This window comes from Pseudomonas sp. PDM16, from assembly GCF_014851865.1.
Taxonomy (GTDB): domain Bacteria; phylum Pseudomonadota; class Gammaproteobacteria; order Pseudomonadales; family Pseudomonadaceae; genus Aquipseudomonas.
This window is the reverse complement of sequence record NZ_JACVAM010000003.1, coordinates 563,112-618,325: the sequence shown is the minus strand read 5'-3', so window position 1 is coordinate 618,325 and position 55,214 is coordinate 563,112. Positions and strand designations below refer to the sequence as shown.

Genomic DNA, 55,214 nt, shown 5'->3' with positions numbered 1-55,214 from the left:
AGCGCTGGAACTTCCGCGGTCAGGACAATACCCACGGTAACTCCGTTTCCCACCGCGCTCCGGGCTCCATCGGCCAGTGCCAGACTCCTGGTCGTGTATTCAAGGGCAAGAAAATGTCCGGTCATCTTGGCGCCGAGCGCGTGACCGTGCAGTCCCTCGAAGTGGTCCGTGTCGACGCCGAGCGTAATCTGCTGCTGGTCAAGGGTGCCGTTCCGGGCGCTACCGGTGGCGACGTGCTGGTGCGTCCGGCTGTCAAAGCTCGCGGTTAATAGGGGAAGCTGAGATGCAACTGAATGTAAATGGCGCTCAGGCTATCGAAGTCAGCGAGCGCACGTTCGGCGGTGAGTTCAACGAGACTCTGGTGCACCAGGCAGTCGTCGCCTACATGGCTGGCGGTCGTCAGGGCTCCCGTGCTCAGAAAACTCGCGCTGAAGTCACCGGTGGTGGCAAAAAGCCGTGGCGTCAGAAGGGCACCGGTCGTGCTCGTTCCGGCTCCAGTGTTGGTCCGATCTGGCGTGGCGGTGGCGTGACCTTCGCTGCTAAGCCGCAAGATCACAGCCAAAAGCTGAACAAGAAGATGTATCGCGCTGCTCTGCGCTCCATCCTCTCCGAGCTGGTCCGTCTGGATCGCCTGGTCGTGGTTGAAGACTTCGCCGTTGACGCCCCGAAAACCAAGGCTCTGCTGGGCAAGCTGGACGGCATGGGTCTGACCGACGTGCTCATCGTTACCGAAGCCGTTGATCAGAACCTGTACCTGGCTGCGCGCAACCTGCCGCACGTTGATGTTCGTGACGTTCAAGGCACCGATCCGGTCAGCCTGATCGCCTTCGACAAAGTGCTGGTAACCGTGTCGGCCGTGAAGAAATTCGAGGAGCTGCTGGCATGAACCAGGAACGCGTATTCAAAGTGCTGGTTGGCCCGCACATCTCCGAGAAAGCCTCCGTGCTGGCAGATGGTAAGAGCCAATTCGTTTTCAAGGTTGCCGTTGATGCAACCAAGCTGGAAATCAAGAAGGCCGTCGAAAGCCTGTTCAGCGTGAAAGTGGACGAGGTCCGCACTGTCAACGTACAGGGCAAGACCAAGCGTACCGCTCGCGGTCTGGGCAAGCGTAACGACTGGAAGAAGGCGTATGTCTCCCTCCAGGCGGGCCAAGATCTCGATTTCACCAGCAGTGCTGAGTAAGGTAGGGGCGCATCATGGCAATCGTTAAATGCAAACCGACTTCCGCTGGCCGCCGTTTCGTGGTCAAAGTGGTCAATCAGGAGCTGCACAAAGGCGCTCCTTATGCTCCGCTGCTCGAGAAGAAGTCGAAAACTGGCGGCCGTAACAACAACGGTCGTATCACCACTCGCCACATCGGCGGTGGCCACAAGCAGCACTACCGTTTGGTCGACTTCCGTCGCAACAAGGATGGCATCCCTGCCGTCGTTGAGCGCGTGGAATACGATCCGAACCGTACCGCCCACATCGCCCTGCTGAAATACGCAGACGGTGAGCGTCGCTACATCATCGCCCCGAAAGGTGTGAGTGCTGGCGATCAACTGGTATCTGGTGCCGCTGCTCCGATCAAGGCCGGTAACAGCCTGCCGCTGCGCAACATCCCTGTTGGTTCGACCGTTCACGCGATCGAGCTGAAGCCGGGTAAAGGCGCACAGCTGGTTCGCTCCGCTGGTGCTTCCGCCCAGCTGGTAGCTCGTGAAGGTGTCTATGTCACCCTGCGTCTGCGCTCCGGCGAGATGCGCAAGGTTCTCTCCGAGTGCCGTGCAACCCTGGGTGAAGTATCCAACTCCGAGCACAGCCTGCGCTCCCTGGGTAAAGCCGGTGCCAAGCGCTGGCGTGGCGTTCGCCCGACCGTTCGTGGTGTTGCCATGAACCCGGTCGACCACCCGCATGGTGGTGGTGAGGGTCGTACCTCCGGTGGTCGTCACCCTGTTTCGCCGTGGGGCTTCCCGACTAAGGGTGCCAAAACTCGTGCGAACAAGCGTACCGACAATATGATCGTCCGCCGCCGTAAGTAATTAGAGGGATACGACAGTGCCGCGTTCTCTGAAAAAAGGTCCTTTTATCGATCTTCACCTACTGAAGAAGATCGAAGTGGCGGTGGAAAAGAACGATCGTAAGCCGGTGAAAACCTGGTCGCGTCGCTCCATTATCCTGCCGCAGATGGTCGGTCTGACCATTGCTGTGCATAACGGTCGTCAACATGTCCCGGTCCTCGTGAGCGAAGACATGGTCGGCCATAAACTCGGCGAGTTCGCTGGTACCCGCACTTATCGTGGGCACGCTGCGGACAAGAAAGCCAAGCGTTAAGGGGTAAGGAAGATGGAAGTAGCCGCTAAGCTGTCGGGCGCTCGTATCTCCGCCCAGAAAGCCCGCTTGGTCGCCGACCAGATCCGCGGGAAGAAGGTGGGCGAAGCGCTCAACCTGCTGGCTTTCAGCTCGAAGAAAGCCGCCGAGATCATCAAGAAAGTGCTGGAGTCGGCCGTAGCCAACGCCGAGCACAACGAAGGCGCAGACGTTGATGACCTGAAGGTCAGCACCGTTTTCGTCAACGAGGGGCGTTCGCTGAAGCGCATCATGCCGCGTGCCAAAGGCCGCGCTGATCGCATCGTCAAGCGGTCTTGCCATATCACTGTCAAGGTTGCGGACAAGTAACGGAGTCGATCAGATGGGTCAGAAAGTACATCCCACTGGCATTCGCCTGGGAATCGTCAAGGAGCACACCTCCGTTTGGTACGCAGACAAGCGTCAATACGCTGATTATCTGTTTGCCGACCTGAAGGTTCGTGAGTACCTCCAAGACAAACTAAAAAGCGCGTCCGTAAGCCGTATCGACATTGCTCGCCCGGCTCAAACCGCACGCATCACCATCCACACCGCTCGTCCCGGCATCGTGATCGGCAAGAAAGGTGAAGATGTTGAGAAGCTGCGTCAGGACCTGACCAAGCAAATGGGTGTGCCGGTGCACATCAACATCGAAGAGATCCGCAAGCCGGAGCTCGACGGTATGCTGGTAGCTCAGAGCGTTGCTCAGCAGCTGGAGCGCCGCGTTATGTTCCGTCGTGCCATGAAGCGCGCCGTTCAGAACGCCATGCGCATTGGTGCCAAGGGCATCAAAATCCAGGTGAGTGGTCGTCTCGGCGGCGCGGAAATCGCCCGTACCGAGTGGTATCGCGAAGGTCGTGTGCCTCTGCACACCCTGCGTGCTGATATCGATTACGCCACCTACGAAGCGCACACCACCTACGGTGTGATCGGTGTGAAGGTTTGGATCTTCAAGGGTGAGGTCATCGGTGGCCGCCAAGAAGAGCTGAAGCCTGTCGCCCCGGCGCCTCGTAAGAAAGCTGCTAAGTAAGGAGTACGCAACATGCTGCAACCCAAGCGTACAAAATTCCGCAAGCAAATGACCGGCCACAACCGTGGTCTGGCTCATCGCGGTAGCAAGGTCAGCTTCGGCGAGTTCGCCCTGAAAGCTGTTTCCCGTGGTCGCCTGACTGCTCGTCAGATCGAATCGGCCCGTCGTGCCCTGACTCGTCACGTGAAGCGTGGCGGTAAAATCTGGATCCGTGTGTTCCCGGACAAGCCTGTTACCAAAAAGCCCCTCGAAGTTCGTATGGGTAAAGGTAAGGGTAGCGTCGAGTACTGGGTAGCCCAGATTCAGCCGGGCAAGGTGCTCTACGAGATCGAGGGTGTTCCGGAAGAGCTGGCGCGTGAGGCTTTCGCCCTGGCTGCTGCAAAGCTGCCGCTCGCCACCTCCTTTGTTAAGCGGACGGTGATGTGATGAAAGCGAAAGAACTCCGTGAAAAATCGGTTCAGCAGCTGAACGAGCAACTGCTCGGTCTGCTGCGCGACCAGTTCAATCTGCGCATGCAGAAAGCCACTGGTCAGTTGGGGCAGTCTCACCTGCTCTTGCAAGTGAAGCGCGATATCGCTCGCGTGAAAACTGTGCTCAACCAGCAGGCAGGTAAGTGATCATGGCTGAAGCAGAGAAAACCGTCCGTACGCTCACCGGCCGTGTCGTCAGTGACAAAATGGACAAGACCATCACCGTTCTGATCGAGCGCCGCGTCAAGCACCCGATTTACGGTAAGTACGTGAAGCGTTCGACCAAGCTGCACGCGCACGACGAAACCAACCAGTGCAAGATCGGCGACAAGGTCACCATTCGTGAGACCCGTCCGCTGGCCAAGACTAAGTCCTGGGCTCTGGTGGAAGTCGTCGAACGTGCCGTGGAAGTCTAAGGACTAAGGGTCGGAGAAAGATATGATTCAGACTCAATCCATGCTCGACGTCGCTGACAACAGCGGTGCTCGTCGCGTTATGTGCATCAAGGTCCTTGGTGGTTCGCACCGTCGTTATGCCGGTATCGGCGACATCATCAAGGTCACCGTGAAGGAAGCGATTCCGCGCGGCAAGGTGAAGAAAGGCCAAGTGATGACCGCTGTTGTGGTCCGCACCCGTCACGGCGTACGTCGTGCCGACGGCTCGATCATCCGCTTCGACGGCAACGCTGCTGTTCTGCTGAACAACAAGCAAGAGCCGATCGGCACCCGTATCTTCGGGCCGGTGACTCGTGAACTGCGTTCTGAGAAGTTCATGAAGATCGTCTCGCTCGCCCCCGAAGTGCTGTAAGGAGAAGCCGTCATGCAAAAGATTCGTCGTGACGACGAGATCATCGTCATCGCCGGCAAAGACAAGGGCAAGCGCGGCAAGGTGCTGAAAGTGCTGGCTGACGATCGTCTGATCGTCGGCGGCATCAACCTCGTCAAGCGTCATACCAAACCGAACCCGATGGCTGGTGTTCAGGGCGGTATCGTCGAGAAAGAGGCGCCGCTGCACGTTTCCAACGTCGCTATCTTCAATGGCGAAACCAACAAGGCTGACCGTGTTGGTTTCAAAGTCGAAGACGGTAAGAAAATTCGTGTCTTCAAGTCCACCCAAAAGCCGGTTGGCGCTTGAGAATCATAGGTAAAACACCATGGCACGACTGAAAGAGATTTACCGGAAGGAAATCGCGCCCAAGCTGAAGGAAGAGCTGCAGCTGGGCAACGTGATGGAAGTTCCGCGCGTTACCAAAATCACCCTGAACATGGGTCTTGGCGAGGCGATCGGTGACAAGAAGATCATCGAAAACGCCGTGGCCGATCTGGAAAAGATCACCGGTCAAAAGCCGATCGTTACCTTCGCCCGCAAATCCGTTGCAGGCTTCAAGGTTCGTGAAGGCTGGCCGATCGGCGTCAAGGTGACCCTGCGTAGCGATCGTATGTACGAGTTCTTGGATCGCCTGCTCTCCATCTCCCTGCCGCGCGTGCGTGACTTCCGCGGCCTGAATGCCAAGTCCTTCGATGGCCGTGGCAACTACAGCATGGGCGTCAAAGAGCAGATCATCTTCCCGGAAATCGATTACGACAAAATCGATGCGCTGCGCGGTCTGGACATTACCCTGACCACCACTGCCCGTACGGATGACGAAGGCCGCGCTCTGCTGCGTGCTTTCAAATTCCCGTTCCGCAACTGATTGGAGTTTGGATCATGGCCAAAACGAGCATGAAGAACCGTGAGCTGAAGCGTCAGCAAACGGTAGCCAAGTACGCCAAGAAGCGTGCCGAGCTGAAAGCTGTAATTGCCAACCCGAACTCCACTCCGGAGCAGCGTTGGGAAGCCCAGGTCGCCCTGCAAAAGCAACCGCGTGACGCCAGCGCCAGCCGCCTGCGTAACCGTTGCCGCATCACTGGCCGTCCGCATGGCGTGTACCGCAAGTTCGGCCTCGGCCGTAACAAGCTGCGCGAAGCTGCGATGCGCGGTGATGTACCGGGTCTGGTGAAAGCCAGCTGGTAAGAAAAAGCGAAGCCGGCCTAGCGCCGGCTTTGTTTTATTGATCAAGCCCCTTTTGGGGCTTGATTCATTTTTGATCGATCTCTAGAATGTCCGGCTCTCCTGAGCCTGGCTTTTGCCGAGTTCGTGGATGGTTCCAGCCGAAAGGCTGTTCTTTTTGTTTTAGGAGCATCTAGCCCATGAGTATGCAGGACCCGTTAGCGGACATGCTAACTCGTATCCGTAATGCCCAGATGGCTGAAAAGTCGGTAGTAAGCATGCCGTCTTCCAAGCTGAAGGTGGCAGTAGCCAGCGTTCTAAAGAACGAAGGTTACATCGCGGGATACCAGGTCAGCAGCGACGCCAAGCCGCAGCTGTCCATCGAGCTGAAGTACTTCGAAGGCCGTCCGGTTATCGAAGAAGTGAAACGCGTCAGTCGTCCTGGTCTGCGCCAGTACAAGCCTGTCGATCAGCTGCCGAAAGTTCGCGGCGGCCTGGGCGTTTCCATCGTCTCCACCAACAAAGGTGTGATGACTGATCGCGCTGCACGCGCTGCCGGTGTCGGCGGTGAAGTGCTTTGCACCGTGTTCTAAGGGGGGATAAGCATGTCTCGCGTTGCTAAGAACCCCGTTAAGCTGCCGGCTGGTGTCGAGGTCAAACTCGCAGGCCAACAGCTTTCGATCAAGGGCGCCAAAGGCTCCCTCGAACTGAACGTGCACTCGTCCGTGGAAATTATCCAGGACGCCGGTGAGCTGCGTTTTGCCGCCCGCAATGGCGATCAGCAAAATCGCGCCATGGCCGGTACCACTCGTGCACTCGTCAACAACATGGTCATTGGCGTGAGCCAAGGCTTCGAGCGCAAGCTGCAGCTGGTCGGTGTGGGCTACAAGGCCCAAGCCAAGGGCCAGGTGCTGAACCTCGCGCTGGGCTTCTCCCATCCGATCGACTACGAACTGCCGCAGGGCGTTACTGCCGAAACCCCCAGCCAGACCGATATCCTGATCAAGGGTATCGACAAGCAGCTGGTTGGTCAGGTAGCTGCGGAGATCCGCGACTTCCGTCGTCCTGAGCCGTACAAAGGCAAAGGTGTGCGTTACTCCGACGAAGTCGTACGTCGCAAAGAAGCTAAGAAGAAGTAGGGCATAGCAAATGAGCGAAAAGAAAGAAACTCGTCTGCGTCGCGCTCGCAAGGCACGCCTGAAAATGCGCGAGCTGGAAACCGTACGCCTCAGCGTGTACCGCTCTTCCCAGCACATCTACGCCCAGGTCATTTCGGCCGACGGCGCCAAGGTTCTGGCCAGCGCCTCGACCCTGGACAAAGAACTGCGTGACGGCGCCACCGGCAACGTCGACGCGGCCAAGAAAGTCGGTCAACTGGTTGCCGAGCGTGCGAAAGCCGCTGGCGTTACCCAAGTGGCGTTCGACCGTTCTGGCTTCAAGTACCACGGCCGTGTGAAAGCGCTGGCTGATGCTGCTCGTGAAGGCGGGCTGGAGTTCTAAGTTATGGCAAATAACGAGCAAAAGCGCGATCGCGGTAACCGTGACGATGCCCAGAGCGATGGCTACACCGAGAAGCTGGTCCAGGTTAACCGTGTTGCCAAGACCGTAAAAGGTGGTCGTATCTTTACCTTCACCGCGCTGACCGTGGTGGGTGATGGTAATGGTCGCGTCGGCTTCGGTCGCGGCAAATCCCGCGAAGTGCCTGCTGCCATCCAGAAAGCGATGGAAGCCGCACGCCGCAACATGATTCAGGTTGATCTGAACGGCACCACTCTGCAGTACGAAATGAAGGCCGTTCATGGCGCGTCTCACGTGTTCATGAAGCCGGCTTCTGAAGGTACCGGCATCATCGCCGGCGGCGCCATGCGTGCCGTGCTGGAAGTGGCTGGCGTGCAGAACGTCCTGGCCAAATGCTACGGCTCCACCAACCCAGTGAACGTGGTTTACGCCACTTTCAAGGGTCTGAAAGCCATGCAGTCCCCGGCTTCCGTGGCTGCTAAGCGTGGCAAGAGCGTCGAGGAGATTCTCTGATCATGGCTACCGTAAAAGTCACTCTGATCAAGAGCACCAATGGCCGTCTGGCCAACCACAAAGCTTGCGTCAAGGGCCTGGGTCTGCGTCGCATCGGTCACTCCGTTGAGGTTCAGGACACTCCTGAAAATCGCGGCATGATCAACAAGGCTTACTACCTGCTGAAGGTGGAGGGTTAATCATGCAACTGAACGATCTGCGTTCCGCGCCGGGTGCCCGTCGCGAAAAGCACCGTCCGGGCCGTGGTATCGGTAGCGGTCTGGGTAAGACCGGTGGCCGTGGCCACAAAGGTCAGACCTCCCGTACCGGTGGCTCCATCGCTCCGGGCTTCGAGGGTGGTCAACAGCCGCTGCACCGCCGTCTTCCGAAGTTCGGCTTCGTTTCCCTGAAAGCCATGGATCGCGCCGAAGTGCGTACCTCCGAGCTGGCCAAGGTGGAAGGCGATGTCGTTTCTCTGCAGTCGCTGAAGGATGCCAACGTGATCAACCAGAGCGTGCAGCGTGTGAAAGTCATGCTGTCCGGCGAGGTTGCTCGTGCGGTCACCCTGAAAGGTATCGCTGCCACCAAGGGTGCGCGTGCGGCCATCGAAGCAGCTGGCGGTAAGTTCGAGGACTAAATGGCTAAGCAAGGTGCTCTCTCCGCGCTCAGCAACGGCGGGTTGTCCGAGCTCTGGGCTCGACTGCGTTTTCTGTTCCTGGCGATCATCGTCTATCGGATCGGCGCGCACATTCCGGTGCCCGGAATCAACCCTGACCGCCTGGCCGAACTGTTCCGACAGAATGAGGGGACCATTCTTAGCCTGTTCAACATGTTTTCCGGCGGCGCGCTGGAGCGGATGAGCATCTTTGCACTGGGGATCATGCCGTATATCTCGGCATCGATCATCATGCAGCTGATGACTGCCGTCAGCCCGCAGCTGGAGCAGTTGAAGAAGGAAGGGGAAGCTGGCCGTCGCAAGATCAGCCAGTACACCCGCTACGGCACTCTCGTCCTGGCGATCGTTCAAGCCGTCGGTATGTCCGTCGGCCTGGCCAGTCAGGGCGTGGCCTTCTCGGTTGATTTCGGCTTCCACTTCGTGGCGGTGACGACCTTCGTGGCCGGCGCTATGTTCATGATGTGGCTGGGCGAGCAAATCACCGAGCGGGGTGTCGGCAACGGTATCTCGATGCTGATTTTTGCAGGCATCGTGGCCGGTCTGCCGTCGGCAATCGGGCAGTCTTTCGAGTCTGCTCGTCAGGGCGATATCAACATCTTCGCTCTGATTGCCATCGGCCTGCTGGCGGTAGCGATCATCGGTTTCGTGGTGTTCATTGAGCGTGGTCAGCGTCGCATAGCGGTGCACTACGCCAAGCGTCAGCAAGGCCGTAAAGTCTTCGCGGCGCAGACCAGCCACCTGCCGCTGAAGGTGAACATGGCGGGTGTGATCCCGGCCATCTTCGCCAGCAGTATCCTGCTATTCCCGGCCTCGCTGGGGACCTGGTTCGGTCAGTCCGAGGGTATGGGCTGGCTGCAGGACATCTCGCAGGCGATCGCTCCCGGTCAGCCGTTGAATATTCTGCTGTTTAGTGCAGGGATCATCTTCTTCTGCTTCTTCTACACAGCGCTGATGTTCAACCCGAAAGACGTAGCGGAAAACCTGAAGAAGTCCGGTGCCTTTATTCCGGGTATCCGTCCGGGCGAGCAATCCGCGCGCTATATCGATGGCGTGCTGACCCGCTTGACCATGTTCGGTGCTCTGTACATGACGGCCGTGTGCCTGCTCCCGCAGTTCCTGCAGGTGGCAGCCAACGTTCCGTTCTACCTTGGCGGGACCTCGTTGCTGATCGTGGTCGTGGTTGTGATGGACTTTATGGCCCAAGTACAATCGCACCTCGTTTCGCACCAGTACGAATCCCTGATGAAGAAAGCCAACCTGAAGGGCTATGGCGGCGGAATGCTCCGCTGACATGTTTCCGTAAGGTTCTAGGAGTTACTGATGAAAGTTCGTGCATCGGTCAAGAAGCTGTGCCGCAACTGCAAGGTCATTCGCCGCGACGGTGTCGTGCGCGTGATCTGCAGCGCGGAGCCGCGTCACAAACAGCGCCAAGGCTGAGTGTGATTCACGCGTAATGAGCCCGGCAGCTAGTGCGCTGCCGGGTTGATTCTTTGTTATTACAGCGCTAATATCGCGCGCCCTATTTCTTGGCTTCCAGGGCGTGGGTAGCTGTCAATTGGAGTTCCACTGAATGGCCCGTATTGCAGGCGTCAACATTCCGGATAACAAGCACACTGTTATCTCGCTGACCTACATCTACGGTGTTGGTCGCACCACTGCACATAAAATCTGTGCAACCACCGGGGTCAATCCGGCGGCAAAGATCAAGGATCTCTCTGACGAGCAGATCGAGCAGCTGCGTGGCGAAGTCGCCAAGATCACCACTGAGGGTGACCTGCGCCGCGAAATCAACATGAAGATCAAGCGTCTGATGGACCTGGGCTGCTACCGCGGTCTGCGTCACCGCCGTGGCCTGCCGGTCCGCGGTCAGCGCACCAAGACCAACGCGCGCACCCGTAAGGGCCCGCGTAAGCCGATCCGCAAGTAATTGCGCCCGCGAATCGACAGGAATTAAGTCATGGCTAAGCCTGCTGCTCGTACTCGTAAGAAAGTCAAAAAGACAGTGGTGGATGGCATCGCCCATATCCACGCTTCTTTCAATAACACCATCGTTACCATTACCGACCGTCAAGGTAATGCCCTGTCCTGGGCTACCTCCGGTGGTTCCGGTTTCCGTGGCTCGCGTAAGTCCACTCCGTTCGCTGCCCAGGTGGCTGCCGAGCGTGCTGGTCAAGCAGCCCTGGAATACGGCCTGAAGAACCTCGACGTTAACGTCAAGGGTCCAGGTCCTGGTCGCGAATCCGCTGTGCGTGCTCTGAACGCCTGCGGCTACAAAATCGCCAGCATCACCGACGTGACGCCGATCCCGCACAACGGGTGCCGTCCGCCGAAGAAGCGTCGCGTGTAATAGGAGACAGTGAAGAATGGCTCGTTACATTGGTCCCAAGTGCAAACTGTCTCGCCGTGAAGGCACCGATCTCTTCCTGAAGAGTGGTGCGCGCGCGCTCGAATCCAAGTGCAACATCGAAGCGGCTCCTGGCCAGCACGGCGCTCGCCGTGGTCGCCAGTCCGACTACGGTACCCAGCTGCGTGAGAAGCAGAAAGTCCGTCGTATCTACGGCGTGCTGGAGCGTCAGTTCAGCGGTTACTACAAGGAAGCTGCCCGTCGTAAGGGTGCTACCGGTGAGAACCTGCTGCAGCTGCTGGAATGCCGTCTGGACAACGTGGTTTACCGCATGGGCTTTGGTGCTACTCGCGCCGAATCCCGTCAGCTGGTATCGCACAAAGCCATCACCGTGAACGGTTCGACCGTGAACGTCCCGTCCTACCAGATCAAAGCTGGTGACGTCGTGGCCGTTCGCGAAAAGGCCAAGAACCAGCTGCGCGTTGCCCAGGCTCTTGACCTGTGCGCCCAGCGTGGTCGCGTTGAGTGGGTTGACGTAGATACTGAGAAGAAGTCTGGCGTGTTCAAAAGCGTCCCGGCTCGCAGCGATCTGTCCGCCGACATCAACGAAAGCCTGATTGTCGAGCTCTACTCCAAGTAAGGGCTAGAAAATAGGTGCATCCATGCAGATTTCGGTAAATGAGTTCCTGACCCCCCGTCACATCGACGTTCAGGCGGTCAGTTCGACCCGCGCCAAGATCACCCTCGAGCCTCTCGAGCGTGGTTTTGGTCACACCTTGGGCAACGCGCTGCGCCGCATCCTGTTGTCCTCCATGCCTGGCTGTGCAGTAGTCGAGGCCGAGATCGACGGCGTACTCCATGAGTACTCCGCCATCGAAGGCGTGCAGGAAGACGTCATTGAAATCCTGCTCAACCTGAAAGGTCTGGCTATCAAGCTGCACGGTCGTGACGAAGTCACCCTGACTCTGGCCAAAAAGGGCTCGGGTGTGGTCACTGCTGCCGATATCCAGCTGGATCACGACGTCGAGATCGTCAACGGCGATCACGTAATCGCCAACCTGGCGGACAACGGCGCTCTGAACATGAAACTCACCGTGCGTCGTGGCCGTGGCTACGAGCCGGCTGACGCCCGTCAGAGCGATGAAGACGAAAGCCGTAGCATCGGTCGTCTGCAACTGGACTCCTCGTTCAGCCCGGTCCGTCGTGTTGCCTACGTGGTGGAAAACGCCCGCGTCGAGCAGCGTACCAACCTGGACAAGCTGGTCATCGACCTGGAAACCAACGGCACCCTGGATCCTGAAGAGGCTATCCGTCGTGCCGCAACCATCCTCCAGCACCAACTGGCGGCCTTCGTTGATCTGAAGGGCGACAGTGAGCCGGTAGTGGTTGAGCAGGAAGACGAGATCGATCCGATCCTCCTGCGTCCGGTTGACGACCTCGAGCTGACCGTACGTTCGGCCAACTGCCTGAAGGCGGAGAACATCTACTACATCGGTGATCTGATCCAGCGCACCGAAGTAGAGCTGCTCAAGACTCCGAACCTGGGCAAGAAGTCCCTGACCGAGATCAAGGACGTTCTGGCCTCCCGTGGTCTGTCCCTCGGCATGCGCCTCGACAACTGGCCGCCGGCAAGTCTGAAGAAGGACGATAAGGCTACTGCCTAATCGTCCGTAATCACCGAACCGAAAGTTTGGTAAGGAATTTCAATCATGCGTCATCGTAAAAGTGGCCGTCACCTGAGCCGCACCAGCGCCCACCGCAAGGCCATGTTCCAGAACATGGCGGTGTCGCTGTTCGAACACGAACTGATCAAGACCACCCTGCCGAAAGCCAAGGAACTGCGCCGCGTTGCCGAGCCGCTGATCACCCTGGCCAAGGTAGACAGCGTTGCCAACCGTCGTCTGGCCTTCGACCGTACCCGTTCGAAAGCCATCGTCGGCAAGCTGTTCAACGATCTGGGCAAGCGTTATGCCACCCGTCAGGGCGGTTACCTGCGCATCCTGAAGTGCGGCTTCCGCGCTGGCGACAACGCCCCTATGGCGTACGTCGAGCTGGTTGACCGTCAGGTCGCTGGCGAAGCCGTAGAAGCTGCCGAATAAGCTGCTTCTGCTACACAAGAAACCGGGCCTAGCGCCCGGTTTTTTGTTTTCCGGAAAGCGCTTTAGCGAAGGCGGGCGGCGTACTTGGCGGGCGTGCGCGGAAATCTATCAGTTAGTAGGGAAAAACTATTGAATCATTGCCTTTCATAAATTGGCCCCTTTGGTAGGGCGGGTCTAGTCTTTTCCCACTGTCGGCCGAGTTGTCACGAGACCGACCTGATGAGGAGAAGGAGAGAGCAATGTCCAACGAAGGTAAATGCCCATTCCACCGCGTGGCCGGAGCCGGCACGAGCAACAAGGACTGGTGGCCCAATCAGCTGGCAGTCGATCTGCTCAACCAGCATTCCGAGAAATCCAACCCGCTCGGCGAGAAGTTCAACTACGCCGAAGAATTCAAGAAGCTCGACTACAAGGCGCTCAAGGCCGACCTGGTCAAGCTTATGACCGACTCCCAGGACTGGTGGCCCGCCGACTTCGGCCACTATGGTCCGCAGATGATCCGCATGGCCTGGCACAGCGCCGGCACCTACCGCACCACTGACGGTCGTGGCGGTGGTGGGCGTGGCCAGCAGCGCTTCGCGCCGCTCAACTCCTGGCCGGACAACGTCAACATCGACAAGTCGCGCCGTCTGCTCTGGCCGATCAAGCAGAAGTACGGGCAGAAGATTTCCTGGGCTGATCTGATGATCCTGGCCGGCAACGTCGCTCTGGAGTCCATGGGCTTCCGCACCTTCGGCTTCGCCGGCGGGCGCGAGGATGTCTGGGAACCGGACATGGACGTGGCCTGGGGCGGGGAGACTACCTGGCTCGGCGATGACAAGCGTTTCGAGGGCGATCGCGAACTGATCAAGGGCCTGGGCGCGACCCACATGGGCCTGATCTACGTGAACCCCGAAGGGCCGAACGCCAGCGGCGACTACATGGCCGCCGCCAAGGACATCCGCGCCACCTTCAGCCGCATGGCCATGGATGACGAGGAAACCGTCGCCCTGATCGCCGGCGGCCACACCTTCGGCAAGACCCATGGCGCGGCCCCCGAGTCGCACAAGGGCGCCGATCCGGAAGGCGGGGTAATGGAAGACCAGGGCCTGGGCTGGACCAGCAACTTCGGTAGCGGCCACGGCAAGGACACCGTCTCCAGCGGCCTCGAGGTGACTTGGACGAAGACCCCGGCGCTGTGGAGCAACAACTTCTTCGAGAACCTGTTCAAGTACGAGTGGGAGCTGGAGCACAGCCCCGCCGGTGCCAAGCAGTGGGTGGCCAAGGACGCACCGGAGAACATCCCGGATGCTCACGTGCCGGGCAAATTCCACAAGCCGAAGATGCTCACCACCGACCTGACCCTGCGTTTCGACCCCGAGTTCGGCAAAATCTCCAAGCACTTCTACGAGGACCCACAGGCCTTCGCTGAGGCCTTCGCCCGCGCCTGGTTCAAGCTGACCCACCGTGACATGGGGCCGAAGGCCCGCTACCTGGGCCCGGAGATTCCGAAGGAGGATCTGCTCTGGCAGGACCCGTTGCCGGCGGCCACCCATCAACCGACGGCGGGGGACATCGCCGACCTCAAGACCCAGATCGCCGCGTCCGGCCTGTCGGTCAGCGAGCTGGTCTCGGTGGCCTGGGCTTCGGCCTCGACCTTCCGCGGCGGCGACAAGCGCGGTGGCGCCAATGGCGCGCGGCTGGCACTGGCCCCGCAGAAGGACTGGGTGGTCAACCAGATCGCGGTCAAGGCGCTGCCGAAGCTGAGCGAGATTCAGAAGGCTTCCGGCAAGGCGTCGCTGGCCGACGTGATCGTGCTGGCCGGTAACGTCGGTGTCGAACTGGCGGCCAAGGCTGGCGGCGTCAATGTCAGCGTGCCGTTCTCCGCCGGGCGTGTGGATGCGCGCCAGGACCAGACCGATGTCGAGTCCTTCGAGCTGCTCGAGCCGGATGCCGATGGCTTCCGTAACTACCGCAAGGACAAGAGCGGTGCACCGACCGAGTCTCTGCTGATCGACCGTGCCCAGCTGCTGACTCTGACCGGTCCGGAGCTGACCGCACTGGTGGGTGGCCTGCGCGTGCTGGGGGCCAACTACGACGGCAGCCAGAACGGCGTGTTCACCAGCCAGCCCGGTGTGCTGTCCAACGACTTCTTCGTCAAGCTGCTGGACATGGGCCTGGTGTGGAAGCCGGTGGGTGGCGACACCGAGCTGTTCGAGGGCCGCGACCGCAAGACCGGTGAGGTGAAGTACACCGGGACGCGCAACGACCTGGTGTTCGGCTCCAACTCGATCCTGCGTGCCTACGCCGAGGTGTATGCCAGCACCGACGGCAAGGAGAAGTTCATCAAGGACTTCGTTGCCGCCTGGACCAAGGTGATGAACCTGGATCGTTTCGATCTGGCCTGATTCACCCGCACCAATAAAAAGCCCCGCTATTGCGGGGCTTTTTCGTTTCAGGCGCGATCCCGCTCCAGCAGGGGCTTGAGGAAGTGCCCGGTGTGCGACGCCGGGTTGGCGGCCACGTCTTCCGGAGTGCCGGTGGCGATGATCATGCCGCCCTTGGAGCCGCCCTCGGGGCCGAGGTCCACCAGCCAGTCGGCGGTCTTGATCACGTCCAGGTTGTGCTCGATCACCACCACGGTGTTGCCGTGGTCGCGCAGGCGGTGCAGCACGTCGAGCAGCTGCTGGATGTCGGCGAAATGCAGGCCGGTGGTCGGCTCGTCGAGGATGTACAGGGTCTTGCCGGTGTCGCGCTTGGACAGCTCGCGACTCAGCTTGACCCGCTGCGCCTCGCCGCCGGACAGGGTGGTCGCGCTCTGCCCCAGCTTGATGTAGGACAGGCCCACGTCGACCAGAGTCTGCAGCTTGCGCGCCAGGGCCGGCACGGCATCGAAGAACTCACGCGCCTCCTCGATGGTCATGTCGAGCACTTCGGTGATGCTCTTGCCCTTGTACTTCACCTCCAGGGTCTCGCGGTTGTAGCGCTTGCCCTTGCACACGTCGCACGGCACGTAGATGTCCGGCAGGAAGTGCATCTCCACCTTGATCACGCCGTCGCCCTGGCAGGCCTCGCAGCGGCCGCCCTTGACGTTGAAGCTGAAACGGCCTGGGCCGTAGCCGCGCGAGCGCGACTCCGGCACGCCGGCGAACAACTCGCGGATCGGGGTGAACAGGCCGGTGTAGGTCGCCGGGTTAGAGCGCGGCGTGCGGCCGATCGGGCTCTGGTCGATGTCGACCACCTTGTCCAGATGCTGCAGGCCGTCGAGCGAGTCGTGGGCGGCGGCTTCCAGGGTGGTAGCACCGTTCAGCGCGGTGGCGGCCAGCGGGAACAGGGTGTTGTTGATCAGCGTCGACTTGCCCGAACCGGATACGCCGGTGACGCAGGTGAGCAGGCCGAGCGGAATCTCCAGATCGACGTTACGCAGGTTGTTGCCGCGGGCGCCCTTGAGCTTCAGCGACTTCTTCTTGTCGCGGGCGGTGCGTTGCGCCGGGTAGCGGATCTTCTCGCGGCCGGAGAGGTACTTGCCGGTGAGCGAGTCGGGGTGGTTCATCACCTCGTCTGGGGTGCCCTCGGCGACTACGCGGCCGCCATGCACGCCGGCACCGGGGCCGATATCCACCACGTAGTCGGCCAGGCGGATGGCGTCCTCGTCGTGCTCGACGACGATCACCGTGTTGCCCAGGTTGCGCAGGTGGGTAAGGGTGCCCAGCAGGCGCTCGTTGTCACGCTGGTGCAGGCCGATGCTCGGTTCATCAAGGATGTACATCACGCCCACCAGGCCGGCGCCGATCTGGCTGGCCAGGCGGATACGCTGCGCCTCGCCACCGGACAGGGTGTCGGCGCTGCGGTCCAGGGTCAGATAGTCGAGGCCGACGTTGACCAGGAACTGCAGGCGCTCGCGAATCTCCTTGAGGATCTTCTCGGCGATCTCGCCGCGTCGACCGGTCAGGCTCATGCCGCCGAAGTAATCGCAGGCATCGCCGACCGGCAGGCCGGTGACGGCCGGCAGGGTGCGGTCGCCCACCCACACGTGGCGCGCCTCGCGGCGCAGGCGGGTGCCGCGGCAGTCCGGGCAGGGCTGGGTGCTGAGGAACTTGGCCAGCTCCTCGCGCACGGTGGCTGACTCGGTCTCGCGGTAGCGGCGCTCGAGGTTGGGGATGATGCCTTCGAACGGATGTGAGCGCTTGACGATGTCGCCACGGTCGTTGAGGTACTTGAAGTCGACGTTCTGCGTGCCGCTGCCGAACAGGATGACTTTCTGGTGTTCGGCGGCGAGGTCGTCGAACGGCTCTTCCAGGCTGAAGCCATAGTGCGCGGACAGCGAGCCGAGCATCTGGAAGTAGTAGACGTTGCGCCGGTCCCAGCCGCGGATCGCGCCCTCGGCCAGAGTCAGCTCGCCGTTGACCAGACGCTTGGCGTCGAAGAACTGCTTCACGCCCAGGCCGTCGCAGGTCGGGCAGGCGCCGGCCGGGTTGTTGAAGGAGAACAGCTTGGGTTCCAGCTCGCTGATCGAGTGGCCGCAGTGCGGGCAGGCGAAGCGCGCGGAGAAGATGATCTCGTCGCCTTCTTCATCGTCCATCGGCGCGATCAGGGCGATGCCGTCGGCCAGGTTGATGGCGGTCTCGAAGGATTCGGCCAGGCGCTGCTGCAGGTCCTCGCGCACCTTGAAGCGGTCCACCACCACATCGATGGAGTGCTTCTTCTGCTTGTCCAGCTTGGGCAGCTCGTCCAGCTCGTAGAGCTTGCTGTTGACTCGTGCGCGGACGAAGCCCTGGGCGCGCAGCTCATCGAACACCGCCAGGTGCTCGCCCTTACGCTCGCGGATCACCGGGGCCAGCAGCATCAGCTTGCGGCCCTCAGGCAGAGCCAGCACCTGGTCGACCATCTGGCTGACGGTCTGCGCCTCCAGCGGCACGTCGTGGTCCGGGCAGCGCGGGATACCGACGCGGGCGTAGAGCAGGCGCAGGTAGTCGTAGATCTCGGTGATGGTGCCGACGGTCGAACGCGGGTTGTGCGAGGTCGACTTCTGCTCGATGGAGATGGCCGGGGAGAGGCCCTCGATGGTGTCGACGTCGGGCTTCTCCATCATCGACAGGAACTGCCGGGCGTACGCCGACAGCGACTCGACGTAGCGTCGCTGACCCTCGGCGTAGAGCGTGTCGAAGGCCAGCGACGACTTGCCGGAACCGGACAGGCCGGTGATCACGATCAGCTTGTCGCGCGGCAGGGTCAGGTCGACGTTTTTCAGGTTATGGGTGCGGGCGCCACGAATCAGAATCTTGTCCACTTAGGGAACCTCTAAAAGCTACCTGCGTTGCCATCGCTGCGTTAAAAGCACGCTCGGGCGCGAGTCCGATCAGAATGCTCAGCTACTCGTAAGCCCGCATGCGGGCCCAGTGCATTCTTTGTCTGCTTTTGCCTTGCGCTGGCTGCCTCGCCAACGCTTTTAGAGGCTCTCTACTGCTGCCTCGCAGGTGGCGGGCGGAAACGGTAAAGTATACGGCCGCTGGGTGGCGCGCGGCAAAGCGCGGCGATGCTGTAACGGTTGGGCTCGATGCGACGTTTTGCACCTGTACGGTGTGCCGACAAAACGTCTACAGCCCCTGCCATCACTGATAGAATCGCCGGCCTCTTTGTTCAGGGTTTTTCCATGCACGATCCGCACAGCGAACGCATGAGCGCCAGGGAAACGCGCGCTGCCGGTGGCCTGGCGCTGGTGTTCGCCTTCCGCATGCTGGGCATGTTCATGGTCCTGCCGGTGCTCGCCACTTACGGCACCGACTTGGCCGGCGCCACCCCGGCGCTGATCGGCCTGGCCATCGGCGCCTACGGCCTGACCCAGGCGGTGCTGCAGATTCCCTTCGGTGTGATTTCCGACCGCATCGGCCGCCTGCCGGTGATCTATTTCGGCCTGTTGATCTTCGCCGCTGGTGCGGCGCTGGCGGCCAACGCCGACTCCATCTGGGGCGTGATCGCCGGTCGCGTGCTGCAGGGCGCCGGGGCCATCTCGGCGGCGGTGATGGCGCTGCTGTCGGACCTGACCCGTGAGCAGCATCGGACCAAGGCCATGGCCATGATCGGCATGAGCATCGGCCTGTCGTTCGCCGTGGCCATGGTGGTCGGCCCGCTGCTGACCCGCGCCTTCGGCTTGTCCGGGCTGTTCTGGGCCACCGCCGGCATGGCCCTGGTCGGCATGCTGATCATCGCCCTGTTCGTGCCGCGTGCCTCCAGCGCGCTGCAGCATCGCGAGTCCGGGGTGGCGCGCCAGGCGTTGTTGCCGACCCTGCGCAACGCCGAACTGCTGCGTCTGAACCTGGGTATCGGCGTGCTGCACGCGATCCTCATGGCCAGCTTCGTGGTGCTGCCGCTGGCGCTGGTCGACCAGGGCGGCCTGCCCAAGGAAGAGCACTGGTGGGTCTACCTCAGCGCGCTGCTGATCGGCTTCTTCGGCATGGTGCCGTTCATCATCTACGCCGAGAAGAAACGCCAGATGAAGCGCGTGCTCTCCGGCGCGGTGCTGGCGCTGGTGCTCTGCGAACTGTTCTTCTGGATCTTCGGCCACAGCCTGTCGGCGCTGGTGTGCGGCTTCATCCTGTTCTTCACCGCCTTCAACCTGCTGGAGGCCTCGCTGCCCTCGCTGGTGAGCAAGGTGGCGCCGGCCGGCGGCAAGGGCACGGCCATGGGCGTGTACTCCACCAGCCAGTTCCTCGGCGCTGCCGTGGGTGGCATTCTCGGCGGCTGGCTGTACCAGCATGGCGGCCTCGCCTTCGTGTTCGTCGGCTGTGCGCTGCTGGGGCTTCTCTGGTTGGCGGCAGCTGCTACTATGCGCGAACCGCCTTATGTGACCAGTTTGCGCCGCCCGCTCGTAGAAGGTGCGCTGGCGGATTGTGGACTGGTAGGTCGCCTTCTCGCAGTGCCCGGTGTCAATGATGCCGTGGTGGTGGCCGAGGAGGCCGCGTTGTACATCAAAGTGGATACCCAACAATTGGACCGCGTGTTGCTCGAGCGAGTGCTCGAAGAGGCCGCGGAGACGCATTCAGCTTAGGAGAACGAAATGGCCCGTGGGGTTAACAAAGTCATTCTGATCGGCAACGTCGGCGGCGACCCGGAAACCCGTTATCTGCCCAACGGCAATGCGGTGACCAACATCACCCTCGCCACCACCGATAGCTGGAAGGATAAGCAGACCGGCCAGCAGCAGGACCGTACCGAATGGCACCGCGTAGTGTTCTTCGGCAAGCTCGCCGAGATCGCCGGTGAATACCTGCGCAAGGGCGGCCAGTGCTACGTCGAAGGCCGTCTGCAGACCCGCGAGTGGGAGAAGGACGGCGTCAAGCGTTACACCACCGAGATCGTGGTCGACATGAACGGCACCCTGCAACTGCTCGGCGGCCGTGGCAACAACAGCGAAGGCGGCGGTGAATACGCCCCGCGCCAGCAGCAGTCGCGCCCGGCCCCGCAGCAGGCCGCGCCGCGCCCGGCGCCGCAACCGGCCGCCCAGCAGCCGGCTCCGGACTACGACAGCTTCGACGACGACATTCCGTTCTGACGGTTGCGTGAATGAAGAAAGGCCCGCCCATCGACGATGAGCGGGCCTTTTTCGTTGGCGCGGGTGCGCCGCTCAGGAGGCCTTGATGCAGCGGCCGTAGCGCTCGGCTGCGGCGAGGAACTGGCCGAACGCGTCCGCCACGCCCTGCTGCAGTTGGCGCTCATCGCAGGCGGCCGCCTGCGCCTCGAAGCACCGCAGAAAGCGCGGCCAGAGTCCGTCGTCCAGTCCGTGGCTCAGATAGTGCGCCGGCGCCGCCGGTTGCGCTGCCTGCAGTCGCTGCAGCAGCAGCCGGGCCCCCAGGCGCGAGCCCTCCAGCACGTACAGGGCGCCCCAGCACCAGCCGGTGCCGGCGATGGGCGGCTTGCCGCGCGGAGCCTCGACGGCGATGCCCAGTGCGCGCAGGTCCGCCAGTACCGCCTCGCTGCGCCGTCGTTGTGGCCAGTCGTCGATCAGGGCTTCGGCACCACTGCTCTCGAGGGCCTGTTCCAGGGAGAGAATCGCCCGGCCGTGGGCGCGCAGAAAGTCGCCATAACCCGGGCGGGTGTCCAGCGAGAAGGTGGAAAACGCCTCGTCGACCTGTTTGTGCAGGTCGGCGCCGAAGTGCTTTAGGCGCTGCCGCAGGCTATCCATGCCGGCCCGCGTCGCGCAGCGCCTGGATGATCTTGCGGGCCACTTGCTCTTCCTGGAAAGGCTTCTGGATCACCGGGCTGTCGGCCAGGCCCAGCTCCTCCAGCTCGGAATAACCGCTGATGAACACGATGGGCAGCTCCGGGCGTCGTGTCCTGACGGCGCGGGCCAGCTCGCCGCCGTTCATGCCGGGCATGATGAAGTCGGCGAGCAGCAGGTCGACCTCGACCTCTTCGAGGCGCTGCAGGGCGCTGGCGCCCGAATCCGCCTCGGAAACCCGAAAGCCCAGGCGCTGCAGCATCTGCGAGGTCACTTCGCGCACGGCGGTGTCGTCGTCGACCAGCAGGATGTGATGGTCGCCGGCGACGATCGTCGGCTCGTCTTCCTCGTCCTGCAGCGCGTCGTCATCGGCCTCGGGTTCGGTCCTCGGCAGAAATACCTGAACCGTGGTGCCCGCGCCGGGGGCGCTGACGATCCGCGCGCCGCCGCCGGACTGCTTGGCGAAACCGAACACCTGGGCCAGCCCCAGCCCGGAGCCCTTGCCCACCTCCTTGGTGGTGAAGAACGGCTCGAAGGCCTTCTGCAGCACTTCCTCGCTCATGCCTGTGCCGGTGTCGGAAACCGACAGCACCACGTACTCGCCGGCCCCCGGTTCGCCGGCGCGCCAGGAGGCTCTCTCGATTCTCACATTGGCCGTGCCGAGTACCAGCTTGCCGCCCTCGGGCATGGCGTCGCGGGCATTGATCGCCAGATTGAGGATGATCATCTCGATCTGCGTCGGATCGACCAACGCATGCCAGAGCCCCTGCTTCGGCTGCGTCACCACTTCGATGCTGCCGCCCAGCGTGCTCTTGAGCAGGCTGAGCAGGCCGTCGATGGTGTCGTTCAGATCGAGCGGCGAGGGCGCCAGCTGCTGGCGCCGGGCGAAGGCCAGGAGCTGGCTGGTCAGGGTCGCGCCGCGTTCGCCGGAGGTACGGATGTAGTTCAGGCGGTGCAGGCAGTTCTCCAGCGGCGCGCCGCGTTCGAGGTCGCGCTGAAGGAAATTGGCGCTGGTCAGGATCACCGTCAGCAGGTTGTTGAAGTCATGGGCCACGCCGGCGGTCAGCTGGCCGACCGCCTCCAGGCGCTGCATCTGGTGCAACGTGGCCTCGACCTTCTCGCGCTCGTGGATCTGCTGGCGAAGGGCGCTGTTGGCGTCGGCCAGCTTGTCGATGCTGGCGATCTCGCTGGTGATGTCGCGCCCGGCCACATAGGCCCGCCCGGCATCCGGCACCGCGTTCCAGGAGATCCAGCGGTAACTACCGTCGCGATGGCGCACCCGGTTGACGAAGCGCTGGGCGACCCGGCCGCGCCGCAGCGTGCTCATCGCCACGCGGCTGGCGCGCAGGTCGTCGGGGTGGGTGAGATCCGCCATGGGGCGGTCGAGCAGCTCTTTCTGGGGCCAGCCGAGGATGTCCTGCCAGGCCGGATTGAGCGCCCGGGTGGTGGAGTCGAAGTCGATGATGGCGAGCAGATCGCGGGACAGCTCCCAGGTCCGGTCCCGTTCGCGGGTGCGTTCTTCCACCCGTTCGCCGAGGGTCTCGTTCATGCGCTTGAGCGCCTCGGTTGCCAGGCGCTGCTCGGTGATGTCCATCACCACGCCGACGAAGCGGGTGCAACGCTCACCGACAAAAAATGCCTGGCCGCGCATGTCGAGCCAGCGCAGTCGGCCGTCGGTCAACTGGATGCGGTAGGTGGCGGCGAAGTCGGGACGCTGGTGATCGCTGGTGACGGCCCGAATGCGTTCGCGCATGTAGGGCAGGTCGTCCGGGTGGCAGAGGCGCTCGAACACCGCCATGTTCAGCGGCTCGTCCTCGTCCAGTTCGCACATCGCGCGGTAGCGCTGGTCGCAACGCAGCTGGTCGCTGGCCGGCTCGTAGTCCCACATGCCCAGGCGTGCGGCGTCGACCGCCAGGCGCGCACGCACGCCCATTTCCTGCAAGGCCTGTTCCGCCCGTTCCCGGCGGTGGCGCTCGTCGACTTCGGCGAGTGCGCGGGTCACGGCCTTGGGCAGCAGCCCCAGGTTCTGCTTGAGCACGTAGTCGATCGCGCCGGAGCGCATCATGTTGACCGCGTTTTCCTCGCCGTAGACCCCCGAGAGGAAGATGAACGGCGTCTGCGGCGCGAGCCGACGGGCCTCCTGCAGGGCCTGGCTGCCGGAGAAGCCGGGCAGGATGAAGTCGGCCAGGATCAGGTCGAACTCGCGCCGCTGCAGGGCCTCGATCACGCCGGCGTGGCTGTAGACCAGCTCGATGTCGAGGACGAAGCCGCTGCGCTCCAGCGCCAGCTGGGCCAGCTCCGCATCATGGGAGCTGTCCTCGATGAACAGGACACTGATGTTCTGTGACGCGGGCATTGGCCTTCCTGCGGCGAGGGTTGCGGGAGTCAGTCGTTCGGCTCGTCGACGCGGCGCGTGCGCTTCAGACGCAGCGAGCCGGGCGGCGGCTCGTTGAGCACCGCCCAGAAGATGCCGAGATCGGAGATCGCGGCGACGAAGTCCTTGAAATCCACCGGCTTCACCACGTAGGCGTTGACGCCCATCTCGTAGGCGCGCACCAGGTCCGGCTCTTCCCGCGAGGAGGTCAGCATGACCACGGGGATGCTGCGCAGCGAGGGCGTCTCGCGGACCGTCTTGAGCACCTCCAGGCCATCGACCTTGGGCAGCTTCAGGTCGAGCAGCAGCACGGCGGGATTGCCGTCGTCGCGGCTCTGGTGTTCGCCGCGGCGCAGCAGGTAATCCAGCGCCTCGGCGCCATCACGCTTGACCACCACATCATTGGCCAGCTGGCTGCGCTCCAGCGCCACCAGCGTCAGCTCCAGATCGTGGGGGTTGTCTTCAACGAGAAGTATGGGTTTGAGCATCTAGTCTTTCCGATCGTTCGCCGTTTCGGTGTAGGTCAGGTGAGGCAGCGCGAAGAAGAAGGTCGCGCCCTGGTCGACGCGGCCATCGGCCCAGACCCGGCCGCCATGGCGCTCGACGATCCGGCGCACGCTGGCCAGGCCGATGCCCGTGCCTTCGAACTCCTCCATCCGGTGTAGGCGCTGGAACACGCCGAACAGCTTGTTGGCGTACTGCATGTCGAAGCCCACACCGTTGTCGCGGATGTAGACCACCGTTTCGTCAGGTCGTTGATGGGCGCCTATTTCGATATGTGCACGCTCGCGCGTACCGGTGTACTTGAGCGCGTTGCCGATGAGGTTGCGCAGCACCATGTGGATGAAGGACGCGTCGGCGACCACCACCGGCATCGGCAGGATCTCCCACTCGACCTCGCGGCTCTCGTAGTCCGGGCGCATCTCGTCGCGAACGGAGGCCACCAGCGCGCCGAGGTCGACGTCGGACAGGTGCAACGCCGAGCGGCCCATCTGCGAGAAGCTCAGCAGGTTGTCGACCAGGGTGCCGGCGAAGCGCGCGGCGTCGCCGATGTTGCCCAGGAAGCGCTGGCCGCGTTCGCTCAGCTGGCCGCCTTCCATTTCGCTGAGCAGTTCGGTGTAGCCGGCGATGTGCCGCAGTGGGGCGCGCAGGTCGTGGGAGACGCTGTAGGAGAAGGACTCCAGCTCCTTGTTGCTCTCGCGCAGCTCACCCGCCAGCTGGGCCATCTCCTCGGCCTTGCGCAGGACGATGCCGAGCACCGCGTTGCGCAGCTCGAGGGCGCCTTCGCGCTCGGCCTCTTCCCAGGGGGCGCAGAAGCCACGTACCACCTCGCGCCAGGTCTCGAAGCTGTGGCGCGGGGTCAGCGCGCCGCTGATTTCGTCCCGCTGCTTCTGCGGCTGTCCGGCCCACTTGATGGTTCTCACCCGCTCCTGGCGGAACCAGATCAGGTAGTGCGGGTGCAGGTTCGAGATCGACACCGCCAGCACGCCGGCGCTGTGCTCGGCCAGCGCCGGCAGCTGCGGTACGTCGCGGCTCAGGTTGTCGCTGCTGAACAGCGGCCCCGATTCGCGCGCGGCGATCCACTTGGCCAGCTCGATGATCTGCTCGCGGGCCGGCACCTCGCCGACGCTGACGCAGCTGTCGGCGCTGACCACCGCGGCGCCCTCGGCGGCGGCGAAGGCCAGGACCACGTCCGGCAGGCTCTTGAAGCCCTCGGTCACGCTGTCACGGTCGGCCATGCCGGCCAGCAGGCGGACGATCAGGTGGCGGCGCTCGAGCTTGCGCTGGGCTAGCAGGTCGCTCTCGCTGGCGTCGATCTGCAGCGCCAGGATGCGAGCCAGCAGTTCGCAGGCGGTGCGGCTCTGGTGGCTGACCTGGCGGGCTTCGGCGTCGTGGCAGGAGATCAGGCCCCAGAGCTGATCGCGGACTACGATGGAGACCGACATCGAGGCCAGCGTGCCCATGTTGCGCATGAACTGCAGGTGCACCGGCGACACGCTGCGCAAGGAGGCGAAACTGAGGTCCAACGGGGCGCCGCTGACGGGGTTGAGCTGCGGGATCAGCGGCGAGGGTTGATAGTTGGCGTCGGGGATCACCCGGATCAGATTCTCGCGATACAGGCGCCGGGCCTGGGCCGGAATGTCCGAGGCGGGGAAACAGTGGCCGAGGTAGCTGGCGTAGCCGGGTTCGGCATGTTCGGCGAGCACCTCGCCATTGCCTTCCTGATCGAAGCGGTAGGCCTTGATCCGGCCGAAACCGGTGATGCGACGCAGCTCGGCGACCGCCAGCTGGCAGATCGATTCGAGGCTCTCGGCGGCGTGCAGCTCGGCAACGAAGGTGCGCATGAGCGGGTACAGCGTGCCGTAGGCCTCGCGGGCGCTGCCGGTGCGTTCGAACTCGAGGATGAGCTGTCCGTCGTTGCGGTGCGCCATCAGGGCGAACGACTGGCCGGCGGCGGCCTCGAGACGCAAGCCGACGTCGCCGACATGGAAGGGGTTGCGGTCATCGCCGGACACCGCGGCCAGGCGTTGCGGCAGATCGCTGTCGCCGATCAGCTCGGCCAGTTGCCGGCCCAGCAGGCCCTGCGCCTCTTCGCCAATCCATTCGGCGACGTTCTGGCTGGCTTGCAGCACGCGCAGGTCGGGCTCGCCGACGACGAGGAGAAAACCATGCGGCTGGATGCTGCCGGGAACGTGGATCGGCTCGTCGGCGCAGCGCGCGACCGCGTCTTCCAGCGTGTCGGGGGTGCGGTCTGTCATCCTCTGTCCTTCGGGCTGCGGCCTGGGTGCAGTTAACCATGGCCGGCAGGTCGTTGCGAAACTGCTGCGGGCTGCGGCGAAGCCGGTCGGCCCATGTCTGTTTCAGAACCTCTTCTCCGCTTGCAAACGGCGCAGATCCGGAGTCTTCCGCGAAGCGAAACGGCGGCCGAAAAGCCGACATGAAGTGAGCGCGGGAGGGCTGTCAATCTACCTGTAAACGGCCGCCGCGCCAAGGACGCGAGGCCGGCCACGGCCGTCTGTTCGGGCCTCTGTGGAGGGCATTGGCCGGCATGCACCGAGTGGTCGGCGCGGCGCTGGCAACGGTGTCGCAGGGTGGAAGAGCGAACCTGGCCCGCTCGCTGCGCGGATGCGAAGGCGTTCTCGCACCGGACAAATAGTCCGAACTGCCGCTGCGTCCGCCGAGTCGATATTTTCGTGAGGCCTGGAATGGCCTGGCTAGACGGGCGATGCCTGTTGGCGCGCCGCGACCACGACTGCGAGGAACTCGTCATGACCCTGGGAACCATACTGCTGATCGTCCTGATCCTGCTGCTGATTGGAGCCATTCCGGCGTGGCCGCACAGCCGCTCCTGGGGCTACGGCCCGTCCGGCGGCCTCGGCCTGGTGGTGGTGATCCTGCTGATCCTGTTGTTGCTGGGATACGTGTAGTGCCATAGGCGCCGCCCGCCTTGGGCGGCGCCTATGTGATCGGCGTCAGTTCGCCGGACCGAGCAGCTCGCGAACCTTGGCGATCACGTAATCGACTTCGAAGGGCTTGTCGAACACGTCGGCGAACAGGTCGGAGGTCGCCCGGCCGATGCTGCCGTGAGCACCGCTCATCAGCAGGATCGGCAGGTGGGCCGTGCCGGGGCGGCTGCGAATGGCGTGAGCGAACTCGACACCATCCATCATGGGCATCATGAAATCGGTGATGACCAGGGACGGCCGCTCACGATCAAGCACTTCGAGGCCGCGACGGCCATTGGCGGCCTTGACCACCATGTAGCCTTCATCCTCCAACGCGTAGCCGAGAATATCCGCGATCAGATATTCGTCATCGACTATCAGGATGGTCGTCATGCTCTGCTCATCTATCCGCCGTCGGTATTGCAGTGCCGGACAGCACCGCCGTCGCGTTTCTGAAAGTCTTCTCGAGTCGCAGGCCTCGCTCGTCGATCACCGCCTCCAGTAGGAACGGGTCATAGGTGCTGTCTCTCATCTTCAGGGTAGAGAGCACCCGTTTTAGTTCGGAATTGATTTCCACGAAGCGCATCAGTAGCAGGTTGTCGACCAGGCTGGACAGCTCCGGCGCTGGTGCGTTGATCTCGGAGCCGAACAGGTCGCGCATCTCCCAGGTGGCCATGACGGTCACGCCGCGGGCCCGCAACTCGTTCATCAGCGCGCTGAAGAACTCGATCAGGCGGGCCTGGTTGGTCGCTACGCGGGCCATGCCGCCGAGGCTGTCGAGCAGCACGCGCTTGATGCCGAGGCGCTCGACCGCGTCGAGCAGCTTTAGGCCGAGGGCATCGAGCAGGCCGGCAGTGGTCGGTTGCCAGAGGATATGCAGCGCGCCGCTGTCTTCCAGGGCCAGCAGGTCGTGGCCCAGGGCCTGGGCCTTCAGGCGCAGGCGCTGCGGGGTTTCGTAGAAGCCGAAGTGCAGACCGGGTTCTTCCGGCGTGCATTGCGCCAGGAAGCTCAAGCCGGCGCAGGTTTTGCCCACCCCGGACGGGCCCATCAGCAGGGTCACCGAGGATTCCGGCAGGCCACCGCCGATCATCTCATCGAAGCCGCCGAGGCCGCTGCGCAGGCGGCGCATGTCCGGGTTGTCCTGCTGCGAGGGACGCGAGTAGAGGCTTTCCAGGCGTGGATAGATGACTATGCCATCGTTGGTGATCTCGCACTCGTGCAGGCCGGAGAGAGCCCCGCTGCCGCGCGTCTTGCGCAGCTGGATGCGGCGTACCGAGCGGCTGCCGTGCAGCTCTTCACCGACTTCGATCACGCCGTCGACCATGGTGTGTTCCGGGCTGCCGTCATCCAGGCGGGCGCTGGTGATCAGCAGCACGGTGCAGCCGGCGAAGGCGGCGTGGCCCTGCAGTTCGGAGATGAATTTCTTGGTGTCCAGCTGCGATTCGGCGCGCGAGCGGGCGTTGAGCACGCCGTCGACGATCAGCAGGGTGGCCTTCTGCCGGTTGATCTCGCGGCGCAGCAAGCGCACCACCTCGTCGAGACCCTCGTTCTGCATGGTGTCGAAGGCGCTGACGAACTGGATCTCGGCGCCAACGCGCTGTGGTTCGAAGAAGCTCAGGGTGGAGAGGAACTGGAACAGCCTGTCGTGCGATTCCGCCAGCAGCGTGGCGACCAGCACTCGGCCACCTTCACGCACATGGTTGAAGGCGATTTGGTTGGCCAGGATGGTTTTACCCGAGCCCGGGCGGCCTTGAACGATGTACGAGGCGCCGCTGACCAGGCCTCCTTTCAACAGGACGTCGAGGCCATCGATGCCGCTCTGAAGGCGTTTTAGCTGTTCCAAGATCCGTTCCATCTCATCGAGTAGCGGCGCGCGGTGCGCTGCGAATGACGGCACTTTACCGGCAAGGCAGTCTGACGAACAACGTCGGCTAGATCGCGGCCGGCAGGTAGAGGGTCATGCGGGTGCCTTTGCCGGGTTCACTTTCGACCCTGATCGAGCCATTGGCGTTCCTGGCAAAACCATACACCTGGCTGAGGCCGAGGCCGGTGCCCTTGCCGAATTGCTTGGTGGTGAAGAAGGGCTCGAAGATGCGTGCCTGCACGTCTGGTGTGATGCCGGGGCCATCGTCGCTGACGGAGATCAGCACGAACTCACCCTCCAGGTTCTCCCACTCGCCATGCAGGTAGCGGTTCTCCGCCTGCAACACGATGTGACCACCTTGCTCCAGCGCATCGCGGGCGTTGAAGATCAGATTGAGCAGGGCCATTTCCAGCTGGTTGGGGTCGACGCACACGGGATGTGGCGTGCTTGCCATGACCGTTTCCAGAATGACTCCCTTGGGCAGGGCCTGGCCGAACAGTGTCGATGCCGCCTCCAGCACGGGTACCAAGTCGAGCTGCTGGGATTCCAGGCCGCGACGGCGGGCGAAGGTCAAAAGGTGGTGGGTCAGTTCACGGCCGCGGATGCCGGCGGTGTGGATATTGTCGAGCAGCGAGCGGATGCGCTCGGGCTTGTCGCTGCGCAGTGCCAGGTCGGTGGCACCGAGGATCACCGTGAGCAGGTTGTTGAAGTCGTGTGCCATACCGCCGGTGAGCTGGCCGAGGGCTTCCATTTTCTGCGCCTGGAACAGCTGGGCTCGGACCTCGTCCATGCGCAGCTGTGCCTCGTGGCGCTCGGTCATATCGCGGGTGATCTTGGCCAGACCGATCAGGCAGCCGTTGTCGTCGTGGATGGCGTCGAGCACGGTCAGCGCCCAGAAGCGCGTGCCGTCCTTGCGCACCCGCCAACCCTCGTCCTGGGCGCGCCCTTCGCGCAGCGCAGTGGCGATCAGATGCTGGGCCTTGCCCTGCTGGCGATCCTCGGCGGGGAAGAAGATCTCCAGGTGGCGGCCGATCACTTCTTCGGCCAGGTAGCCCTTGATGCGTTCGGCGCCACTGTTCCACGTCACGATCCGGCCCTGGGGGTCGAGCATGTAGATGGCGTAGTCGACCACGGCCCGGACCAGCAGCTCGTAGCTGCGTTCTGTCAGGCCGCCGGTGAGCAGCGGAGGTTCATCGGCCATGGTGTTCTCGATCGATCCCAGGGATGCCGGTGTGGCTATGCATTGTAGAAGCGCGCCCTGGCGAGTGCCTGCCGATTGGTTCAGGCCCTGCGCAGGTCGTGGGGCGAGAGTAGTGCAGGGTGCGACGCCCTGTCAGCAGCCACGTCGGCGGTCGGTCGCTAGAATGCCAGACAACTGGAAGGATACCCGCCCTGAACCCACTCAGCCGTAATACCCGCGATTGGCTGTACGCCTTTGCTCTGGTGGGCATGCTGCTGCGTGTGAGCATGCCGCTGTGGGCGATGCCGCAGATGAGCGAGGGCGGCTTCATGCTGCTGTGTACCTCGCAAGGCATGCAGTGGCAGATGGGCGAGCAGGATGATGATGGGGTCTCCAGCCTGCAGTTGCCGTGCGTGCAGGCCGGTGCCTACCTCGCGACTCTTGAATCCTTCCCCTTCAGCCCACCGGCTCCCGCGGTGGCTGCGCCCCAGCGGCCGCGTTTCGCCGAGGTACTGACGCGCAGCCCTCCATTCCTGGTCGCACCGCCTGGCAGAGCGCCCCCTTCGTTTTCCTGAGTCCGCCAACACTCGCCCTCGTCGCGAGGGCTTAGCGCTGTCCTTACTTCAGGAAAAACACCATGAACACGTCCGTATCCGTGCCGGCACGAGCCGGTCGCCTGCCTTTCGTTCTCTCCGCCCTGACCCTGGCCATGGCAGCCCCTGTCTTCGCTGATCAGGTCGTTGACGTCGAACTGACGCCCACGGTGGTCACCGCCGTGCAGCAGAGCTCGCCGCTGACCATCCATGCCGATCCGAAGGACGCTCGTCAGCCGGTGCCGGCAAGCGATGCCACCGATTACCTCAAGACCATCCCCGGCTTCTCAGCCATCCGCAGCGGCGGCAGCAACGGCGACCCGGTGCTGCGCGGCATGTTCGGCTCGCGCATCAACCTGCGTACCAACGGCGGCCTGATGCTCGGCGCCTGCCCTTACCGCATGGATGCGCCCAGCTCCTATATCTCGCCGGAGACGTTCGACAAGCTGACCGTGATCAAGGGCCCGCAGACCGTGCTCTGGGGCCCCGGAGCCTCGGCTGGTACCGTGCTGTTCGATCGTGATCCGGAGCATTTCGGGGAACTCGGCAGCCGTTTGCATGCCAGCATCCTGGCGGGCTCCAACGGTCGTTTCGACAAGGTGCTGGACGGTGCGGTCGGCGGTGAGCAGGGCTATCTGCGCTTCGTCGGCAACCAGGCCCAGTCGGATGACTATGAGGATGGCGACGGCGACACCGTGCCGTCGCGCTGGAAGAAGTGGAACGGCGACCTGGCCATCGGCTGGACGCCGGATGCCGACACGCTGATCGAGTTCACGGCCGGCAAGGGCGACGGCGAGGCGCGCTACGCAGGACGCGGCATGGACGGTGCGCAATTCGAGCGCGAGAGCCTGGGCCTGCGCTTCGAGAAGTCCAATATCGGTGGTGTGCTCGACAAGCTGGAGGCGCAGCTCTACTACAACTACGCCGACCACATCATGGACAACTTCAGCCTGCGCGTGCCGGACCCGACCAGTATGATGGCCATGCCGATGGCCTCACAGGTGGATCGCCGCACGGTCGGTGGACGTTTCGCCGGCACCTTCCTCTGGGCCGATGTTGAACTGGTCGCCGGCGTCGATGCACTGCGCAGCGAGCATCGCGAGCGTGGTTCCGACTACGACATGATGAGCGACACCTACATCGATGCTGATCGCTTCCCATGGACCAAGGACGCGGTGATGTACAACTACGGAGCCTTCGCCGAGATGACCTGGCAGGTGGCTGAACGCAACCGCGTAGTAGGAGGCGCGCGCCTGGATCGCGCTTCGGCCAAGGATTACCGGCAGAGCATCGGCGGCATGATGATGAGCATGCCTAACCCGACTGCCGACGAGACTCGGGCGGACACCCTGCCGAGCGGCTTCCTGCGTTATGAGCATGATCTGGCGAATTCGCCGACCACCCTCTACGCCGGCCTCGGCCATGTGCAGCGCTTTCCCGATTACTGGGAGCTGTTCTCCCCCAGCCGTGGCCCGTCCGGCGAGGTCAACGCCTTCGATGGCATCGAGCCGGAGAAGACCACCCAGCTCGACTTCGGCGTGCAGTACAACGGTGACGACCTGCAGGCCTGGGCCTCCGGTTACGTTGGCCAGGTGCGCGACTACATCCTGTTCGATTACAGCGGCGGCATGATGGGCGGCTCGCGGGCCGACAACATCGATGCGCGCATCATGGGCGGCGAATTGGGTGTGGCCTACGACCTCACCGATAACTGGAAGACCGATGCCACGCTGGCCTACGCCTGGGGCAAGAACAGCTCGGATGGCGAGGCGCTGCCGCAGATGCCGCCGCTGGAAACCCGCCTGGGCCTGAGCTACCAGCGCGACGCTTGGAGCGCTGGTGCGCTGTGGCGGGTGGTGGCGGCACAGAACCGGGTAGACGAGGGCAAGGGCAACGTGGTCGGCCAGGACTTTGGCCAAAGCTCCGGCTTCGGCGTGTTCTCGCTCAACGGCGCCTATCGCGTCAATGCGAACCTCAAGCTCAGTGCCGGTGTCGATAACCTGTTCGACAAGGATTATTCCGAGCACCTCAACCTGGCCGGTGATGCCGGCTTCGGCTACCCGGCCGACCCAGTGGCCATCGATGAACCAGGCCGCACCTTGTGGGCCAAGGTCGATCTGGACTTCTGAGCCCGGAGGCCCGCCGCAATGGCGGGCCTTTCCCCCGCGGGCGCCGTGCAATCTGCAATCCGATAAACGGCCGTCGTGCATTCTGCATAGTGGCAGGTTGCTGTTGATCGCTTTCAACCCTTTGAAAATATTGAATTTCTCTTCTTTCCAAAACTTGGCACAGCCGCTGCAGTAGCAGAGTACCCCGGCACCATTCACAAGAAATTTGGAGTAGAGAGAGATGCAACTTGCTATCAAAGAATTCTTCGACGCCTTTCCTGCCCACAGCGTTTCGATCAAGCCGCGTCCCGACGGCATGCTGCTGCTGACCCTGCGCAAGGACAACGAAGTCGCGCTGAACAAGGCGATCGACAGCACCGCCATCTTCAATCAGGACAGCGTGCGTGAATTGATCTTCGACGTGACCCTGAGCCTGAAACTGGCCAACGGTCAGGCCATCGAGAAGGATGATGGCGACCGCTGGGGCTTGCGCGATCTGCCAACTTTCACCGGTGGCCCGATTCACGTCACCGCGTCGCGCCTGCTGGTGCACAAGCGCAAGATGGAACTGATGCAGAAGCAGCGTCGCGAGGCGATTGCGGTCTGACTAGACTCCGATCTGCGGCATGGCGGCCCATTGGTGGTCGGCAGGCAATTGGCCACTAAAGATTTCCTGACGACAACCGCCACAGTAGGGAGGCCGCCACCAGTCGCGGCCCTTTACCATCGGATGGAACTGCCGTCATGCGGCTGCGCAATCTCAGCCTGCAAACCAAGCTTCTGCTGGCTTTCACCCTGGTCAACCTGATCAGCATCGCCGCCTTTATCAGCTACGCCCAGTACGCCAAGTCCCAGGACATCCGCGCGCAGATGGACAATCGCCTGCGTGCCGCAGCGCATGCCGTGCCGCGTCTGCTAGGCGACGACTACCTGGAGCGTGCGCGCAGCGCCGATGGGCTCAAGGAAGGCGAGTACCTGGCGCAGGTGCGCAACCTGGGCGAATACGCCGCCGAGGTGGACCTGAAGTTTGCTTACACCATGATGGTGGATAGTGCTGGCCAGGTTTTCTATCTCTCCGATGGGGCCGGAGCCGGAGACATTTCCTCCGGTGAATACGCCAAGCATCTGGAACACTACACCGATGCCAGTCCGGCAGTAACGGCTGCAGCGCGCAGCAACCAGGTACAGTTCGACGAGTACACCGACAGCTACGGCAGCTTCCGCTCGATCTTCCTGCCGCTGCGCACCGCCGGCGGTCAACCCTTCGTGGTCGGCGTGGACGTCACGCTGGACAGCCTCGACCAGGCCATCAGCGATAGCCTGCAAAGCCTGCTGCTGATCGGCGCCGCTACCCTCGGCGTCGGTCTGCTGCTGTCCTGGCTGGTGGCGCGCATGTTGGTGCATGGCATCCTCCAGCTCACTGGCCAGCTCAACCGCATCGCCGACAACCGCGACCTGTCGCGGCCGATAGCGCTGGTCAGCGGTGATGAGCTGGGGCAGATGGGCGAGCGCCTGTCCGGTCTGTTGCAGGATCTGCGGCAGACTCTGTCCGGCGCTTCCGGCATGGCCGACAGCAACCAGCAACTGGCCGACACTTTCCTGCTCCGTGCCGACGACATCACCCGGCAGATCCAGCAGGCCGCCAGCCAGCTGGCCGACGTCGACCAGCATGGTCAGTCGATCCAGCACGCGGCCGGGCATTCCTCCAGCCTGGCTGGCGCCGTGCGTGCCAACCTGGTGCGTGCCAGCGGCGAGATGAGCCGCGCCCATCACGAGCTGCAGCGGCTGATCGGCGACGTGCACGGCAGTACCTCGGCCAACGTCGAGCTGGCCACCGATCTCGACGGTCTCAGCCGCGAGGCCGAACAGATCGGCCAGGTACTGCAGATGATCGCCGGCATCTCCGAACAGACCAATCTGCTGGCGCTCAACGCCGCCATCGAAGCCGCCCGCGCCGGCGAGGCCGGTCGTGGTTTCGCCGTGGTCGCCGACGAGGTACGCAAGCTGGCCAGCCAGACCCAGACGGTGCTCGGCGATGCGCACAAGGTGATCGACAAGGTCACCGGCGCGATCCGCGTGATCGCCCAGCGCATGGGCAGCACCGCCGAGCGCTCCCGTGCCCTGGCCGGCGATGCCGACGAGGCTCTGGAGGCACTCGATGCGCTGGTGCAGCAGATGGGCCAGGTCAGCAACACGGTGGACCAGGCGCTGGCCAGCAGCGAGGAAATCCAGCACGCCGTGGCCGACATGTCCGGCCGCCTCGGCGGCATGCGCGACGCCTTCGAACACACCCGTCAGGACGTCGACGAGATCAACCGCTCCGCCGCCGAGCTGGGCGAAACCGCCCGCGCGCTGAAGGGCGGGCTGGGCGTGTTCCGCACCTGATCAAGATGCTGCTGGAGCTCTTGTCGGCGCCAGCTCACCCAGCCGGCTGCGCGCGCAGCGCGGCGGAAGGAAAATCGGCAGGTCGGCGCAGGCTGGCGTAGTAGCCCTCGTCCAGCTCGCCCCAACCCATCTGCCGGCGCAGCTTGTGCAGGTGGGTCTTTAGCGCGTGTACCTCCAAGTACACCTCGTGGCGCTGGGATTTGACGAAGTCGATGCCGCCGGACAGGTCCGGGTCGTCCGTGGCGATCAGCTGCTCGAACTGCCGCGCCTGCTCCGGGCGTTGCAGCTGGTCGCGCAGGTAGCTGGCGATGGCGTGGGCCTCGTTGTCGAACAGTTTGTAGGCGCTGGAGTTGGTTTCCAGGTAGCCGATGCCGAACAGGTTGTGGTGCTGGCGGCTGAAGATCGACAGGTACAACTGCGGGCGCCCGCCCTTCCATTCGAAGTAGTCGGCGGCGTACTTGCAGCTCCACTTGTAGCCGGTGGCGTACAGGGCTAGGTCGATCTGTTCGCGGCTGCCATCCTTGAACACTGCGTAATCGCCGTCGAAATGGTCGAGGTCGGGCTTGGCCTGTATGTCACCGTGCTGCAGGTAATGCAGCAGCTGGGTGTTCAGCAGTGGGTGGCTCTCGAACAGCTTGTGGTCCGGCTTGGGCAGGCCGAAGCGGGTCAGATCGCCGTTGATCAGACGCAGGAGCAGGCTGAACACCGGTCGCACCAGCCAGATCGGCAGGTGCGGGCCCTTCTCGCTGACTTCGTCGGCGGGCAGGCCGAACAGGTGCTTGGGGATGAAGTGGTAGCCGCGACGCAGGCTGATAAAGGCTTTCTGCGCATGTGTCGCGGCATCGCAGGCGATATCCGCGCCGGAGTTGCCGGCGCCGATGATCAGCACCCGTTTGCCGCTGAATTCCTCGGCCTTCTTGAAGGTCACCGAGTGGCGGATCTCACCGTTGAACTGGCCCTTGATCGCCGGCATGTGCGGGTCCCAGTTGCAGCCGGTGGCGCAGACCACGGCGCGGTAGCAGCGCCGCTCGCCGCCTTGCAGGGTCACCAGCCAGCGGCCGTCCTCGCGCTTGGCCACCTGCTCGACCGCGGTGTTGCAGCGGACCTTGGCGTGCAGATCGAAGGCCTGGGCGAAGGCGCGCACGTACTCGAGGATCTGCCGGTGGCTCGGGTAGTCGGGGAAGTGCTTGGGCATCGGGAAATCGAGGAAGCCGGAGAGGTCGCGCGAGGAGATGAAGTGCGCGGACTCGTACATCGGCGTGCCCGGATTGCCGATGTCCCACACGCCGCCGACAGCGCTGTGCCGTTCGAACTGCTCGTACGCCAGGCCCTGGCGCTTTAGCGCACGGGCCATGCACAGGCCGCCGGGGCCGGCGCCGATGATGCACACGGCATCGCCGCAATCCTGAATGTCGTTCGCTGGGCTCACGGGGCTCTCCGCGCGGGTGGTGGCTGCGTTCACCTTAGCCAAGCCGGCGTCGCTCAGGCAGGGGCGCAGTGGACGCGAAAGAGGGCTGCAGCGGCCAGCCGCCGCGCACCGGGTGTTGGCCGTTCTCCGGTTGTTGGCTGTCCGTTTGAGACCTCATACGTCAGGCGCCGCTGCTTTAGTGTGGCGTCATCGAGATGAGCAGAGGCTCGGAGGGAACTATGCGGGCAGGGCGAAACGGGGGGCGCGGTCTGGCCATGGTGCTGGGGCTGTGTGCGCTGCTGGTGGGGTGTGGTGATGAGGCGCCGCCAGTGCAGGCGAACGCCGCGCAGAGCGTGCCGCAGGATGCCGCGCTGGCCCAGCTGTATGGCGCAAGCTGCAAGCAGTGCCACGCCAACCCGGCCGCCGGCGCGCCGCTGACCGGCGATACGGTGGCCTGGGCGCCACGCCTGCAGAAGGGCATGGGCACATTGCTGGATCACAGTATCAACGGCTTCCAGGGCATGCCGCCGCTGGGCCTGTGCATGCAGTGCACGGAAGCCGATTTCAGCGCGCTGATCGCGTTCATGGCGGCCGCGCCGCAGCCTGCGGAGGGCCACTGATATGGTTTCCCGTCGTCAGCTGTTGCAACGCGCCAGCCTGCTGGGCGCCTGCCTGGCCTTGCCGGCCCGCTCGCTATGGGCCGCAGAAACCCCTCGGCCGATTCCTTGGCGCAACTGGTCGGGTGTGCAGAGTTGCCTGCCGCTAGAGCGCTTGGCACCGCAGAACCTCGACGAGCTGGTGCAGGTCATCCGCAAGGCCTCGGGCAAGATTCGCCCGGTCGGCTCCGGACATTCCTTCAGCGCACTGGTGCCCACCGACGATACCCTGCTGTCGCTGGCCAACTTCACCGGGCTGCTGGCGCATGACGCACAGAGCCTGCAGGCGGAGTTCGGCAGCGGCACGCCGATGTCGACCATGGGCGCGCCGCTCAAGGAAGTCGGCCAGGCGCTGATCAACATGGCCGACACCGACTACCAGACCCTGGCCGGAGCGATCTCCACCTCGACCCACGGCACCGGTATCGGCTTCGGTTCCTACTCATCCAATGTCTGTGGCCTGCAGTTGGTCAGCGCCGCTGGCGAGGTGCTCGATTGCAGTCGCGAGCAGAACCCCGAGCTGTTCAATGCGGCGCGCGTCTCGCTCGGCGCGCTGGGCGTGGTGACCAAGGTGCGCATGCAGAACCGCGCCGCCTTCCGCCTGCGTGAGCGCCAGTGGCTGGGCAAGACCGAGGAGCTGCTGGAGGATATCGAGAACCTCAAACGCGACAACCAGCACTGGGAGATGCTGGTCATCACCCATTCCGACTACGCGCTGTCGGTGGCGCTGAACGAAACCGAAGACCCGAACACGCCGCCGGTGTCGCCGGACGAGGAGGGCGGCAACGGCTTCATCGACATCATCGAGGGGCTGGACAAGTACCTGAACGAGTCGCCCGATCTGCGCCGCAGCCTGCTCAACAACATGCGCCATCTGGCCAGCTTCGATGATCGGGTGGACGCCTCCTACGAGATCTTCGCCAACGTGCGCAACGTGCGCTTCAACGAGATGGAGTACTCGGTGCCGGCCGAGCATGGCCCGGCCTGTTTGCGCGAAATCCTAAAGCGCATCGACGACGGCAACCTGCGCACCTGGATGCCGGTCGAGTACCGCTACGTGAAGGCCGACGACATTCCCCTGAGCATGTTCGAGGGCCGCGACAGCTGCGCGCTGTCGATCCACCAGCACCACTCGATGGACCATCGCGACTTCTTCGCCGCGATCGAGCCGATCTTCTGGAAGTACGAGGGGCGGCCGCACTGGGGCAAGCTGCACAGCCTGGGCGCGCGCCAGCTGGCGGCGCTGTATCCGCGCTGGAAGGAGTTCACCGAGCTGCGCCAGGAAATCGATCCGCACGGGCGTTTCGTCAATGCGCATCTGGCTGGCGTGTTTGGCCTCAACATTGGATAAGGGGGCGCCATGAAGCGACGTACTCTCGTGCTGGCCGGCCTGGGCGCCGGCGGACTGCTGGCCGCCGCCTGGCTACGCCCCGGTGATCGGGGCCAGCCGCACGATGCCTACTTCCAGGCGCTGAACCAGGAACTCAAGGCCAACGGGCCAATGCGCCCGAGCCTGCTGATCGACCTCGACCGTCTCGACCACAACATCGAGGTGGTGCGCCAGTTTCTCGCCCGCAGCGGCAAGCAGCTGCGCCTGGTGGAGAAGTCGCTGCCGGCGCCCGACCTGCTGCGCTACATCGGCGAGCGCATCGGTACCCGGCGGCTTATGTCGTTCCACCAGCCCTTCCTCAATCACGATGCGCAGCTGTTCCCCGAGGCCGACATCCTGCTCGGCAAGCCGCTGCCGGTACGCTCGGCGCAGTTGTTCTACCAGCAGCACCGCGGTCCCTTCGATCCGGCAAAACAGCTGCAGTGGCTAATCGACACCCCCGAGCGCCTGCAGCAGTACCTGGCGCTGACCCAGGGGTTGGGCACGCGGCTACGCATCAACATCGAGCTGGACGTGGGCCTGCACCGCGGCGGGGTGAGCGATACGCAGAGCCTTGGGCAGATGCTGCAGCTGATCGCGGATAACCCGCAGCACCTGGAGTTCGCCGGCTTCATGGGTTACGACCCCTTCGTCGGCATGAACCTGCCTTCCGTGCTCGGCAGCCAGGACGAACTGTTGGCCAAGGTCATGGCGCTGTACCAGGGCTATGTCGACTTCACCCGCCAGCGCTTCCCGGCACTGTGGCGCGAGGGCCTGACCCTGAACACCGCCGGCAGCCCCAGCTACCGCGCCCACGAGCAGGAGCGGTTGAGCAGCGAGGTGGCCATCGGTACCGGCCTGCTCAAGCCCAGCCATTACGATTTGCCGTCGCTGGCAGAGCACCAGTCGGCGGTGTATATCGCCACGCCGGTGCTTAAGCGCACGGGGGCGCTGCGCATTCCGGCGCTGGATGAGAAGTCGCGGTTGTTCGCCTGGTGGGACGTCAACCAGCGCGAGACTTTCTTTATCTACGGCGGCAATTGGCAGGCTGATCTGGCTTCGCCGGCCGGCCTGCAGCTCAGCGGCCTGTACGGGCGCAGCTCGAACCAGGAGCTGGTCAACGGCTCACCGGCGGTGGGCCTAGCGGTGGATGATCAGGTGTTCCTGCGGCCGGTCCAGAGCGAGGCGGTGCTGCTGCAGTTCGGCGATCTGCTCGCCGTGCGCGGCGGCAAGATCGTCGAGCGCTGGCCGGTGTATTCGGAGTAATTCTTCCCCACCCCCCCGGCCCCTCTCCCAGTGGGAGAGGGAGCTGGTTCGCTACTAGGACTCCTGAGCGATCCGCTGCTTCGCCGCACGTGGGGCCACGCCGGTCCAGCGTTTGAAGGCGCGGCGGAAGTTGCGTACGTCGCTGAAACCGGTTTCGGCTGCCACGTCGATCAGCCGGCTGTCGCGGTGGCTGAGCAGGGCCAGGGCTTTGGCCCGGCGTAGCGAATCGACGATGCCGTGGTAGGACAGCCCGGCATCGCCGATGCGCCGGCGCAGGGTGCGTTCGCCGAGGTTGAGCTGCTGCGCCAGTTCGGCCAGCTGCGGCGGGTTGCCGAGGTTCTTGCGCACCTCGCGCTGGATGGTCTCGATCAGGTCGGACATGCCCTGGTCACCCCAGCGTGCGCTGTCCAGCAGCTCGGCGATTTCGGCGGCGACGTAGTCGTCGCGGGTCGGCAGTGGCAGCTCCAGCAAGCGCGCGTCGAACTGGATCAGGTTGTGCCCGGCGGCGAATTTGGGCGGGCAGCGGAAGATTTCTGCATAGCGCTCGGCGTGGGGCGGGCGCGGATATTCCAGTTCGACGCAGTCGAGGGTCAGGTCCTGGCCGGACAGATGGCGGACGATGGCCAGGGCGCTGGAGAAGGCCTCCTCCAGGTAGAACACCGAGACCTCCGGATCGAAGAAGCGCGTGCTGGCCTGCATCCGGCAGCGCCCGCCGCGTATTTCCATCTCGCAGTCGAGCAGGGCGCCGGTGTGGCGCTGGTAGCGGATGGCCAGGTCCAGTGCCTCGCCCAGGGTCGGGCTGGCGAGCATGGCCATGCCGACCAGGCCCCAGGACACGGCGGTCTGCCGGCTGCCCACGGCCAGGCCCAGGCCGCTGTCGCCCAGGCTGTGCAGGGCGCGGCGCACCAGCAGGTAGCTCTGCCGGTAGGACAGGCGATAGTCGGGTTGCTTGAGGTCGTCCGGCTCGAAGCCCAGGCCGCGGCAGAGCATGGCCGGGTCACGGCCGAGGGCGGCCACGTGCTGCAGGAGAAAACGGGAAATCTGCGGTGGGGCCGAGGCCTCTGAGTAACGCGGATCGGCGATGGGCTTCATGGTCACGCTCCCAGCAGGGAAGTCGTTGAGCGGCGGCGGGCGCCTGGTTCTTGTTGTTATGCGCTGCCTAGTGAGGGCAGCGCTTGCATAGTTAGCACGGCGTCGGTGCGTGACGCCACTGTTGTCCGGCGTCGCGCGGAGCGTGGAGCTGCGTAGGGTGGATCACGCTTCACTGATCCACCGGGCGGTGATCCACCAGGTGGGTCATTGGTGGATGAAGAGGGCGTTATCCACCCTACGTCAGTAAGCGCCCAACTCGGCGGCCTGTTGGCCGGCGGCGTGGCTGGCTGCGGCATTGGCTTCGTCCTTGATCAGGCGTCGCCCTGCAATCAGCCGCACCCACCAGGGCACCTGCTTGACCCGTTCGCCACCCAGTCGGGCCAGCACGTAGGCCATGGCGCATTTCTCGAACAGCTCGGCATTGAACAACATGCGGTTGCGCGTTACGCCCAGCGCCAGCAGGCGGCCGGCGAGCGGGCCGGCGTTGCCGCCACCGGCCAGCAGCGCCGGCAACTGCTCGGCATTGGCTGGCGCCCAGGAGCGGCCAATGTGGCGAGCCTGTTCGTCGAACACCGAGGGCATGGCCTCGTTCAGACCATGCAGCTGCAGGCTCCAGCGCGGGCTGAGCAGCGCCGCGGCGCCCACGTCGCCACGCAGCCGGTAGAGCCGCGCATGCAGGCCGGCCACACCTTCGTCTTCGCGGTCCAGCGTGATCTCTTGTGGCTCCTGGCCATGCACCAGCAACAGCATGCGTCCGGTGCCGGGCAGCAGCAGTGAAACGCTGTCGCCGCCGTCGTTGAGCAGGCCCTTGGCGGCCAGGCGCTGGCTGGCCTGGAGCAGTTCGTCGTGCATGCTCATACCAGCTTGAACACGTCGTCGAAGCGGTTCAGCGCTTCGTCAACGATCTCGTCGGTATCGGCCGCACTGGTATACAGCCGGCTGCCAGCCAGGGTCACCAGGCCGTGGGCCATGTAGGCGGCGCCCATCTCTTCCATCATGTGCTTGCGCGGATTGACCTCGCGCAGCAGCTGGATCGGGTTACGCACGTTGAGCAGCAGCACGCCGGAGGTCTGCAGGTGCACCACCGAGCCCTGGTTGTAGACCACGTAGGGAAGGCCGCGGCGCTCGATGATGGCAGCCAGGCCGGCGGTTAGGCGGTCGCCGGCCCGCCCTGCCACGGCAGCGGCGTTGCGTTTCTCCATCTCCAGCAGGCTGTGGTAGCCGGCCACGCAAGACAGCGGGTTGGCTGTCAGGGTGCCGCCGACGAAGGCGCGCTTGGTCTGCTTGCCGCCGATGCCGCCGGCCAGCAGCATCATCACCTCGCGTCGCCCGCCGATGCCGCCGGCCATGGGATAGCCGCCGGTCAGGCACTTGCCGAAGATGGTCAGGTCCGGCATCACGTTGAAGTAGCCCTGGGCGCCGGAAAGGCCGACGCGGAAGCCGCTGACCACCTCGTCGAAGATCAGCAGCGCGCCGAACTCGTCGCACAGCTTGCGCAGGTTGGCGTTGAACTCGCGGTGCACCGGGCGGGTGCCGCTCTCCGGGCCCAGCGGCTCGACGATGATCGCCGCCGTGCCGCCGCGCAGGCGGTTGATTTGCAGGCGCCGGCGGATGGCGGCCAGGTCGTTGGGGAAACTCTCCTGGGTGTGCGAAGTGGCGCCGCGCGGAATGCCGATGGCCTCGCGCCGGCCGGTGCCTGGGATGCGCATGCCGTACACCAGCTGGTCGCTCCAGCCGTGGTAGGCGCCGCCGATCTTGATCACCCATTTCTTGCCGGTGTAGGCGCGGGCCAGACGGATGGCGCCCATCACCGACTCGGTGCCGGAGGAGAGCATGCGGAACATCTCCACCGACGGCACCATGCGGCACACCAGCTCGGCCAGCTTGACCTCGTACTCGTGCAGCAGGCCGGTGACCGGGCCGCAGTCGCGCAGGGTCTCGATGACCTTCTCCTGCACCACCGGATCGTTGCTGCCGAGCAGGGTCGGGCCGCCGGCCTGGAGGAAGTCGATGTAGCGGTTGCCGTCGACGTCCTCCAGGTGCGCGCCGAGGGCGCTCTTCATCGCCAGCGGGAAGGGGTAATTGAATGCCAGGTTGTGCTGTACGCCGCCGGGGATCACTGCCGCTGCCTTTTCTGCGAGATGCCTGGAGCCCTTGCAGCGTTGGTCGAAGTAGCCGAGCACCTTGTCCATGTGCTCGCGGCGAATCGGCCGGATCGGCTGCTTGATCAGGTTCTTCAGGCGGGCATCGATGATGTCGGTGTCCGGCCAGTGGCTGATGCCGGAGGTGCTGGTCAGATCGGTGGAGGCGTTCATTGCGGGTCCTCTTCTAGGCAGTGCAGTGCCCGCTGATGCAGGCGACTCTCAGGTTGTGCGTTAAGCGCGCGCTGAAACCAGGCGATGGCTTCCTGCTCCAGCAGCCGGACTACCCGGCAGGCGTCTTCCAGGGTGGCGCCGAGGCATACGGCGCCGTGATTGCGCATCAGGTAGGCGTTGAGGTCGGGTCGGATGCGCTTGCCGACATTGCTGGCCAGCCAACTGGTACCCGAAGGGGCGTAGGCGCACATCGGTACCGCCTCGCCGATCAGCCGGCGTGCTTCTTCGCCCTGCATCGGCAATGGCCGGTCGAGCAGGGTGAAGGCACTGGCTACCGGTTGGTGGGTGTGTACGCTGGCCATGCAGTCCGGCCGCGCCTTGAGTACGCCGGCGTGCAGGCCACTTTCCACCGAGGGTTTGCCGTGGCCGGCGAGTTGCTCGAGGGTATCCAGCCGTAGTACGCAGATATCGTCTGGCGACATGGCGTAGTAGTCACTGGCCGAGGGTGTAACGGCGAATCGCTCGGCGTCGATGCGCAGCGCCAGGTTCCCTCCCACGCCAGCCAGATAACCCTGGTCGGCCAGGGCGACGGCGGTGCGGACCACCGCTTCGCACGCTTGGCGTGTGTTCATGTGCGGCCTCCGTGGAGCGTTGCGTAGAAGGGCGCCAGCGCCTTGTGCGCGGCGCGGAACGTGGTGTAGCTGTCGGCGTAGCGCTGGCGGTGGGCCGCGCCGGGGGTGAAGCTGCGACGAATCGCTACGCGATGTGGAATGTCGGCAGAGCTCACGGCGCCGATACCGATGCCGGCGAGGAACGCCGCACCGCGGGCATTGGCCTGGATCGGCTGCTCGGGCTGGTGCACGGTCATGTCCAGAGCGTCGGCGAAAATCTGGCTCCACACATCGGACTGCCCGCCGCCGCCGACCAGAGTGATCTCGCTCGTCGGCGTGCCGAGGAAGTCCAGTACCGCCTCCAGCATCCAGCGGGTGTTGAGTGCGACGCCCTCGAGGAAGGCGCGCACCATGTCTTCGCGGGCATGTTCCAGGGTCAGGTTGAGCAGGCCGGCACGCAGGTTGCCGTCGTCCACCGGGCTACGTTCGCCCATCAACCAGGGCAGGTAGAGCAGGCCGCGGGCACCGGCCGGCACGCCAGCGGCGATCTCGTCGAGGATGCGGTACACATCCGGGCGCGCTTCGTCCTGCAGCAGAGCGTCCTTGGCGAACAGGATGCGGTCGCGCAGGAAGCTGAGATTGGCGCCGGCGGCGGACTGCATGGCCATCATCAGGTAGCGGTCGGGCAGGGCGCAGGGCACGGCGGCGATCTGCCTGAACACGTCGGTTTTCTTCTTCGCGACGTGGGCACCGATCCACGACGAGGTGCCGATATACAGGTGCAGGGCATTGTCCGTCACCGCGCCTGAACCCAGAGCGGCAGCGGTGTTGTCCACCGCGCCGGCGACCACCGGGATGCCGGCGGGCAGGCCGAGCTTCTCGGCCACGGCCGGGCGCAGTGGGCCGAGGATGTCACTGCAGCGCACCAGCTCCGGCAGTTGCTCGCGGCGCAGGCCGGCCAGGCGCAGCAGGCCATCGTCGTAGCGGATGTTGGCGGGGTCGCGGTTGTCGGTGACCCAGGTGGTCAGCGCCGAGTCCACGGTGGCGGCGATGCGCCCGGTCAGGCGCAGGTTCATGAAGTCGAGGACGTTGAGGAACTTGTCGGTGCGTGCGTATAGCTCCGGCATCTCCTCGCGGATGAAGGCGATGTGGCCGAACGGGTCCTTGCCGGACAGTGCCGGCGCTCCGCCGGTGAGGCGCAGCCAGCGCCACAGCTTGAGCGGGTCGTAACCGGCCAAGCGCGGCAGGACACCGCCGACCTGACGTTGCACGGCAGCCTGGCCGCGCATGTCCATGTACAGCAGGGCGCGAGCCAACGGGTTGCCGTCGCGGTCCACTGGCAGGGTGGCTTCGCCCTGGCAGGAGCAGGCGATGGCGACTATGTTCGAGCGCGTCACTTCGGCGCTGTGCAGCGCTTCGCTGGCGCTTTCCTCGAAGGCGCGCCACCAGTCTTCCGGGCACTGCTCGACGCCGGCGCCGGGCAGCACGTAGTTGGTCACGGCACGGAAGGCGAAGGCGCGCACCCGGCCATCCAGGCCGACCAGAGCGGTCTTGCAGCCGGAACTGCCGAGGTCGACGGCCAGCACCAGGCGGTCGTCGGGGCTCACGATTTTCGTCTCGAATTCATTGGCCTCTTCCCATTTTGCGAGAGTCGCGCTAAAACATAAGCATTGCTCACCTTTTTCGAGAATGCTGTGGCCAACAAAACCTTGTCAAGCACCCCTGAAGCGAAATCCAGAACGCCACGTGCTCCCAAGCAGGAGCGTAGCCAGGCGCGCTTCGAGTCGATCCTCAAGGTCGCCCTGGAGCTGATCGCAGCCCGTGGCTACGAGGCTGTATCGATGCGCGAGATCGCCCGGGAAGCGGGCCTGCCTATCGCCTCGCTGTACCTGTATTTCCCGACCAAGCTGGCGATAGTCCAGGAGGTCTGGCAGCGCTACACCAGCAGCGTCAGCGAGCGTCTGGCGGCGGATCTGCAGCTGATCGTCGACCCGAACAACAGTGCGGATGCCGGTCTGCTGATCGAGCGGCTGATCGACCTGATGGTGGAGATCCAGGTCAGCCATCCGGGCTTCGTCGAGGTCTGGGGTTGTGTGGCTGCGGCACCGGAGCTGCGCGAGCTGAACCAGGCGGACACCCTGGCCACTGCGGGCATGGTCGCCACGGCCATCCTCAGCGCTCATCCGAATGTCGATCCGGAGCAGGCCGAGGGCCTGGCGCTGGTGCTCTGCGAGGGTGGCAGCTCGGTGACCAAGCTGGCCCTGACCCTGCCGGCCGAGCAGCGCCAGCAGCGGGTGCAGCAGCTCAAGCGCACCCTGCAATTCATCTACAACAGCAGCCTCGAGGCCTTTGCCCGGCAGGCGTAGCGAGTGTTGCGCAGCGTGCCGAATGGCACCTGTGTAGAAATGTTTCAAGGGCCCTTTCGGCGTCTCTTTTTGTCCGCCTCGGCCCCATGGAGGTTTTTGCAAGTCGGCTAGTTTCGCCACATCACCGCTAGGGGACAGCAGCATGTCGCATAACAAGAGCAAAATAGCGCTGGCAGTCGGGATAGGAATCTGGGCGATACAGGCCCAGGCCTTCGAGATCGATACCGGGCCCAATCTCACCACGTCGCTGGAGAGCGTCGCCGAGTTCACCTCGGTGTACCGCACCAGTTCGCCCGAGCGCATCGAGAGCGGCGGACAGAATGTCTTCATCAACAACAACGACGGCAGCGAGTATTACGACACCGGGTTCGTCTCCAACGAGTTCAAGCTGACGTCGGAGCTGCACGTTCGCACCGAGCAGGATGGCCTGTTCGTGCGCGGTACCGCCTGGTACGACACGCAGATCATGGATCACGACCCGAGTGGCGACGGCTTCGATACCCATAACACCGACAGCGACGAGCGCTATCCCTCGGACCTGAAGAACCGCGCCGGTCACCGGGCTCGTCTGCTCGATGCCTACCTCTACACCAACCGCTACATCGGCGAGATGCCGGTCAGCGTGCGGTTCGGTCGTCAGGTGATCAACTGGGGCGAAGGTATCTTCTATGCCGACGGCCTCAACGTGATCAACCCGGTGGATATCGGTCGGGTGGTGCTGCCCAACGCCAGCTTCAAGGATGCGTTGTTGCCGACCAATATGGTTTCCGCACAGCTCGGTCTCACCGACGCACTCAACTTCGAGACCTTCTATGGCCTGGAATGGAAGGGGCACGAGCTGATCCCGACGGGCGCCTTCCTCAATAACCAGGACTACTTCGGCAAGGGCAGCAGCGGCGTGCTGGTCGACCTGCGCAACGAGCTGGGGCCGCTGGCCGAGCTGGTGCCGGGGCTCAATGGCGAGAACGGCATCGTCGCCGGCGCCCGCTATGGCCGCGAGCACGACGCACGTGACGATGGTCAGTTCGGCTTCGCCATGCGCTATCTGGTGGAGGAGTGGAACAACACCGAGTTCAGCCTCTACTACCTCAACTACCACAGCAAGGTGCCCTTCCTGCAGGTGCAGAAAGGCCAATCCATGGCCTGCAGTGCCGGTGGCGGCGGACGTTTCAGCGATCTGTGCGGCTTGGCTCAGATGCTCGATCCGGCCTCGGTGCCGCTGGTCGATGGTCTGGCCCTGCTCGATAGCACCTATTACGACTTCGTCTACCCCGAGGATGTCCGCCTGTTCGGTTTCAGCGTGTCCGGCACCATCGGCGATACCAGCCTGGCCGGCGAGCTGACCTATCGGCCCAACGCGCCGCTGGAGCCCTCGATGACCTACGAGCTGGAGCAGATGGCCGAGGGTGCCCTTGGTGGCGGTGGCGCCAGCGGCGGCAGCATCGACCTCGGCGAGTTCGGCGACGGTTCGGCCAACGACCCGCGTCGCAGCATCGATCTGTACAAGCGCCATGAGCTCTACACCGGCTCGGTCTCGGCCATCCACACCTTCGGCCCCACCGCCGGGCTGGACGATCTGATGGTGCTGGCCGAGGCCGCCTTCAACCATGTACCTGGTAGCCTGCTGGACACGGTCAACTACGAGTACCTGGACTCCTTCGCCTGGGGTTACACGGTGAACCTCTCCGGCCTGATCCAGGACGTGCAGCCCAACTTCGACCTGATGCCCGGCATCACCTTCCGCCAGGACGTGTCCGGCACCTCGCCCGCGCTCAACGAGAACTTCATCCAGGGCCGCAAGTCCGCCACCGTCGAGCTGGGTGCCAAATACGGCCAGAAGCTGGCCGGCAAGCTGGCCTACACCTCGTTCTGGGGGGCGCGCAAAGACAATGCGTTGATCGACCGCGATCACGTCGCCCTCAACGTTTCCTACTCCTTCTGACGGCGGACCTCACATGACCAGAACAGCATTTACCTCCGTCCTGCTCTCCCTTGGTCTGCTGCTGCCGTTGGCGGCGCAAGCCAAGGTGAGCGCCGAGCAGGCGGCCCAGCTCAGTGGCACTCTTACCCCGTTCGGTGCCGAGCGCCAGGGCGATGCGGGCAAGGGCATCCCCGAGTGGACCGGTGGCATGACCCAGGCTCCGGCCGGTTATGGCGGCCCGGGCAGTTTTCACGTCGACCCCTTCGCGGACGAGAAGCCGCTGCGGGTGATCGATGCCCAGAACATGGATGCCGATGCCGCCAATCTCAGCGAGGGTGTCAAGGCGCTGCTCAAGACCTACCCGCAGACGTTCAAGCTGCCGGTCTATCCCAGCCATCGCAGCTTCGCCGCGCCGGAAGACGTCTACCAGAACACTGCCACCAACGCGCAGAAGGCCGAGCTGGGCGGCTCCGGCTACGGCCTGGTGGGTGCCTACGCCGGTATCCCGTTCCCGATTCCGGCCGATGGTCGGCAGGCCATCTGGAACCATATCGCCCGTTGGCAGGGGCGCTACATCGACGAGGTGGCGGTGACCGCCCAGGTCACCACCAGTGGCAGCTATTCCTTGCTGCGCGAGCGTATCCAGTTGCTGTCCAACTACTACAACCCGAAGAAGAGTGCCGACAGCCTGGGCAACCGCCTGTACTTCTTCGCCAGCGAGCTGCTGCCGCCATCGCGTGATGTCGGTCGTGCGCTGCTGGTGCACGAGACCATCGACCAGGTTGCCGAGCCGCGTTCGGCGTGGATCTACAACCCTGGCCAGCGTCGCGTGCGCCGTGCTCCGACCCTGGCCTACGACACGCCGATCGACGGTATCTATGCCGACGACACCGACATGTACAACGGGGCCACCGACCGCTACGACTGGAAGCTGGTCGGCAAGCAGTCACTGCTGGTGCCGTACCACAACTACGCCATGGAGAAGCCAGGGCGCAAGGTGGATGAGCTGGTCAAGCCGGGCCACCTGAACAGTGACCTGACCCGCTGGGAGATGCACCGCGTGTGGGTGGTCGAGGCCACTCTGCGCCCGGGCCAGCGCCATGTGCATGCCAAGCGCCGCTTCTACCTCGATGAGGACAGCTGGTACGCCCTGATGGTGGAGAACTACGACTCCCGTGGTGAGCTGTGGCACGTCAACCTGGCCTTCACCAAGAATGCCTACGAGGTGCCGGTGATCACCCCGGTGAATATCGTGTTCCATGATCTGATCGCCCGCACCTACACGGTGATCGGATTGCGCAACAACGAGAAGGCGCCACGTCAGTTCCTTCTGACGCCACCGCCGGAGAACTATTTCACGCCGGCCAGCCTGCGTCGCAAGGGCACGCAATAACGTCGTGACAGTGATAAGGGAGGGCTGCTGCCAGGGCTCTCCCTTCGACGCTCCCCGTCCGTGGCGAGCGCATAAAACAGATTTCCACCTTGGGGGTTCGGGCTTGTGGCATCGCCGCAGGGCGGAGCTTTGTCGCCGCAAATCCGGGCCGACCGAGAAACCCAACGGCTGAGTTCAAGCCACCGATTGCAGTGTTGCAAGAGCCCCAGGCTCGAGGTGCTGAATCATGAAAACAAGGAGAGTAATACCGTTCTTTCTGGCCGCGCTGTTCGGCCTCCTGCCCCTGGTCGCCAATGCCTATAGCGACAATTATCTGGTCGGCGTCGGCAAGTACGACGTCACCGGCGCCGCCGCCGAGGTCGGCATGATGGGCTATGCCGATCCCGCGCAAAAAAGCAGCGGCATCCACAACCGCCAGTACGCCCGTGCCTACATCATCGCGCAGCCCAATGACGGGCCGGCCGTGGTATTCGTCAACGTCGATGCCGGCGCGCTGTTCCAGTCGGTCAACCAGGCGGTGGTCGAGCGTCTGCGTCAGCGCTTCGGTGAACGCTACACCGAGGAGAATGTGGTGCTCAGCGCCACCCATACCCATGGCGCAGCGGGTGGACAGTCGCACTACGCGCTGTACAACGTGACCATCTTCGGCTTCATCAAGGAGAACTTCGAGGCACAGGTCAACGGCATCGTCGCGGCCATCGCCGAGGCCCACGCCAACCTGCGCCCTGGTCATGTGCTGATCAATCGCGGCGAGCTGAGCAACGCCAGCATCAATCGCTCGCAACCGGCCTACGACAACAACCCGGCTGAAGAGCGCGCCCGCTACGGTAGCTCGATCGATCCGGAAATGTTGGTGCTGCGTCTGCGCCAGGGCAATCGCGATGCCGGCATGATCAGTTGGTTCGCCGTACACCCGGTGTCCATGAGCAAGAGCAACACCCTGCTTACCAGCGACAATAAGGGCCGTGCGGAGTGGCGCTTCGAGGAGTTGGCCAAGGGCCAGGGCAATCCGGACTTCGTCGCCTCCTTCGCCCAGAGCAACCATGCGGACACCACGCCGAACCTCAATCTCGACGGCACCGGCCCCACTAATGACATGTGGCGCAATACCGAGATCATCGGCGACCGTCAGTTCGACAAGGCGCTGGCGCTGTACCAGGGCGCCAGCGTGCAGCTGACCGGCGCCGTCGACTTTCGCCACCAGTACAACGATTACTCGAAGATTCGTGTGCGCCCGGAATTCGGTGGCGGGCAGGCGCGCAATACCTGCAATGCCGCGCTGGGTTACGCCTTCGCCGCCGGCACCGAGGATGGCCGTGGCCTGGAGGATGTCGACGAGGGCACGGTGGAGACCAATCCGCTGCTCAACCTGATTACCCAGGTCATCACCCCGCCGACCCAGGCGGATATCGCCTGCCACGCGCCCAAGCCGATCATCCTCCAGCAGAGCGCGTTCAAGCCCTACCCCTGGAGCCCCGAGGTACTGCCGGCGTCGATCCTGCGCATCGGCCAGTTTTCCCTGCTGGCGGTGCCGGGTGAGTTCACCGTGATGTCCGGACGGCGCCTGCGCGAGACGGTGCGTGGCGTGCTCGGCAACGACCAGTGGTTGGTGGTGGCGGGGCTGTCCAACGCCTACGCCGGCTACGTCACCACGGGCGAGGAATACGACAAGCAGCACTACGAGGGGGGCTCGACCCACTTCGGTCGCTGGACCCTGGCGGCTTACCAGCAGGTGTTCCATGACATGGCGGTGGCCCTGCGCGACCAGCAGGCGGTGATCAATGTCCTGACCCCGCGTGATTTGCGTAACGACCAGCACAACTTCGTCACCGGCGTGGTCTACGACAACCCGCCGGTGGGCAAGCGCTTTGGCCAGTTGGTCACCGATGCCAATGCCCAGTACAGCATTGGTGACACTGTCCAGGCGGTGTTCTGGACCGGTCATCCGCGCAACAACCTGCGTACCGAGGGCACCTTCCTCGAGGTGCAGCGCAAGGTGAACGGCACCTGGCAGGTGGTGGCTGGCGACAATGACTGGAGCACCCAGTATCGCTGGCTGCGCAAGGACGGCTTCTGGGGCACCTCGCAGGCTACGTTGCGCTGGACCATCCCCGCAGGCACGCCGCCGGGCGAGTACCGTCTGGTCCACTACGGCGACAGCAAGGCGCCGGTGACCGGCAAGATCAGCGCCTTCTCCGGTGCCAGCCGCAGTTTCACCGTGCTCTGACAGCCGGGCCGGGGCTTCGCGCCTCGGCCCGGTAGTGACGATCCGTCACGAAACCCGCAGAATGGCCACTTTCGTCCCGCCGCTACGGCGGCGTGGACCTTGGTCAGTCTCTCGGGTCTCGTTCTGAACTATGCGAATGCGGTTGTTGTTGCTGGGTGGGGGTAATGCCCTGGGTCAGGCGCTGGTGCGCCAGGGGGCCGAAGAAGACGTTGGCTTTCTCGCCCCGCGTCCGCCGGAAGGTGGCTGGGACACCGCCAGCCTTACCCAGTTGCTCGACGAGACCCGCCCCGACGCGCTGATCAACCTGGCCTACTACTTCGACTGGTTCCAGGCAGAGACCTTCGACGAGCGGCGTTTCGCCCAGCAGGAGCGGGCCATGGAACGCCTGGCTCAGCTCTGCCAGCATCACAATATCCTGCTGTTGCAGCCCTCCAGCTACCAGGTGTTCGACGGTTCCCGTGCCACCGCCTACAGCGAGAAGGACGAGCCGGTGCCGCTGGGCCTGCGTGGCCAGGCGCTGCTGCGCATCGAGCAGTGCGTGCGCGCCACCTGCCCGCGGCACGTGCTGCTGCGCTTCGGCTGGCTGCTGGACGACAGTGCCGATGGTCTGCTCGGTCGCTTCCTGCGCCGTGCCGAGCATGACTCGGAGCTGGTCATGGCCGACGACCGTCGCGGCAATCCGACGCCGGTGGACGATGCCGCGCGTGTCATCCTCGCCGTGCTCAAGCAGCTGGATTGCCAGAGTCCGCTGTGGGGTATCTACCACTACGGCGGCCACGAGGCCACCACGCCGCTGGCCCTGGGCCAGGCGGTGATCGGCGAAGTGCGCGGCCTACATGCGCTCAAGGTGCAGGAAGTCAGCCCTCAGGCCCACGCCGCCCGTCCGGACGCCGCCGAAGAGCCGCAGCACGCGGTGCTGGCCTGCAAGAAGATCCTGCACACCTTTGGCATCAAGCCGCGGGCGTGGCGCGCCGGGCTGCCGGCCCTGCTGGATCGTTACTACCGTCGTGCCTGACGCTGCTTCGAGAGCCCTAATGTCCGACTCCCTGATCCTGATTACCGGCGGCGCCGGCTTCATCGGCTCCCATCTCTGTGACGCCTTGCTGGCCGCTGGCCACCGGGTGCGCGTGCTGGACAACCTGTCCACGGGCAAGCGTGAAAACCTGCCGTTGCACGACGCTCGCGTCGAGCTGATCGAGGGCGATGTTGCCGACGCGACGCTTGTGCGCCGTGCCGTGGCTGGTTGCAGCGCGGTGGCACACCTGGCCGCCGTGGCCTCGGTGCAGGCCTCGGTAGACGACCCGGTGGGCACCCACCAGAGCAACTTCGTCGGCACCCTGAATGTCTGCGAGGCCATGCGCGAGGCCGGCGTAAGGCGGGTGCTGTTCGCCTCCAGTGCGGCGGTGTATGGCAACAACGGTGAGAGCGTGGCAGTGGCCGAGGACACGCCCAAGGCGCCGCTCACTCCCTATGCCTCGGACAAGCTGGCCAGCGAGCACTACCTCGACTTCTACCGTCGCCAACATGGGCTGGAGCCGGCGATCTTCCGCTTCTTCAATATCTTCGGCCCACGCCAGGATCCGTCCTCGCCCTATTCCGGGGTGATCAGCATCTTCACCGAGCGCGCGCTGGCCGGCCGCCCCATTACCGTATTCGGCGATGGCGAGCAGACCCGTGACTTCTTCTATGTGGACGACCTGGTACCGCTGCTGGTGGATGCCCTGAGTCGAGCCGAAGTCGAGCCTGGCGCGGTGAACGTCGGTCACAGCCAGTCGATCAGCCTTAACCAGTTGCTGGAGGCCATTCGCCAGGTGCTTGGCGGCTTGCCCGAGGTGAGCTTCGGCCAGGGGCGCTCCGGTGACATCCGTCACTCCAAGGCGGATAACACCCTGCTGCGCCAGCGCTACCGCCTGGCACCAGCCACTCCACTGGATGAGGGTCTGTCCAGCCTGCTCCGCCGATGAAGCGGCGCAGGTTGCGGGTAAACGCCCGGCACAAAAAAGCCCCGCGAGTGCGGGGCTTTTTTGTGCGGCGGGGGAAGGCTTAGAACTTGTAGCCCAGGCCGACCATGTAGACGAACGGATCTACGTCCACGTCCACTTTCACCTTGTCGCCAAGAATGTTGGTGGTGCCTTCGGTGTCGATGTCGATGTAGCGCACCTGGGCATTGACCATCAGGTGGTCGGTCAGCATGTAGTCCATGCCGATCTGCGCGGCCAGGCCCCAGGAGTCTTTCAGATCGAGGCCGCTGAAGCCCTTGTCCTCGGCTTCGCTGGTCAGCTTGGTGTCGAAGAACCAGGTGTAGTTGATGCCGGCACCGACATAGGGCTGGAAGGCCGAGCTGGCTTCCAGCGGGTAGTAGACGACGCTAAGGGTCGGCGGCAGGTGTTTCAGCTCACCGAGCTTGCCATTGAGGCCAGCGTACGGGCCAGGCATGCCGCTGACGCCGACATCGTGGCTGAACGGGGTGGCGGCCAGCAGCTCGACACCGACGTGGTCGGTGACCATGTAGGCGAAGTTCAGGCCCAGCTGGGTGTCGCTGTCCAGGGTGGCTTTGGTGCCAGATACGTTGGTACCGAGTGCACCTACCCAGATGTCGCTGCTGTCTTCGTGCGGGTCGACGGTCACAGCACCGGCACGGACGATGATGTCGCCGGCCTTGTGAGCCTGGGCCAGCGGGGCGGCCAGGGCGAGGGCAATCAGGGAGGTGGCGAGCAGTGTTTTCTTCATCATGGAGCTCCGGGGAGTCAGCAATGTGTGTTGGCTGACTGTCATCCTACGGAGCCCCGCGAGTGACTTTTTGACCTGGCTCAATAGCCGTGTGATCGAGGGTGCGGCTGGCTGTCGCACTACATCTCGTAGGGGTAGATCTTCTCGGCGGACATCTGGTAGCCGGCATTGCCCATCTCGCTGCTGCGTGCCTCGACCTTCATCGGGCCCTCGATCCAGAAGGGCTGGTAGAGCGCGTCCATCAGCACGCCCAGCTCGCTGGTGACGTGCACGATCTGGTTGGACGGCGGCGGCGGCACGTGGATGCAGGCGCCGAAGTAGGGTACGAAGAGGAACTCGGTCACCCGGCCTTCCTCTGTCACGTCCAGCGGCACGATGTACCCGGGCAGTTTGACTTGCTGGCCGTCCAGCGCCTTGATCACCGGCGCATCCGGCGATTGCTGCTGGGCCGCCGGGCCGCTCTCGGCGGCCAGTGCGTCGGCCAGCTGCGATAGATCGTGCATCGGTGCCTGCTGTGCTGTTTGTGGTGGCGCATCCTTGGGGATCAGCTCGCTCCAGGTCAGCTCTCGCACATCGTCTGCCAAGGCGGCGGGTGCCCACAGCGGGCTGGCGATGGCGAGCAGCAGGGCGAACAACAGATGACGCATGGGCAACCTCATAGACGAATGGACAGGCCGTCGGCCAGCGACTGCCGATAGGCGCGCCAGGCCGGCACGGCGCCCATCAGCAGGGCGGCGCCCAGAATAGCGCCGAGCAGGCTCCACTCATAG

Annotated in this window: 60 protein-coding genes and 2 pseudogenes (2 of these 62 cut by a window edge); 45 read left to right on the top strand and 17 right to left on the bottom strand. The window is 63.9% G+C overall.

Annotation, left to right across the window (positions count from 1 at the left end; translation table 11 throughout):
* The 28 genes from rplC to katG all read left to right on the top strand — a co-directional run.
* Positions 1-269: the 3' end of a 50S ribosomal protein L3 gene (rplC, locus tag IB234_RS14825; RefSeq protein WP_043310305.1), read on the top strand. The gene continues 367 nt to the left of window position 1, outside the view; the window shows 269 of its 636 coding nt (coding positions 368-636); the start codon falls outside the window, past its left edge; it ends in the stop codon at positions 267-269.
* A 14-nt stretch (positions 270-283) separates the two neighbouring features.
* Positions 284-886: a 50S ribosomal protein L4 gene (gene rplD, locus IB234_RS14820; RefSeq protein WP_043310306.1), complete on the top strand. Its 603-nt coding sequence runs from the start codon at positions 284-286 to the stop codon at positions 884-886.
* Entirely contained in the window at positions 883-1,182 is a 300-nt protein-coding gene (gene rplW, locus IB234_RS14815; RefSeq protein WP_021702707.1) for a 50S ribosomal protein L23, read from the top strand. The genes rplD and rplW overlap by 4 nt, the downstream gene beginning before the upstream one ends.
* Before the next feature lie 14 nt (positions 1,183-1,196).
* A complete protein-coding gene (gene rplB, locus IB234_RS14810; RefSeq protein ID WP_192319056.1) occupies positions 1,197-2,018 on the top strand; it encodes a 50S ribosomal protein L2 in 822 nt (273 codons plus the stop codon).
* Positions 2,019-2,034: 16 nt separating this feature from the next.
* Positions 2,035-2,310, top strand: a complete 276-nt coding sequence (rpsS, locus tag IB234_RS14805; protein ID WP_192319053.1) for a 30S ribosomal protein S19 — start codon at positions 2,035-2,037, stop codon at positions 2,308-2,310.
* A gap of 12 nt (positions 2,311-2,322) precedes the next feature.
* Complete coding sequence (gene rplV, locus IB234_RS14800) at positions 2,323-2,655, top strand: 50S ribosomal protein L22 (RefSeq protein ID WP_003210077.1); 333 nt, start codon at positions 2,323-2,325, stop codon at positions 2,653-2,655.
* Positions 2,656-2,668: 13 nt separating this feature from the next.
* Positions 2,669-3,355 carry a 30S ribosomal protein S3 gene (rpsC, locus tag IB234_RS14795; protein ID WP_192319050.1) on the top strand — a complete coding sequence of 229 codons (687 nt, stop codon included), beginning with the start codon at positions 2,669-2,671 and terminating at the stop codon, positions 3,353-3,355.
* A gap of 12 nt (positions 3,356-3,367) precedes the next feature.
* Positions 3,368-3,781, top strand: coding sequence for a 50S ribosomal protein L16 (gene rplP, locus IB234_RS14790; protein ID WP_192319047.1), 414 nt, complete (start codon positions 3,368-3,370; stop codon positions 3,779-3,781).
* Complete coding sequence (gene rpmC / locus IB234_RS14785; protein WP_192319043.1) at positions 3,781-3,972, top strand: 50S ribosomal protein L29; 192 nt, start codon at positions 3,781-3,783, stop codon at positions 3,970-3,972. Before rplP ends, rpmC begins: the two co-directional genes overlap by 1 nt.
* Positions 3,973-3,974: 2 nt before the next feature.
* Complete coding sequence (gene rpsQ / locus IB234_RS14780) at positions 3,975-4,241, top strand: 30S ribosomal protein S17 (protein WP_187807876.1); 267 nt, start codon at positions 3,975-3,977, stop codon at positions 4,239-4,241.
* 22 nt (positions 4,242-4,263) lie between these two features.
* Positions 4,264-4,632, top strand: a complete 369-nt coding sequence (gene rplN / locus IB234_RS14775) for a 50S ribosomal protein L14 (protein ID WP_003243907.1) — start codon at positions 4,264-4,266, stop codon at positions 4,630-4,632.
* Between the two features lie 12 nt (positions 4,633-4,644).
* Positions 4,645-4,959 carry a 50S ribosomal protein L24 gene (gene rplX, locus IB234_RS14770; protein ID WP_021702701.1) on the top strand — a complete coding sequence of 105 codons (315 nt, stop codon included), beginning with the start codon at positions 4,645-4,647 and terminating at the stop codon, positions 4,957-4,959.
* A gap of 19 nt (positions 4,960-4,978) precedes the next feature.
* Complete coding sequence (gene rplE, locus IB234_RS14765) at positions 4,979-5,518, top strand: 50S ribosomal protein L5 (RefSeq protein WP_192319040.1); 540 nt, start codon at positions 4,979-4,981, stop codon at positions 5,516-5,518.
* Positions 5,519-5,532: 14 nt separating this feature from the next.
* Complete coding sequence (gene rpsN / locus IB234_RS14760) at positions 5,533-5,838, top strand: 30S ribosomal protein S14 (protein ID WP_137975146.1); 306 nt, start codon at positions 5,533-5,535, stop codon at positions 5,836-5,838.
* Between the two features lie 176 nt (positions 5,839-6,014).
* Positions 6,015-6,407: a 30S ribosomal protein S8 gene (rpsH, locus tag IB234_RS14755; RefSeq protein WP_192319037.1), complete on the top strand. Its 393-nt coding sequence runs from the start codon at positions 6,015-6,017 to the stop codon at positions 6,405-6,407.
* Positions 6,408-6,419: 12 nt separating this feature from the next.
* A complete protein-coding gene (gene rplF, locus IB234_RS14750) occupies positions 6,420-6,953 on the top strand; it encodes a 50S ribosomal protein L6 (protein WP_192319034.1) in 534 nt (177 codons plus the stop codon).
* A gap of 10 nt (positions 6,954-6,963) precedes the next feature.
* The gene (gene rplR, locus IB234_RS14745; protein WP_021702696.1) at positions 6,964-7,314 is read left to right on the top strand and encodes a 50S ribosomal protein L18; all 351 of its coding nucleotides are present in this window, start codon (positions 6,964-6,966) and stop codon (positions 7,312-7,314) included.
* Positions 7,315-7,317: 3 nt separating this feature from the next.
* The gene (rpsE, locus tag IB234_RS14740; RefSeq protein ID WP_192319031.1) at positions 7,318-7,845 is read left to right on the top strand and encodes a 30S ribosomal protein S5; all 528 of its coding nucleotides are present in this window, start codon (positions 7,318-7,320) and stop codon (positions 7,843-7,845) included.
* A gap of 2 nt (positions 7,846-7,847) precedes the next feature.
* Complete coding sequence (gene rpmD, locus IB234_RS14735; RefSeq protein WP_043310318.1) at positions 7,848-8,024, top strand: 50S ribosomal protein L30; 177 nt, start codon at positions 7,848-7,850, stop codon at positions 8,022-8,024.
* Positions 8,025-8,026: 2 nt separating this feature from the next.
* The gene (rplO, locus tag IB234_RS14730) at positions 8,027-8,461 is read left to right on the top strand and encodes a 50S ribosomal protein L15 (RefSeq protein WP_192319028.1); all 435 of its coding nucleotides are present in this window, start codon (positions 8,027-8,029) and stop codon (positions 8,459-8,461) included.
* Complete coding sequence (gene secY / locus IB234_RS14725) at positions 8,462-9,790, top strand: preprotein translocase subunit SecY (protein WP_192319025.1); 1,329 nt, start codon at positions 8,462-8,464, stop codon at positions 9,788-9,790.
* Between the two features lie 30 nt (positions 9,791-9,820).
* Entirely contained in the window at positions 9,821-9,937 is a 117-nt protein-coding gene (gene rpmJ, locus IB234_RS14720; protein ID WP_043217073.1) for a 50S ribosomal protein L36, read from the top strand.
* Positions 9,938-10,070: 133 nt separating this feature from the next.
* The gene (rpsM, locus tag IB234_RS14715; protein ID WP_192319022.1) at positions 10,071-10,427 is read left to right on the top strand and encodes a 30S ribosomal protein S13; all 357 of its coding nucleotides are present in this window, start codon (positions 10,071-10,073) and stop codon (positions 10,425-10,427) included.
* A gap of 30 nt (positions 10,428-10,457) precedes the next feature.
* The gene (gene rpsK, locus IB234_RS14710; RefSeq protein WP_021702690.1) at positions 10,458-10,847 is read left to right on the top strand and encodes a 30S ribosomal protein S11; all 390 of its coding nucleotides are present in this window, start codon (positions 10,458-10,460) and stop codon (positions 10,845-10,847) included.
* Positions 10,848-10,863: 16 nt separating this feature from the next.
* A complete protein-coding gene (gene rpsD / locus IB234_RS14705) occupies positions 10,864-11,484 on the top strand; it encodes a 30S ribosomal protein S4 (protein WP_043310324.1) in 621 nt (206 codons plus the stop codon).
* Positions 11,485-11,506: 22 nt separating this feature from the next.
* Positions 11,507-12,508, top strand: coding sequence for a DNA-directed RNA polymerase subunit alpha (locus IB234_RS14700; protein WP_043310325.1), 1,002 nt, complete (start codon positions 11,507-11,509; stop codon positions 12,506-12,508).
* Positions 12,509-12,553: 45 nt separating this feature from the next.
* Positions 12,554-12,943 (top strand): 50S ribosomal protein L17, encoded by a 390-nt coding sequence (rplQ, locus tag IB234_RS14695; protein WP_021702687.1) that lies wholly within the window; start codon positions 12,554-12,556, stop codon positions 12,941-12,943.
* Between the two features lie 239 nt (positions 12,944-13,182).
* The gene (gene katG, locus IB234_RS14690; RefSeq protein WP_192319019.1) at positions 13,183-15,330 is read left to right on the top strand and encodes a catalase/peroxidase HPI; all 2,148 of its coding nucleotides are present in this window, start codon (positions 13,183-13,185) and stop codon (positions 15,328-15,330) included.
* Positions 15,331-15,377: 47 nt separating this feature from the next.
* Here the strand turns inward: katG and uvrA are convergent, their stop codons facing one another.
* Entirely contained in the window at positions 15,378-18,212 is a 2,835-nt protein-coding gene (uvrA, locus tag IB234_RS14685) for an excinuclease ABC subunit UvrA (protein ID WP_192319016.1), read from the bottom strand.
* Positions 18,213-18,575: 363 nt separating this feature from the next.
* On the opposite strand from uvrA, the gene IB234_RS14680 reads away from it, so the two are divergent.
* Positions 18,576-19,970 carry an MFS transporter gene (locus IB234_RS14680; RefSeq protein ID WP_192319013.1) on the top strand — a complete coding sequence of 465 codons (1,395 nt, stop codon included), beginning with the start codon at positions 18,576-18,578 and terminating at the stop codon, positions 19,968-19,970.
* A 9-nt stretch (positions 19,971-19,979) separates the two neighbouring features.
* The gene (locus IB234_RS14675; RefSeq protein ID WP_137975156.1) at positions 19,980-20,474 is read left to right on the top strand and encodes a single-stranded DNA-binding protein; all 495 of its coding nucleotides are present in this window, start codon (positions 19,980-19,982) and stop codon (positions 20,472-20,474) included.
* 72 nt (positions 20,475-20,546) lie between these two features.
* On the opposite strand, the gene IB234_RS14670 is transcribed toward IB234_RS14675, so the two are convergent.
* Genes IB234_RS14670 through IB234_RS14655 form a run of 4 tightly spaced genes read right to left on the bottom strand, consistent with a single transcriptional unit; the run spans position 20,547 to position 26,273 of the window.
* Positions 20,547-21,104: a biliverdin-producing heme oxygenase gene (locus IB234_RS14670; protein ID WP_192319010.1), complete on the bottom strand. Its 558-nt coding sequence runs from the start codon at positions 21,102-21,104 to the stop codon at positions 20,547-20,549.
* Entirely contained in the window at positions 21,097-23,496 is a 2,400-nt protein-coding gene (locus IB234_RS14665; protein WP_192319008.1) for a response regulator, read from the bottom strand. Before IB234_RS14665 ends, IB234_RS14670 begins: the two co-directional genes overlap by 8 nt.
* 29 nt (positions 23,497-23,525) lie before the next feature.
* Positions 23,526-24,002, bottom strand: coding sequence for a response regulator (locus IB234_RS14660; protein ID WP_192319005.1), 477 nt, complete (start codon positions 24,000-24,002; stop codon positions 23,526-23,528).
* Positions 24,003-26,273 carry an ATP-binding protein gene (locus tag IB234_RS14655; protein WP_192319002.1) on the bottom strand — a complete coding sequence of 757 codons (2,271 nt, stop codon included), beginning with the start codon at positions 26,271-26,273 and terminating at the stop codon, positions 24,003-24,005. It abuts the gene before it with no gap.
* Positions 26,274-26,783: 510 nt separating this feature from the next.
* On the opposite strand from IB234_RS14655, the gene IB234_RS14650 reads away from it, so the two are divergent.
* Positions 26,784-26,942: a DUF3309 family protein gene (locus IB234_RS14650; RefSeq protein WP_137975157.1), complete on the top strand. Its 159-nt coding sequence runs from the start codon at positions 26,784-26,786 to the stop codon at positions 26,940-26,942.
* 45 nt (positions 26,943-26,987) lie between these two features.
* On the opposite strand, the gene IB234_RS14645 is transcribed toward IB234_RS14650, so the two are convergent.
* The 3 genes from IB234_RS14645 to IB234_RS14635 all read right to left on the bottom strand — a co-directional run bounded on the left by IB234_RS14645 (position 26,988) and on the right by IB234_RS14635 (position 30,025).
* Positions 26,988-27,353 carry a two-component system response regulator gene (locus IB234_RS14645; RefSeq protein ID WP_192318999.1) on the bottom strand — a complete coding sequence of 122 codons (366 nt, stop codon included), beginning with the start codon at positions 27,351-27,353 and terminating at the stop codon, positions 26,988-26,990.
* 7 nt (positions 27,354-27,360) lie between these two features.
* A complete protein-coding gene (locus tag IB234_RS14640; RefSeq protein ID WP_192319130.1) occupies positions 27,361-28,806 on the bottom strand; it encodes an ATPase domain-containing protein in 1,446 nt (481 codons plus the stop codon).
* Between the two features lie 85 nt (positions 28,807-28,891).
* Positions 28,892-30,025: a two-component system sensor histidine kinase NtrB gene (locus IB234_RS14635; protein WP_192318997.1), complete on the bottom strand. Its 1,134-nt coding sequence runs from the start codon at positions 30,023-30,025 to the stop codon at positions 28,892-28,894.
* Positions 30,026-30,273: 248 nt separating this feature from the next.
* On the opposite strand from IB234_RS14635, the gene IB234_RS14630 reads away from it, so the two are divergent.
* The 5 genes and pseudogenes from IB234_RS14630 to IB234_RS24415 all read left to right on the top strand — a co-directional run.
* Positions 30,274-30,579, top strand: a complete 306-nt coding sequence (locus IB234_RS14630) for a hypothetical protein (protein WP_192318994.1) — start codon at positions 30,274-30,276, stop codon at positions 30,577-30,579.
* 62 nt (positions 30,580-30,641) lie between these two features.
* A complete protein-coding gene (locus IB234_RS14625; RefSeq protein WP_192318992.1) occupies positions 30,642-32,726 on the top strand; it encodes a TonB-dependent copper receptor in 2,085 nt (694 codons plus the stop codon).
* 220 nt (positions 32,727-32,946) lie between these two features.
* Positions 32,947-33,312, top strand: coding sequence for a DUF3509 domain-containing protein (locus IB234_RS14620; RefSeq protein WP_192318989.1), 366 nt, complete (start codon positions 32,947-32,949; stop codon positions 33,310-33,312).
* 137 nt (positions 33,313-33,449) lie between these two features.
* A pseudogene (locus tag IB234_RS24420) lies at positions 33,450-34,232 on the top strand (HAMP domain-containing protein); the annotation flags it as partial.
* A gap of 351 nt (positions 34,233-34,583) precedes the next feature.
* Positions 34,584-35,090, top strand: a pseudogene (locus IB234_RS24415) (methyl-accepting chemotaxis protein); the annotation flags it as partial.
* Positions 35,091-35,124: 34 nt separating this feature from the next.
* On the opposite strand, the gene IB234_RS14610 reads toward IB234_RS24415, so the two are convergent.
* Entirely contained in the window at positions 35,125-36,519 is a 1,395-nt protein-coding gene (locus tag IB234_RS14610) for a flavin-containing monooxygenase (protein ID WP_192318984.1), read from the bottom strand.
* Positions 36,520-36,737: 218 nt separating this feature from the next.
* Between IB234_RS14610 and IB234_RS14605 the strand changes: the two genes are divergently transcribed.
* From IB234_RS14605 to IB234_RS14595, 3 genes are read left to right on the top strand one after another with little or no spacing between them, the layout of a single operon-like run.
* Positions 36,738-37,118, top strand: a complete 381-nt coding sequence (locus tag IB234_RS14605) for a c-type cytochrome (RefSeq protein WP_225580583.1) — start codon at positions 36,738-36,740, stop codon at positions 37,116-37,118.
* A gap of 1 nt (position 37,119) precedes the next feature.
* Positions 37,120-38,505 carry a D-arabinono-1,4-lactone oxidase gene (locus tag IB234_RS14600; RefSeq protein ID WP_192318981.1) on the top strand — a complete coding sequence of 462 codons (1,386 nt, stop codon included), beginning with the start codon at positions 37,120-37,122 and terminating at the stop codon, positions 38,503-38,505.
* A gap of 9 nt (positions 38,506-38,514) precedes the next feature.
* On the top strand, positions 38,515-39,789 hold the full coding sequence (locus IB234_RS14595) for a DSD1 family PLP-dependent enzyme (RefSeq protein WP_192318977.1): 1,275 nt from the start codon (positions 38,515-38,517) through the stop codon (positions 39,787-39,789).
* Between the two features lie 54 nt (positions 39,790-39,843).
* Here the strand turns inward: IB234_RS14595 and IB234_RS14590 are convergent, their stop codons facing one another.
* The 5 genes from IB234_RS14590 to IB234_RS14570 all read right to left on the bottom strand — a co-directional run bounded on the left by IB234_RS14590 (position 39,844) and on the right by IB234_RS14570 (position 45,414).
* The gene (locus IB234_RS14590; protein WP_192318975.1) at positions 39,844-40,881 is read right to left on the bottom strand and encodes an AraC family transcriptional regulator; all 1,038 of its coding nucleotides are present in this window, start codon (positions 40,879-40,881) and stop codon (positions 39,844-39,846) included.
* 240 nt (positions 40,882-41,121) lie between these two features.
* Positions 41,122-41,733 (bottom strand): hypothetical protein, encoded by a 612-nt coding sequence (locus tag IB234_RS14585; RefSeq protein ID WP_225580582.1) that lies wholly within the window; start codon positions 41,731-41,733, stop codon positions 41,122-41,124.
* Between the two features lie 2 nt (positions 41,734-41,735).
* Positions 41,736-43,196 carry an aspartate aminotransferase family protein gene (locus IB234_RS14580; protein WP_225580581.1) on the bottom strand — a complete coding sequence of 487 codons (1,461 nt, stop codon included), beginning with the start codon at positions 43,194-43,196 and terminating at the stop codon, positions 41,736-41,738.
* Positions 43,193-43,828, bottom strand: a complete 636-nt coding sequence (locus tag IB234_RS14575) for a class II aldolase/adducin family protein (protein WP_192318969.1) — start codon at positions 43,826-43,828, stop codon at positions 43,193-43,195. Before IB234_RS14575 ends, IB234_RS14580 begins: the two co-directional genes overlap by 4 nt.
* Entirely contained in the window at positions 43,825-45,414 is a 1,590-nt protein-coding gene (locus IB234_RS14570; protein ID WP_318652023.1) for an FGGY-family carbohydrate kinase, read from the bottom strand. The genes IB234_RS14575 and IB234_RS14570 overlap by 4 nt, the downstream gene beginning before the upstream one ends.
* An 87-nt stretch (positions 45,415-45,501) precedes the next feature.
* Here IB234_RS14570 and IB234_RS14565 point away from each other — a divergent pair, with 87 nt between their 5' ends.
* The 6 genes from IB234_RS14565 to IB234_RS14540 all read left to right on the top strand — a co-directional run bounded on the left by IB234_RS14565 (position 45,502) and on the right by IB234_RS14540 (position 53,678).
* Positions 45,502-46,173, top strand: a complete 672-nt coding sequence (locus tag IB234_RS14565) for a TetR/AcrR family transcriptional regulator (protein WP_192318966.1) — start codon at positions 45,502-45,504, stop codon at positions 46,171-46,173.
* Between the two features lie 142 nt (positions 46,174-46,315).
* Positions 46,316-48,115, top strand: a complete 1,800-nt coding sequence (locus IB234_RS14560; RefSeq protein ID WP_192318963.1) for a DUF1302 domain-containing protein — start codon at positions 46,316-46,318, stop codon at positions 48,113-48,115.
* Between the two features lie 13 nt (positions 48,116-48,128).
* Complete coding sequence (locus IB234_RS14555; RefSeq protein WP_192318960.1) at positions 48,129-49,487, top strand: DUF1329 domain-containing protein; 1,359 nt, start codon at positions 48,129-48,131, stop codon at positions 49,485-49,487.
* A gap of 226 nt (positions 49,488-49,713) precedes the next feature.
* The gene (locus IB234_RS14550; protein WP_192318957.1) at positions 49,714-51,714 is read left to right on the top strand and encodes a neutral/alkaline ceramidase; all 2,001 of its coding nucleotides are present in this window, start codon (positions 49,714-49,716) and stop codon (positions 51,712-51,714) included.
* Positions 51,715-51,844: 130 nt separating this feature from the next.
* Complete coding sequence (locus IB234_RS14545) at positions 51,845-52,729, top strand: sugar nucleotide-binding protein (RefSeq protein ID WP_192318954.1); 885 nt, start codon at positions 51,845-51,847, stop codon at positions 52,727-52,729.
* 19 nt (positions 52,730-52,748) lie between these two features.
* On the top strand, positions 52,749-53,678 hold the full coding sequence (locus tag IB234_RS14540; RefSeq protein ID WP_192318951.1) for an NAD-dependent epimerase/dehydratase family protein: 930 nt from the start codon (positions 52,749-52,751) through the stop codon (positions 53,676-53,678).
* Positions 53,679-53,757: 79 nt separating this feature from the next.
* On the opposite strand, the gene IB234_RS14535 is transcribed toward IB234_RS14540, so the two are convergent.
* The 3 genes from IB234_RS14535 to IB234_RS14525 all read right to left on the bottom strand — a co-directional run.
* Positions 53,758-54,444 carry an OmpW/AlkL family protein gene (locus tag IB234_RS14535; RefSeq protein WP_192318947.1) on the bottom strand — a complete coding sequence of 229 codons (687 nt, stop codon included), beginning with the start codon at positions 54,442-54,444 and terminating at the stop codon, positions 53,758-53,760.
* A 119-nt stretch (positions 54,445-54,563) separates the two neighbouring features.
* Entirely contained in the window at positions 54,564-55,091 is a 528-nt protein-coding gene (locus IB234_RS14530; protein WP_192318944.1) for a DUF3299 domain-containing protein, read from the bottom strand.
* An 8-nt stretch (positions 55,092-55,099) separates the two neighbouring features.
* Positions 55,100-55,214 carry the end of an ABC transporter permease gene (locus IB234_RS14525; RefSeq protein WP_192318941.1) on the bottom strand. 1,148 nt of this gene lie beyond the right edge of the window, so 115 of the gene's 1,263 nt are visible here — the last part of the coding sequence; its start codon lies beyond the right edge, outside the window; its stop codon occupies positions 55,100-55,102.

Coding starts and splice junctions, on each gene's coding strand:
- IB234_RS14635 (WP_192318997.1), bottom strand. CDS start 30,025: ATGGCCGATGAACCTCCGCTGCTCACCGGCGGCCTGACAGAACGCAGC.
- IB234_RS14585 (WP_225580582.1), bottom strand. CDS start 41,733: ATGCACGACGAACTGCTCCAGGCCAGCCAGCGCCTGGCCGCCAAGGGC.
- rplE (WP_192319040.1), top strand. CDS start 4,979: ATGGCACGACTGAAAGAGATTTACCGGAAGGAAATCGCGCCCAAGCTG.
- rpsC (WP_192319050.1), top strand. CDS start 2,669: ATGGGTCAGAAAGTACATCCCACTGGCATTCGCCTGGGAATCGTCAAG.
- rplV (WP_003210077.1), top strand. CDS start 2,323: ATGGAAGTAGCCGCTAAGCTGTCGGGCGCTCGTATCTCCGCCCAGAAA.
- IB234_RS14595 (WP_192318977.1), top strand. CDS start 38,515: ATGAAGCGACGTACTCTCGTGCTGGCCGGCCTGGGCGCCGGCGGACTG.
- rplP (WP_192319047.1), top strand. CDS start 3,368: ATGCTGCAACCCAAGCGTACAAAATTCCGCAAGCAAATGACCGGCCAC.
- IB234_RS14605 (WP_225580583.1), top strand. CDS start 36,738: ATGCGGGCAGGGCGAAACGGGGGGCGCGGTCTGGCCATGGTGCTGGGG.
- IB234_RS14625 (WP_192318992.1), top strand. CDS start 30,642: ATGAACACGTCCGTATCCGTGCCGGCACGAGCCGGTCGCCTGCCTTTC.
- rpmC (WP_192319043.1), top strand. CDS start 3,781: ATGAAAGCGAAAGAACTCCGTGAAAAATCGGTTCAGCAGCTGAACGAG.
- katG (WP_192319019.1), top strand. CDS start 13,183: ATGTCCAACGAAGGTAAATGCCCATTCCACCGCGTGGCCGGAGCCGGC.
- IB234_RS14700 (WP_043310325.1), top strand. CDS start 11,507: ATGCAGATTTCGGTAAATGAGTTCCTGACCCCCCGTCACATCGACGTT.
- IB234_RS14650 (WP_137975157.1), top strand. CDS start 26,784: ATGACCCTGGGAACCATACTGCTGATCGTCCTGATCCTGCTGCTGATT.
- rpsK (WP_021702690.1), top strand. CDS start 10,458: ATGGCTAAGCCTGCTGCTCGTACTCGTAAGAAAGTCAAAAAGACAGTG.
- IB234_RS14665 (WP_192319008.1), bottom strand. CDS start 23,496: ATGCCCGCGTCACAGAACATCAGTGTCCTGTTCATCGAGGACAGCTCC.
- IB234_RS14555 (WP_192318960.1), top strand. CDS start 48,129: ATGACCAGAACAGCATTTACCTCCGTCCTGCTCTCCCTTGGTCTGCTG.
- IB234_RS14660 (WP_192319005.1), bottom strand. CDS start 24,002: ATGCTCAAACCCATACTTCTCGTTGAAGACAACCCCCACGATCTGGAG.
- rplR (WP_021702696.1), top strand. CDS start 6,964: ATGAGCGAAAAGAAAGAAACTCGTCTGCGTCGCGCTCGCAAGGCACGC.
- rpsD (WP_043310324.1), top strand. CDS start 10,864: ATGGCTCGTTACATTGGTCCCAAGTGCAAACTGTCTCGCCGTGAAGGC.
- IB234_RS14560 (WP_192318963.1), top strand. CDS start 46,316: ATGTCGCATAACAAGAGCAAAATAGCGCTGGCAGTCGGGATAGGAATC.
- rplB (WP_192319056.1), top strand. CDS start 1,197: ATGGCAATCGTTAAATGCAAACCGACTTCCGCTGGCCGCCGTTTCGTG.
- IB234_RS14550 (WP_192318957.1), top strand. CDS start 49,714: ATGAAAACAAGGAGAGTAATACCGTTCTTTCTGGCCGCGCTGTTCGGC.
- secY (WP_192319025.1), top strand. CDS start 8,462: ATGGCTAAGCAAGGTGCTCTCTCCGCGCTCAGCAACGGCGGGTTGTCC.
- IB234_RS14600 (WP_192318981.1), top strand. CDS start 37,120: ATGGTTTCCCGTCGTCAGCTGTTGCAACGCGCCAGCCTGCTGGGCGCC.
- rpsH (WP_192319037.1), top strand. CDS start 6,015: ATGAGTATGCAGGACCCGTTAGCGGACATGCTAACTCGTATCCGTAAT.
- rpmJ (WP_043217073.1), top strand. CDS start 9,821: ATGAAAGTTCGTGCATCGGTCAAGAAGCTGTGCCGCAACTGCAAGGTC.
- rplN (WP_003243907.1), top strand. CDS start 4,264: ATGATTCAGACTCAATCCATGCTCGACGTCGCTGACAACAGCGGTGCT.
- rplW (WP_021702707.1), top strand. CDS start 883: ATGAACCAGGAACGCGTATTCAAAGTGCTGGTTGGCCCGCACATCTCC.
- rplX (WP_021702701.1), top strand. CDS start 4,645: ATGCAAAAGATTCGTCGTGACGACGAGATCATCGTCATCGCCGGCAAA.
- IB234_RS14590 (WP_192318975.1), bottom strand. CDS start 40,881: ATGAAGCCCATCGCCGATCCGCGTTACTCAGAGGCCTCGGCCCCACCG.
- rpsN (WP_137975146.1), top strand. CDS start 5,533: ATGGCCAAAACGAGCATGAAGAACCGTGAGCTGAAGCGTCAGCAAACG.
- rplO (WP_192319028.1), top strand. CDS start 8,027: ATGCAACTGAACGATCTGCGTTCCGCGCCGGGTGCCCGTCGCGAAAAG.
- rplF (WP_192319034.1), top strand. CDS start 6,420: ATGTCTCGCGTTGCTAAGAACCCCGTTAAGCTGCCGGCTGGTGTCGAG.
- rpsQ (WP_187807876.1), top strand. CDS start 3,975: ATGGCTGAAGCAGAGAAAACCGTCCGTACGCTCACCGGCCGTGTCGTC.
- IB234_RS14675 (WP_137975156.1), top strand. CDS start 19,980: ATGGCCCGTGGGGTTAACAAAGTCATTCTGATCGGCAACGTCGGCGGC.
- IB234_RS14670 (WP_192319010.1), bottom strand. CDS start 21,104: ATGGATAGCCTGCGGCAGCGCCTAAAGCACTTCGGCGCCGACCTGCAC.
- rpsE (WP_192319031.1), top strand. CDS start 7,318: ATGGCAAATAACGAGCAAAAGCGCGATCGCGGTAACCGTGACGATGCC.
- IB234_RS14540 (WP_192318951.1), top strand. CDS start 52,749: ATGTCCGACTCCCTGATCCTGATTACCGGCGGCGCCGGCTTCATCGGC.
- IB234_RS14580 (WP_225580581.1), bottom strand. CDS start 43,196: ATGAACGCCTCCACCGATCTGACCAGCACCTCCGGCATCAGCCACTGG.
- rpsM (WP_192319022.1), top strand. CDS start 10,071: ATGGCCCGTATTGCAGGCGTCAACATTCCGGATAACAAGCACACTGTT.
- IB234_RS14545 (WP_192318954.1), top strand. CDS start 51,845: ATGCGAATGCGGTTGTTGTTGCTGGGTGGGGGTAATGCCCTGGGTCAG.
- IB234_RS14680 (WP_192319013.1), top strand. CDS start 18,576: ATGCACGATCCGCACAGCGAACGCATGAGCGCCAGGGAAACGCGCGCT.
- IB234_RS14620 (WP_192318989.1), top strand. CDS start 32,947: ATGCAACTTGCTATCAAAGAATTCTTCGACGCCTTTCCTGCCCACAGC.
- IB234_RS14655 (WP_192319002.1), bottom strand. CDS start 26,273: ATGACAGACCGCACCCCCGACACGCTGGAAGACGCGGTCGCGCGCTGC.
- rpmD (WP_043310318.1), top strand. CDS start 7,848: ATGGCTACCGTAAAAGTCACTCTGATCAAGAGCACCAATGGCCGTCTG.
- IB234_RS14645 (WP_192318999.1), bottom strand. CDS start 27,353: ATGACGACCATCCTGATAGTCGATGACGAATATCTGATCGCGGATATT.
- IB234_RS14575 (WP_192318969.1), bottom strand. CDS start 43,828: ATGAACACACGCCAAGCGTGCGAAGCGGTGGTCCGCACCGCCGTCGCC.
- rplD (WP_043310306.1), top strand. CDS start 284: ATGCAACTGAATGTAAATGGCGCTCAGGCTATCGAAGTCAGCGAGCGC.
- IB234_RS14530 (WP_192318944.1), bottom strand. CDS start 55,091: ATGCGTCATCTGTTGTTCGCCCTGCTGCTCGCCATCGCCAGCCCGCTG.
- rplQ (WP_021702687.1), top strand. CDS start 12,554: ATGCGTCATCGTAAAAGTGGCCGTCACCTGAGCCGCACCAGCGCCCAC.
- IB234_RS14630 (WP_192318994.1), top strand. CDS start 30,274: ATGCTGCTGCGTGTGAGCATGCCGCTGTGGGCGATGCCGCAGATGAGC.
- IB234_RS14535 (WP_192318947.1), bottom strand. CDS start 54,444: ATGAAGAAAACACTGCTCGCCACCTCCCTGATTGCCCTCGCCCTGGCC.